The organism is Hyphomonas sp. UBA4494 (assembly GCF_002388935.1).
GTDB lineage: Bacteria > Pseudomonadota > Alphaproteobacteria > Caulobacterales > Hyphomonadaceae > Hyphomonas.
Genome location: NZ_DGNK01000006.1, coordinates 8,467 through 65,350, shown reverse-complemented (window position 1 = coordinate 65,350; position 56,884 = coordinate 8,467). Strand labels below are relative to the sequence as shown.

General features: G+C 59.2%; 54 protein-coding genes and 1 pseudogene (1 of these 55 cut by a window edge). 31 read left to right on the top strand and 24 right to left on the bottom strand.

Annotated elements, in window-relative coordinates; translation table 11 throughout:
- Both clpB and B2P82_RS03050 read left to right on the top strand, forming a co-directional pair.
- Nucleotides 1-522: the end of an ATP-dependent chaperone ClpB gene (gene clpB, locus B2P82_RS03055; protein WP_290495066.1), read on the top strand. It extends 2,100 nt beyond the left edge of the window; only the last 522 of its 2,622 coding nucleotides appear in the window; the start codon falls outside the window, past its left edge; it ends in the stop codon at nt 520-522.
- A 55-nt stretch (nt 523-577) separates the two neighbouring features.
- Nucleotides 578-2,542 (top strand): alpha/beta hydrolase family protein, encoded by a 1,965-nt coding sequence (locus B2P82_RS03050; protein WP_290495064.1) that lies wholly within the window; start codon nt 578-580, stop codon nt 2,540-2,542.
- Nucleotides 2,543-2,584: 42 nt separating this feature from the next.
- Here B2P82_RS03050 and B2P82_RS03045 read toward each other — a convergent pair whose 3' ends face one another.
- Entirely contained in the window at nt 2,585-3,967 is a 1,383-nt protein-coding gene (locus tag B2P82_RS03045; RefSeq protein ID WP_290495062.1) for a M23 family metallopeptidase, read from the bottom strand.
- A 179-nt stretch (nt 3,968-4,146) separates the two neighbouring features.
- Here B2P82_RS03045 and B2P82_RS03040 point away from each other — a divergent pair, with 179 nt between their 5' ends.
- The 8 genes from B2P82_RS03040 to mnmA all read left to right on the top strand — a co-directional run bounded on the left by B2P82_RS03040 (nt 4,147) and on the right by mnmA (nt 11,776).
- Nucleotides 4,147-7,482, top strand: a complete 3,336-nt coding sequence (locus B2P82_RS03040) for an intermembrane phospholipid transport protein YdbH family protein (RefSeq protein WP_290495060.1) — start codon at nt 4,147-4,149, stop codon at nt 7,480-7,482.
- A gap of 76 nt (nt 7,483-7,558) precedes the next feature.
- Nucleotides 7,559-7,750: a YnbE family lipoprotein gene (locus B2P82_RS03035; RefSeq protein ID WP_051607597.1), complete on the top strand. Its 192-nt coding sequence runs from the start codon at nt 7,559-7,561 to the stop codon at nt 7,748-7,750.
- 22 nt (nt 7,751-7,772) lie between these two features.
- Entirely contained in the window at nt 7,773-8,123 is a 351-nt protein-coding gene (locus B2P82_RS03030; RefSeq protein WP_290495058.1) for a YdbL family probable chaperone protein, read from the top strand.
- A gap of 36 nt (nt 8,124-8,159) precedes the next feature.
- The gene (locus tag B2P82_RS03025; protein WP_051607596.1) at nt 8,160-8,420 is read left to right on the top strand and encodes a hypothetical protein; all 261 of its coding nucleotides are present in this window, start codon (nt 8,160-8,162) and stop codon (nt 8,418-8,420) included.
- Nucleotides 8,421-8,502: 82 nt separating this feature from the next.
- Nucleotides 8,503-9,144, top strand: coding sequence for a histidine phosphotransferase family protein (locus tag B2P82_RS03020; RefSeq protein ID WP_206992444.1), 642 nt, complete (start codon nt 8,503-8,505; stop codon nt 9,142-9,144).
- A gap of 87 nt (nt 9,145-9,231) precedes the next feature.
- A complete protein-coding gene (locus tag B2P82_RS03015) occupies nt 9,232-9,597 on the top strand; it encodes a response regulator (protein WP_034812625.1) in 366 nt (121 codons plus the stop codon).
- Between the two features lie 68 nt (nt 9,598-9,665).
- Nucleotides 9,666-10,508: a CheR family methyltransferase gene (locus tag B2P82_RS03010; protein ID WP_290495056.1), complete on the top strand. Its 843-nt coding sequence runs from the start codon at nt 9,666-9,668 to the stop codon at nt 10,506-10,508.
- 83 nt (nt 10,509-10,591) lie between these two features.
- On the top strand, nt 10,592-11,776 hold the full coding sequence (gene mnmA / locus B2P82_RS03005; RefSeq protein ID WP_034812624.1) for a tRNA 2-thiouridine(34) synthase MnmA: 1,185 nt from the start codon (nt 10,592-10,594) through the stop codon (nt 11,774-11,776).
- Here mnmA and B2P82_RS03000 read toward each other — a convergent pair.
- The 7 genes from B2P82_RS03000 to B2P82_RS02970 form a co-directional block, all read right to left on the bottom strand.
- Nucleotides 11,773-12,615, bottom strand: coding sequence for a DMT family transporter (locus B2P82_RS03000; protein WP_206992446.1), 843 nt, complete (start codon nt 12,613-12,615; stop codon nt 11,773-11,775). The two genes, mnmA and B2P82_RS03000, sit on opposite strands and share 4 nt — an antisense overlap.
- A 31-nt stretch (nt 12,616-12,646) precedes the next feature.
- On the bottom strand, nt 12,647-13,726 hold the full coding sequence (locus B2P82_RS02995; protein WP_290495052.1) for a mitochondrial fission ELM1 family protein: 1,080 nt from the start codon (nt 13,724-13,726) through the stop codon (nt 12,647-12,649).
- The gene (gene greA / locus B2P82_RS02990) at nt 13,727-14,200 is read right to left on the bottom strand and encodes a transcription elongation factor GreA (RefSeq protein WP_206992448.1); all 474 of its coding nucleotides are present in this window, start codon (nt 14,198-14,200) and stop codon (nt 13,727-13,729) included.
- Between the two features lie 67 nt (nt 14,201-14,267).
- A complete protein-coding gene (gene carB, locus B2P82_RS02985; protein WP_290481291.1) occupies nt 14,268-17,540 on the bottom strand; it encodes a carbamoyl-phosphate synthase large subunit in 3,273 nt (1,090 codons plus the stop codon).
- 126 nt (nt 17,541-17,666) lie between these two features.
- On the bottom strand, nt 17,667-18,128 hold the full coding sequence (locus B2P82_RS02980; RefSeq protein WP_290495050.1) for a nuclear transport factor 2 family protein: 462 nt from the start codon (nt 18,126-18,128) through the stop codon (nt 17,667-17,669).
- Nucleotides 18,129-18,298: 170 nt separating this feature from the next.
- Entirely contained in the window at nt 18,299-18,637 is a 339-nt protein-coding gene (locus B2P82_RS02975) for a YMGG-like glycine zipper-containing protein (RefSeq protein ID WP_290495048.1), read from the bottom strand.
- Between the two features lie 100 nt (nt 18,638-18,737).
- Nucleotides 18,738-19,472 carry an MBL fold metallo-hydrolase gene (locus tag B2P82_RS02970; RefSeq protein ID WP_290495046.1) on the bottom strand — a complete coding sequence of 245 codons (735 nt, stop codon included), beginning with the start codon at nt 19,470-19,472 and terminating at the stop codon, nt 18,738-18,740.
- Nucleotides 19,473-19,581: 109 nt separating this feature from the next.
- Between B2P82_RS02970 and B2P82_RS02965 the strand changes: the two genes are divergently transcribed.
- The gene (locus tag B2P82_RS02965) at nt 19,582-20,562 is read left to right on the top strand and encodes a M48 family metallopeptidase (RefSeq protein WP_290495044.1); all 981 of its coding nucleotides are present in this window, start codon (nt 19,582-19,584) and stop codon (nt 20,560-20,562) included.
- Here the strand turns inward: B2P82_RS02965 and B2P82_RS02960 are convergent.
- Together B2P82_RS02960 and B2P82_RS02955 are read right to left on the bottom strand one after the other, a co-directional pair.
- Nucleotides 20,559-21,179: an ElyC/SanA/YdcF family protein gene (locus tag B2P82_RS02960; protein ID WP_290495042.1), complete on the bottom strand. Its 621-nt coding sequence runs from the start codon at nt 21,177-21,179 to the stop codon at nt 20,559-20,561. The two genes, B2P82_RS02965 and B2P82_RS02960, sit on opposite strands and share 4 nt — an antisense overlap.
- A 71-nt stretch (nt 21,180-21,250) precedes the next feature.
- On the bottom strand, nt 21,251-21,676 hold the full coding sequence (locus B2P82_RS02955; RefSeq protein WP_290495040.1) for an NUDIX hydrolase: 426 nt from the start codon (nt 21,674-21,676) through the stop codon (nt 21,251-21,253).
- Between the two features lie 124 nt (nt 21,677-21,800).
- Here B2P82_RS02955 and B2P82_RS02950 point away from each other — a divergent pair, with 124 nt between their 5' ends.
- Together B2P82_RS02950 and B2P82_RS02945 are read left to right on the top strand one after the other, a co-directional pair.
- Entirely contained in the window at nt 21,801-22,187 is a 387-nt protein-coding gene (locus tag B2P82_RS02950; RefSeq protein WP_290495038.1) for a DUF302 domain-containing protein, read from the top strand.
- A gap of 27 nt (nt 22,188-22,214) precedes the next feature.
- Entirely contained in the window at nt 22,215-22,613 is a 399-nt protein-coding gene (locus B2P82_RS02945; protein WP_290495036.1) for a VOC family protein, read from the top strand.
- An 11-nt stretch (nt 22,614-22,624) separates the two neighbouring features.
- On the opposite strand, the gene B2P82_RS02940 is transcribed toward B2P82_RS02945, so the two are convergent.
- The 3 genes from B2P82_RS02940 to B2P82_RS02930 form a co-directional block, all read right to left on the bottom strand.
- Nucleotides 22,625-23,236, bottom strand: a complete 612-nt coding sequence (locus tag B2P82_RS02940; RefSeq protein WP_290478529.1) for an exopolysaccharide biosynthesis protein — start codon at nt 23,234-23,236, stop codon at nt 22,625-22,627.
- 128 nt (nt 23,237-23,364) lie between these two features.
- Nucleotides 23,365-23,658, bottom strand: a complete 294-nt coding sequence (locus tag B2P82_RS02935; protein ID WP_290481293.1) for a DUF8200 family protein — start codon at nt 23,656-23,658, stop codon at nt 23,365-23,367.
- Nucleotides 23,659-23,776: 118 nt separating this feature from the next.
- Nucleotides 23,777-24,127, bottom strand: a complete 351-nt coding sequence (locus B2P82_RS02930; RefSeq protein WP_290478527.1) for a UrcA family protein — start codon at nt 24,125-24,127, stop codon at nt 23,777-23,779.
- 204 nt (nt 24,128-24,331) lie between these two features.
- Between B2P82_RS02930 and B2P82_RS02920 the strand changes: the two are divergent.
- Nucleotides 24,332-25,673, top strand: a pseudogene (locus B2P82_RS02920) (acyl-CoA dehydrogenase family protein).
- Nucleotides 25,674-25,684: 11 nt separating this feature from the next.
- On the opposite strand, the gene B2P82_RS02915 reads toward B2P82_RS02920, so the two are convergent.
- Entirely contained in the window at nt 25,685-26,593 is a 909-nt protein-coding gene (locus B2P82_RS02915) for an HNH endonuclease (RefSeq protein ID WP_290495029.1), read from the bottom strand.
- Nucleotides 26,594-26,761: 168 nt separating this feature from the next.
- Here B2P82_RS02915 and B2P82_RS02910 point away from each other — a divergent pair, with 168 nt between their 5' ends.
- On the top strand, nt 26,762-28,432 hold the full coding sequence (locus B2P82_RS02910) for a DUF4332 domain-containing protein (protein WP_290495026.1): 1,671 nt from the start codon (nt 26,762-26,764) through the stop codon (nt 28,430-28,432).
- On the opposite strand, the gene B2P82_RS02905 is transcribed toward B2P82_RS02910, so the two are convergent.
- From B2P82_RS02905 to B2P82_RS02885, 5 genes are all read right to left on the bottom strand, one after another.
- Complete coding sequence (locus tag B2P82_RS02905) at nt 28,429-29,793, bottom strand: tryptophanase (protein ID WP_290495024.1); 1,365 nt, start codon at nt 29,791-29,793, stop codon at nt 28,429-28,431. The genes B2P82_RS02910 and B2P82_RS02905 overlap by 4 nt on opposite strands.
- Before the next feature lie 178 nt (nt 29,794-29,971).
- Nucleotides 29,972-30,478, bottom strand: coding sequence for an HdeD family acid-resistance protein (locus B2P82_RS02900; protein WP_290495022.1), 507 nt, complete (start codon nt 30,476-30,478; stop codon nt 29,972-29,974).
- Nucleotides 30,479-30,559: 81 nt separating this feature from the next.
- Nucleotides 30,560-31,339 (bottom strand): type I methionyl aminopeptidase, encoded by a 780-nt coding sequence (map, locus tag B2P82_RS02895; protein WP_290495020.1) that lies wholly within the window; start codon nt 31,337-31,339, stop codon nt 30,560-30,562.
- 1 nt (nt 31,340) lies between these two features.
- Nucleotides 31,341-31,547: a ParD-like family protein gene (locus B2P82_RS02890; RefSeq protein WP_034812582.1), complete on the bottom strand. Its 207-nt coding sequence runs from the start codon at nt 31,545-31,547 to the stop codon at nt 31,341-31,343.
- Nucleotides 31,548-31,621: 74 nt separating this feature from the next.
- Nucleotides 31,622-32,596, bottom strand: a complete 975-nt coding sequence (locus B2P82_RS02885; RefSeq protein WP_290495018.1) for a Gfo/Idh/MocA family protein — start codon at nt 32,594-32,596, stop codon at nt 31,622-31,624.
- Nucleotides 32,597-32,790: 194 nt separating this feature from the next.
- Between B2P82_RS02885 and B2P82_RS02880 the strand changes: the two genes are divergently transcribed.
- The 3 genes from B2P82_RS02880 (at nt 32,791) to B2P82_RS02870 (ending at nt 34,505) form a co-directional block, all read left to right on the top strand.
- Nucleotides 32,791-33,213, top strand: a complete 423-nt coding sequence (locus tag B2P82_RS02880) for a hypothetical protein (RefSeq protein WP_034812575.1) — start codon at nt 32,791-32,793, stop codon at nt 33,211-33,213.
- Nucleotides 33,214-33,485: 272 nt separating this feature from the next.
- A complete protein-coding gene (locus B2P82_RS02875) occupies nt 33,486-33,767 on the top strand; it encodes a hypothetical protein (RefSeq protein WP_290495016.1) in 282 nt (93 codons plus the stop codon).
- Between the two features lie 66 nt (nt 33,768-33,833).
- Entirely contained in the window at nt 33,834-34,505 is a 672-nt protein-coding gene (locus B2P82_RS02870) for an SDR family oxidoreductase (protein ID WP_290478519.1), read from the top strand.
- 3 nt (nt 34,506-34,508) lie between these two features.
- On the opposite strand, the gene B2P82_RS02865 is transcribed toward B2P82_RS02870, so the two are convergent.
- Together B2P82_RS02865 and B2P82_RS02860 are read right to left on the bottom strand one after the other, a co-directional pair.
- Nucleotides 34,509-35,351 carry a mechanosensitive ion channel family protein gene (locus B2P82_RS02865; RefSeq protein ID WP_290478518.1) on the bottom strand — a complete coding sequence of 281 codons (843 nt, stop codon included), beginning with the start codon at nt 35,349-35,351 and terminating at the stop codon, nt 34,509-34,511.
- 316 nt (nt 35,352-35,667) lie between these two features.
- Nucleotides 35,668-36,165 (bottom strand): hypothetical protein, encoded by a 498-nt coding sequence (locus tag B2P82_RS02860; RefSeq protein WP_290495014.1) that lies wholly within the window; start codon nt 36,163-36,165, stop codon nt 35,668-35,670.
- A 113-nt stretch (nt 36,166-36,278) separates the two neighbouring features.
- On the opposite strand from B2P82_RS02860, the gene B2P82_RS02855 reads away from it, so the two are divergent.
- The 3 genes from B2P82_RS02855 (at nt 36,279) to B2P82_RS02845 (ending at nt 42,451) form a co-directional block, all read left to right on the top strand.
- On the top strand, nt 36,279-37,904 hold the full coding sequence (locus B2P82_RS02855) for a peptide ABC transporter substrate-binding protein (RefSeq protein ID WP_290495012.1): 1,626 nt from the start codon (nt 36,279-36,281) through the stop codon (nt 37,902-37,904).
- Between the two features lie 24 nt (nt 37,905-37,928).
- Nucleotides 37,929-39,047 (top strand): DUF3667 domain-containing protein, encoded by a 1,119-nt coding sequence (locus B2P82_RS02850; RefSeq protein ID WP_206992473.1) that lies wholly within the window; start codon nt 37,929-37,931, stop codon nt 39,045-39,047.
- 338 nt (nt 39,048-39,385) lie between these two features.
- Nucleotides 39,386-42,451 (top strand): TonB-dependent receptor domain-containing protein, encoded by a 3,066-nt coding sequence (locus B2P82_RS02845; protein WP_290495009.1) that lies wholly within the window; start codon nt 39,386-39,388, stop codon nt 42,449-42,451.
- Between the two features lie 143 nt (nt 42,452-42,594).
- Here the strand turns inward: B2P82_RS02845 and B2P82_RS02840 are convergent, their stop codons facing one another.
- Entirely contained in the window at nt 42,595-43,488 is an 894-nt protein-coding gene (locus tag B2P82_RS02840; protein ID WP_206992475.1) for a class I SAM-dependent methyltransferase, read from the bottom strand.
- A complete protein-coding gene (locus tag B2P82_RS02835; protein ID WP_290495007.1) occupies nt 43,485-44,297 on the bottom strand; it encodes a TrmH family RNA methyltransferase in 813 nt (270 codons plus the stop codon). Before B2P82_RS02835 ends, B2P82_RS02840 begins: the two co-directional genes overlap by 4 nt.
- Before the next feature lie 110 nt (nt 44,298-44,407).
- Between B2P82_RS02835 and B2P82_RS02830 the strand changes: the two genes are divergently transcribed.
- The 6 genes from B2P82_RS02830 (at nt 44,408) to rplA (ending at nt 50,414) form a co-directional block, all read left to right on the top strand.
- Nucleotides 44,408-45,862, top strand: a complete 1,455-nt coding sequence (locus tag B2P82_RS02830; RefSeq protein ID WP_290495005.1) for an OmpA family protein — start codon at nt 44,408-44,410, stop codon at nt 45,860-45,862.
- Nucleotides 45,859-47,586 carry a helix-hairpin-helix domain-containing protein gene (locus tag B2P82_RS02825; RefSeq protein ID WP_290495003.1) on the top strand — a complete coding sequence of 576 codons (1,728 nt, stop codon included), beginning with the start codon at nt 45,859-45,861 and terminating at the stop codon, nt 47,584-47,586. The genes B2P82_RS02830 and B2P82_RS02825 overlap by 4 nt, the downstream gene beginning before the upstream one ends.
- A gap of 124 nt (nt 47,587-47,710) precedes the next feature.
- Nucleotides 47,711-48,562, top strand: coding sequence for a M48 family metallopeptidase (locus B2P82_RS02820; RefSeq protein WP_051607589.1), 852 nt, complete (start codon nt 47,711-47,713; stop codon nt 48,560-48,562).
- 256 nt (nt 48,563-48,818) lie between these two features.
- The gene (locus B2P82_RS02815; protein ID WP_034812549.1) at nt 48,819-49,028 is read left to right on the top strand and encodes a cold-shock protein; all 210 of its coding nucleotides are present in this window, start codon (nt 48,819-48,821) and stop codon (nt 49,026-49,028) included.
- A gap of 232 nt (nt 49,029-49,260) precedes the next feature.
- The gene (rplK, locus tag B2P82_RS02810; protein WP_027837369.1) at nt 49,261-49,707 is read left to right on the top strand and encodes a 50S ribosomal protein L11; all 447 of its coding nucleotides are present in this window, start codon (nt 49,261-49,263) and stop codon (nt 49,705-49,707) included.
- Between the two features lie 5 nt (nt 49,708-49,712).
- Complete coding sequence (rplA, locus tag B2P82_RS02805; protein WP_290495000.1) at nt 49,713-50,414, top strand: 50S ribosomal protein L1; 702 nt, start codon at nt 49,713-49,715, stop codon at nt 50,412-50,414.
- A gap of 329 nt (nt 50,415-50,743) precedes the next feature.
- On the opposite strand, the gene B2P82_RS02800 is transcribed toward rplA, so the two are convergent.
- Complete coding sequence (locus B2P82_RS02800) at nt 50,744-51,436, bottom strand: hypothetical protein (protein ID WP_290494998.1); 693 nt, start codon at nt 51,434-51,436, stop codon at nt 50,744-50,746.
- Between the two features lie 173 nt (nt 51,437-51,609).
- Between B2P82_RS02800 and B2P82_RS02795 the strand changes: the two genes are divergently transcribed.
- The 4 genes from B2P82_RS02795 to rpoB all read left to right on the top strand — a co-directional run.
- Complete coding sequence (locus B2P82_RS02795; protein ID WP_290494996.1) at nt 51,610-53,316, top strand: hypothetical protein; 1,707 nt, start codon at nt 51,610-51,612, stop codon at nt 53,314-53,316.
- 374 nt (nt 53,317-53,690) lie between these two features.
- Nucleotides 53,691-54,206: a 50S ribosomal protein L10 gene (gene rplJ / locus B2P82_RS02790; RefSeq protein ID WP_034812533.1), complete on the top strand. Its 516-nt coding sequence runs from the start codon at nt 53,691-53,693 to the stop codon at nt 54,204-54,206.
- A 58-nt stretch (nt 54,207-54,264) separates the two neighbouring features.
- Nucleotides 54,265-54,645 carry a 50S ribosomal protein L7/L12 gene (rplL, locus tag B2P82_RS02785; RefSeq protein ID WP_034812531.1) on the top strand — a complete coding sequence of 127 codons (381 nt, stop codon included), beginning with the start codon at nt 54,265-54,267 and terminating at the stop codon, nt 54,643-54,645.
- A gap of 153 nt (nt 54,646-54,798) precedes the next feature.
- Nucleotides 54,799-56,884, top strand: a 2,086-nt coding sequence (rpoB, locus tag B2P82_RS02780; protein ID WP_290494995.1) for a DNA-directed RNA polymerase subunit beta, incomplete at its 3' end; no start/stop codon positions are given.

Genomic DNA, 56,884 nt, shown 5'->3' with positions numbered 1-56,884 from the left:
CGCCTGACCGATGGTCAGGGCCGTACGGTCGACTTCAAGAACACGATCATCATCATGACGTCGAACCTCGGCGCAGACGCGCTGGCGAGCGGCGAAGAGGGAGAGGTGTCGGAGGCAGCCAAAGAGTCCGTCATGGGCGCTATCCGCATGCATTTCCGACCCGAATTCATCAACCGGATCGACGAGATCGTCTTCTTCAAGCGGCTGGGCCGCGGCGAGATCGACCATATTGTCGATATCCAGATGGAGCGCCTGGAAGCGCTGCTGAAGGATCGGAAGATGACGCTGCAGTTGAGCCTCGATGCTCGCAACTGGCTGGCCGCGCGGGGCTATGACCCGGTCTATGGGGCAAGGCCACTCAAGCGTGTCATCCAGAAGGAATTGCAGGATCCTCTGGCCCGCCTCCTGCTGGAAGGCCGCATCCATGATGGCGAGACCATCGAGATTGGGGTCGAAGGCGACCAGCTGTCCATCAATGGCGTCCCGAACGGGTTCGCCAAAGGTGCTGCAGCCCTGAACTGAAGGTTGATCGACCGAGAATTTTATGATGGCCTTTCTGTCACTCAGGGAGGCCATCTTGCATTTGAAAATGATATTGACCGCGCTCGGGGTGACACTGGCGGCCGCGTGCCAGACGGCGCGCGCGGACATGAACGAGATCGCGGAACTCTATGGTCGTGCGGACGGAATTGCTGAGCCGCAGCTTTCTCCTCAAGGCACGAAACTGGCCATTGAATGCGCCCCGCAGGGCTTGCCGTCGCTGTGTGTGTTTGACCTGACCGGGGCCACGGAGTCTGCTCTGATCGGCCTCGACTCCACGTATCGCCTGAAAGACTTTTTCTGGGTAGATGAAGCGCGCCTGATCTTTCGTTTCGGCATGTTCGAGCGCCTGCAGACTCAGAGCGGAATGCAGGAATTCGAGGCGTGGCGGGCCGTTTCGTATGATGTGAACTCTGGCGAATCCACCGTACTCATGAACGACACGCGGGGCATGGTGGACACGTCGAACATCGTGTCTCTGCTGCCCCAGGATGAGGGCAAGGTCCTTATCATGGGATGGATTTACGATAGTGGCGCGACTTCGGGTACGATCATGCCGACGAAATCCAACAAGGGCTGGATGCCCCGTACATTTGCGGTCAATCTGAAGAACGGAAAGACCCGGAAAGCTGAAACGTTCCCCAAACACACAGATCAGGTCGTTTTCGACCAGTATGGTCGAGAGGTTGCCCGTTTGCGTCGCGACATCAATCTCGGGACGTCGACCGTTTATCGCGGGCGGGATGAAATTTACTTCGAAGATGATGTGAATGTTCGTAATCTGCGCCTGATCGCGCTCGAAGAAAGCGTTGGAGACCTGATCGTCTGGATCGACAGGGGTGAGAATCGCGGCCTGAATTACATGTCGCTGCGCGACGGATCGATGTCTCCCGTCATGATCGGAGACAAGCGGGCCGGGGCCGCCGCGACGATCATCGATCCCTATACGGGCACATTGGTTGGGGTCGAATATGGTGGGGAATGGGATGAGCAGGTTTTCCTCGTGCCGGAACTGGATGCTGCGCAGTCCGCCATCGAGGCGGCCATGCCGGGCAAACATGTTACGATCACTTCCTGGACGGCCGACCGCAAGAAAGTCTCTGTCGCCCTGGCGGAGGCCGGGCGGCCGGCAGACTATTTCGTCTATGACTCTGCCGCCGGCACGATGGGGAGCATCGGCAGCGCCGGATCACATCTGGTGAACCGCCCTGTTGGAAATGTCGTTTCGATTTCGTATGAGGCCCGCGATGGCCGCACCATTCAGGGTTTCGTCACCCTGCCGCCCGGCAAGACGTTGGATGATGGCCCGTTTCCGCTGGTCGTCCTGCCGCATGGCGGCCCGGTAGCCCATGACACGGCCGAGTTCGACTGGTGGTCCGGCGCCTATGCCGAGGCAGGCTATGCCGTATTGCGCCCGAACTATCGCGGCTCGACCGGTTCGACTTCGGAGCATCGCTTCGCCGGATATGGCGAGTATGGCGGCAAGATGGTCGACGACGTGATCGACGGTGCGGCATGGGCCATCGCGCAGGGCATTGCCAAGCCGGACGGTTATTGCATCGCTGGCGGCAGCTATGGCGGTTATTCGGCCCTGATGGTGGCCGCGCGGGATTCCGGACGGGTGAAATGTGCTATCTCGGTGAACGGAGTGACGGATCCGATCCTGCGCCTGTCGGAATACACACCCGACAGCGATGCTTACAATGACTATGAATTGATGCTCGGGTCAGGCCGGTTTTCAGACGATGCCAGCCGCGCGGCCATCATGCCGGTCCGTCAGGCCGGGGCAATGTCGGCGCCGATCCTGATCATGCATGGCCGCGAAGACACGCGCGTGCCCTTCCGGCAGTTCACGCGGATGCGCGAAGCTACCGGAAACCGCCCGAACTTCACCTTTGTGGAGATGGAAGGCGAGGATCATTTCCTGCAGTCCACGTACGCACGTTCGGATGTGTTGAATCGGACGCTTACATTTCTGGAGGTGCATCACCCAGTGCAATAGCCGCAGGATACGCGGAGCCTCGGGAGCTCCGCGACATTCCTTTTACGGAGAGGGTGGATTGGTCAGCGAGCCGGTGCCTGCCATGAGCTGGGCGCCCTGGGCTGTGCGGATCGCGTCGATCTCGGCCTTGCGGGCTTCGAATTCGGCAAGCATGTCCGGCGTCTCAGCCAGCTTGCGGCCGGTCGGCAGTTTCAGGCGCATCGCGTTGACTGGCTTGCTCTTGATGTAGACTTCGTAGTGCAGGTGCGGTCCGGTTGAGGCACCGGTCGAGCCGACATAGCCAATCACGTCGCCTTGGCGGACCCGCTTGCCAGCGCGCACGCCTGGTCCGTAGCGGGACATGTGGGCGTAGGCGGTCTTGTAATTATTGGCGTGCTTGATGCGGACATAATTGCCATAGCCGCCATAGCGGCTGGCGCGCTCGACCGTGCCATTGCCCGCAGCATAGATCGGCGTGCCGGATGGCGCGGCGAAATCAGTGCCCTTGTGCAGGCGCGTATAGCCAGAGATCGGATGGCGCCGATTGCCGAAGGAGGATGACAGGCGCGCGCCATTGATAGGCGTCTTCATCAGGAATTTCGTGGCGCTTTCGCCATTCTCGTCGAAATAGTCAGCTACGCCGTCATCGCTGGGTGTGAAGCGATAGAAGCCGCGTGTCAGCGCCTTGCCGTTCAGTTTGGCGAAGACGAGGTCGCCATTCTTGACCGGTGTGCCGCGCTCGTCGACTTGGGTCTCATAGACCATTTCGAATGTGTCACCGGGATGTATCTCGCGCTGGAAATCCACGTCATAGGCAAACGCGCTGGCAAAATCGACAACCTGCTGGTCGCCGGCGCCCAGCTTGCGGGCGGCTTCATAGATTGAGGTTTCAATTGGGGCTGCAACGCGGTGATAAGTTGGGCTGAGGCGGGCTTTCAGCTCGCTGGCGGTCCAGCCGCTCTCGGCTGAGCGCGTGATGAAAAGATTGCGTTCGGCGTCCGCTTTGATGTTGAGCGCGGTCAGTTGACCATTGGTAATGAAGGCGTCGGCCTTGACCCCGGGGCGAAGGCGCCGCGGATCGAGGAATTCCTTCTCGTAAATCGTGTGCAGCGCAGCGGCAGCATCGGATGGCTCGGCCCCAAGGCGCGTAACGAGTTCCGTCAGCGTTTCGCGGCTTTTCAGCGTGCCGCTTACGCGGTTTGGAATGCCAAGGCCGGGCTCGAATTCGGTTGCAGACAAGAGTGTTGTGGCGAGGGGCGGCGGGGCTGGCGATGCATGGGCGGCGCCCATTCCGACCGGCTCATTGGATGGACCGACCGTTACAAGGCCCAGAATGGCCGAAACCGATCCCAACAGACCCAATACGACCAGACTCTTCACGCCATGCGAGACCGTTCGGCCCGGCTCGGCAGTGTTTGTTTCGACTGTTTTCACGTCATGCACCATGGCGCGATCTCCCTCACTCCAGTGCCACCCAGCACCTATGTCTCTCAAGACTGTGAATGTCAGAAGGACCTTTTATACCGTTTACACGTTAAGAAACGACATTCTTGCTCAATTTGGCCTTCTTGCTTTCCTACAAATCCTAGTAGCCAATCAAAGCAAGAAGCAAGCCGGAACCGTCAGTGAATACGCCACATTACAAAGATTTAGAGGTTGAAGGCTCGAAGGCGGGCACGCGCCGCCTGAATTGGGGGCGTTGGCTGCTGGTCGCGATCCTGACCCTGTTCCTGCTTTTTGGTGCACTCGGCTGGCTCGGTCGCAAATACATTGCCCAACAGGCATTGGCGCAGTGGTGCCATGACCAGTCCCTCACTTGCCAGGCTGATTTCAAGCGCCTTGGGCCTGGTGGCGCGGTGATTACCGGAGTCCGCATCAAATCCGGCGACGAGACGCCCTTCATGGCAGACGAAGTAATTGCAGACATATCCTGGAAGGGGCTGGTGCCGTCTCTCGGTGCCGTATCGGTTATTGCGCCGGAATTGCACGGCACGTTGGATGATCGTGGTATTCGCTTTCATGGGCTTGAAAATCTGGGCGGGTCTGGCGGGGACAGTGGCAGTCCGCTGCCTCCAGTGAAGATTACCAAGGGCCGCGTCTTGCTGGCCACAAGCGCCGGCGACATCGGGGCATCGGTCGATCTGGAAGGCGAATTTCCCGAATCCGGCACATTGCAGATGGTACTCGACCCGGTGTCCCTGTCCGGTCCGGACGGCACGCTGGTCTGGTCGGAAGGGCGAGTCGATGTCACCGCCAGCGACGGTCAGCTGGAAGGCGAGGCTTTTCTGGATCTTGCCGAGGCCGATATACGCGGCGTTCAGGCGCGAAACGTTCAACTCGACGCCTTGCTGAATTCCCCCTTCGACGGAGCCGGTGACACACAAATTGTCTGGGACGGACATGTCGCCAGCGTCTCCTGGAGCGGATATGAAATTTCCAATGCATCGAGTAGGGGGCGTGCCATTTTGGATCGTCTGCCATCCTTTGAGATCGACTCGATTTTGAATGCGCTGGTTGAGGCCTCTGCCGAGACTGATGCGTCGAAAGTTTCCGGCAGCGCATTTGCCGGTCGCGACATGCAATTGGAGTTCGATCTTGCGGGCGAAGCGGGGCACGTCATCGGACCTGTACTGGCTTCTGCAAGCGACCTGGACGTTCCTCAGGGCCGCACGCAACGTGCGTCGATCCGGGCAAACTTGGACAGGACGGTCGCGGACGGCATCGGCTTCAAGGCCGATGTATCGACGTCCGGGACATCGTTGACTGCCGCGACAACCGACCAGTTGCTTGAGTTGGTCAATCTGCCCGACATGTTCGCGGCCCATGAGACTAGTCTCACGAGCGCGCTGCGTCGAGCGCTAACGGCCTTCAATGCGTCGGTTACGGTCGAGGCTCAGCACAAGGCGGACGGATGGGCCATTTCGGCGGATGGGCCGGCGCAGCTCAACGCACAATCAGGGCTGGCGGCAGACATCTTGCCTGGCGCTAACGGAAAATGGCTCTCTTGGATGGGCCGTGATCGATCGGTAGCAGGTCAGCTCTCTTTGAAAGGCGGCGGTTTGCCAGCCCTTACGGCAGACCTTCAGGTCCAGATGTCCGAAATGGGCCTGTCGCATTTCAACGCGACGGATCTGAAACTGTCCTCCTGGTCGGCAGGTGGCAGGACTCTCTCAGCGGATTTGAAACGGATTGACTATCAACGCGTCGGCGAAGGGGAGATAGCGCTTGAGACATCTGGCAAGATCGGCGTCTCGGGTAATGTGTCCGGCTTTGATCTCGACTCTTCCAGCCTGTCCGGTCAGTTGCTGGTGTCGTCCGACAAGGCGGGGTGGCGGATATCCACTCCGGATCGGTCCTGCCTGTCACTGGACAGCCAGGGCTTGCGGTTCGGATCGGTCAGCCTCGGCGCTTTCCGCACGCCGATATGCCCGGAAGGGAAAGACTTCATCTCGCCGGGGGCCGGATTTGCCGGGGCCACAAAACTCGGAGACTTGGTGGTTCCGGTCGCTTTCTCATCGAATGCCGGGACGGTCAGCTTCACAGATGCACAGATTGACTGGACGGGCGGAAAGACTGCGAGCGTCTCGGCGGTGTCAGACTCTGTCTCATTGGCCCTTGGCATCGGTGAGGAGACGCTCAGCATTGATGGCGACGGACTGAGGCTGGGCATTGCCACCCGTCTGAACGCCGCGCCCGCTCTGTCGGCGCGACTGGGGGCAACCAAGTTCAACGGAACGCTTGTGCCCGCCAATGTCAGCTCCAGTGATTTCCGCTTCGACGGCACAACGGGCGAGGGTGGTGTGAAGGGGAGTATGAGCGCCGACGGTGTGATTATCCGCGACTATCGCGATGACCCCCTCTACCAGCCGCTGACAGCGGACCTGGACGCAACCCTCAGCGGTGCCGATTTCAGCATGTCCGGGCCTTTGCGGCTTGCGTCAAACGGCATCACCGTTGCGGACACACTGCTTCGCCTCGACGTAACGAAGCTGAGTGGCATGGCGGCGCTGGAGAGCCGTGACCTGCAATTCGAGCCGGGTGCCCTGCAGCCTTGGCGCCTGTCAGACCGTTTGCGGGGCGTTTTCACGGATGCGCGCGGCGGTCTTGCTGCGGCGGCGCGGTTTGACATTGTTGGAGGCAAGATCGAAGGGACAGGGGAAGTCTCGGTTTCCGAATTCGGTTTTCAGACGACACGGCTTGGCCGGGTGCAGGGGGTCAACGGCAACGTCGCCTTTAGCGAATTGCTGGCCCTGACCACCGAGCCAGGACAGACCATCCTCGTCGAGCGTCTCAACCCCGGCGTACCGCTGGAGAATGGCCAAATCACGTTTCAGCTGGTCGAGGGTACGCAGTTCAAAGTCGAGTCGGCTGCGTTCCCCTTCGCCGGGGGGACACTGGCATTGCCGCCCTTTGTCTGGTCGCTTGGCGGCGAGCAACAGAACATTGAAGTTACGGCAGAAGCAATCGAACTCGCGAAACTGGTCGAGGTTTTGAAACTGCCCGACACACGAGCGACCGGCACTGTGTCCGGCAGCTTTCCAATCGACATTGACGGCACAGATATTCTGGTCCGCGATGCTCGGTTGAGAGCCGATGCGGATGGGGGCTATATCTCCTATCTGGGCACGGCTGCGGACTCTGCTGGCGCAGCAGACGAAAACGCAAAAATGGCCTTTGAAGCGCTGAAGGATTTCGATTTCACGGTCCTTGAGCTTGGCCTTGACGGCAACGTCCGCGATCGGATGACCATTTCTCTCATTCTGGAGGGCAAGAGCCGGAAGGGGATCGCGTATGGTGACGGAAATCAGGTGCTGACGGGGCAACCCTTCCTGTTCAACATCACGGTTAACTCGGCACTCGGCGAACTCTTGCGCAACACTCAATACTATACGAGCCAGAAGGGGCTGACCAACGCCGTTGTCGAGCAGGTGAAAGCAAAACGACTGGATGAATCTGAATAGGACACAACCGCCAACTTCATTGACGTTAAGGTGGCGTGTGTCATGTTCCCCATTGAACCCTGAGGAGCGAATCCTGATGAATTATTCCAAAGCCTTGCTGGCTGGCGCGGGCATTGCGGCACTGGTCGCCTGCACGCCGACCGTCCGCATTGAACCGTCCGACAAGCCGATCAAGATCGACTTGAATGTCAATATTACCCAGGAAGTCCGCGTGATCCTCGACAAGGAAGTCGAAGACCTGATCGCGGACAATCCAGACTTGTTCTAAACTCGCGAAATCTGGAGACGAGATGATGAAATCCCTTCGCACTTTTTTCGCTGCCCTGGCCTTGGCCTTCGGCCATGCCGCGATGTCGCCAGCCGCCTTTGCGGGTGATCCCGCCATTGATGCTGCCATTGAGGCGGGTGAGGTCGGCGAACGCATTGACGGTCGCCTTGGCGTTATCGGGTCGGCTGACCCGTCGCTCATTCGCAAGGTTCAGGAGATCAACAACAAGCGCGCCGCCAAATATGCGGAAGTCGCTGCTGAAACCGGCACGACGGTCGCTGAAGTCGCCCGCATCACCGGCGAAAAGCAGATTTCCAAACTGAGCCCTGGCCAATGGTACATGGATGCCAGCGGCAGCTGGAAGCAGAAATAGCTTGTTTCCAGCGCCGTCAGGCGTAGGTGATCAGACATGTCACGCAAGCTGATATTCTGGATTGTAGCCAGTTTCGTGCTCCTGGGGCTGATGCTCTGGGGCATTTCGCTGTTCTGGGAAAGCAATGCTGACGGGCTCTCAGGGCATGGCTGGATCGCCTATGTCCTGGGCGGCGTCATGACGCTTGGCCTGTCGATTGGCCTGTTTCTGCTCACCTTCCACAGTGCGCGCCACGGCTATGACGATATCGACCGTCCGGAAGATGCAACTGAGCAGAATGTTGAATATCGCCAATAGTTCATACAGCCTTGATTGACACGCCGGGCGGCTCACACAATCCTGCGCAAAATCTGAACTCTAGAACGGGGCTCCACTACCCATGATCGATCCTGCACGCCTATCCGCGTACATCGCATCACGCATCTGCCACGACCTTGTTTCGCCCGTATCTTCGGTCACGAATGCGCTCGATCTGTTGAACGATCCGGGTGACATGGAAATGAAGGCGCAGGCTCAGGACCTGCTGCATGATGGAGCCGAGAAGGCGGGCGCTCGGATTCAGTTCCTGCGCTACGCCTTTGGGTCGATTGGCTTGAATGCGGGCGCGGCCGACATTCATGAAGCGCGCAAGATCACCGAGAACTTCGTGGCCAGCCACCGGCCGAGTATCGAATTCGATATCCAGACCGACCATTTGAGCTTCTCGCATGTTCGGATGATGATGAACCTCGTAATGATGGGCATTGACTGTCTGCCGCGCGGCGGCGTGATTCATGTGCGCATTCGCAATGAGCAAGTGGGCCTGACGATCACCCTGACCTGCAAGGGCAATCGGGCGCGCCTGCGCCCTGACATCGCCAATGGTATCAAGGGAATCGAGCCAGAGGATGGCTGGCGTCCGGAAACCATTCAGCCTCTGTTCTCGAAGATCATCTGCGATGGCCTCGGCGGCGAGTTGACCGCCAGCGAAAGCGAAGAGACGGTCATCATCATGGCGGCGGGCATTCGCGCAGAGGGATAGTGCTGGCCCGAAATTTACACTTTGGCAGGACTTTCTTAACCGGGGTCGGCCAGATTCGAGTCCGAACCGCTGCGCACAGGATACATCATGAAAACCTGTCTGATCGTTGATGACTCCCGCGTCGTCCGGAAAGTGGCGGCGCGCATTGTGCGCGACCTGAAGTTTGATGTGCTGGAAGCCGGCGATGGGGCAGACGCCATGCGCCAGTGTCGCCAGAAAATGCCCGATGCGATCCTGCTTGACTGGAATATGCCAGTCATGAACGGCTTGGACTTCCTGCGTGCCTTGCGCCGCGAAGAAGGCGGCAAACATCCGCTTGTCGTGTTCTGCTCCATTGAGAATGATGCTGAACACATAAATGAAGCGTTGAGTTCAGGCGCTGACGAGTTCATCATGAAGCCATTCGACGCCGATATTCTGGAAAGCAAATTTGCGGAAGTCGGCCTGGTCTGAAGCATTTCTTAATAAACCGAGCCCTATGGGTAAGGTTTATGGGCAGAATGTCCGATTCGGAGTGTTAGATGCAGGAAGAGGTCTTCAACGAGTTGGCTGAGCTGGCGCTGAAAGGCTCCGGTCAGGCGATTCCGAAATCCAAATCCTATCTGATTGAAGCCCGGCTTGCGGCAATCGCCCGCCGCGAGGGCTTTGGCACTATGGCGGATCTCGTCCACTGCCTGAAATCGCGCGCCAATCCGGTCTTCGCGGCCGAAGTCGCATCCGCGTTGGTGTCCAAGGACACCTGCTTCTTCCGGGACCGCGACGCGCTAAAACGTGTTGTCGACGACATACTGCCGAAACGGCTGAAGGCGTCCAATACGGGCCGTCTGAAAGTCTGGTGCGCCGGGGGCAGCACGGGCCAGGAAGCCTATTCCCTGGCGATCCTGCTGGAAGACGAATTGCCTGCCAGCCTGCGCGGCGCAAAGATCGACATTCTTTCGACTGATATCTGCAAGGTCTCCACCGAGACCGCTCGCGTGGCGCGCTATGGGCACTACGAGGTTCAGAAGGGGCTGTCGATCCACCGACTCGTCAAGCACTTCACTCGTCTCGAAACCGGCCAGTGGGAAGCGTCTGAAGCCTTGCGTTCGCGCGTGAGCTTTCGCCAGCACAATCTGCTCGAGCGGGCAGACGGGCTCGGAAACTTCGATGTTATCCTCTGTCGGAATGTATTGTCCGGAATGGCGCGCGCGTCCCGTACCAAGGTGATTGAAAGCGTCTCAAAGCAAATGATGCCCGGCGGTATGATTCTGCTCGGTGGTGGCGAAAGTGCCATCGGCCTGACCGACAAGCTGGAGCCGGCTCGCCACTTCCGGGGCGGTTGGGTTGCTGCTGGAACGGCCAACGCTGAAGCATCTGCAGCCTGACCCCCTCGCAATTTGGCGCGTCTCGCGCTATATGTCCCCATTCCTGAAACTGCTCCGGGCCTTTAACCCGGTTGGAGTGAGACATGACTTATGAATTGCCGCCGGCCTGGGATGGCCGTGTGAACTCTCTTGGATTTGCCAAACCGCCCGCGGAAACGCGCGTCGTCGCTGCCATGTCGGGCGGAGTCGACAGCTCTGTCGTGGCCGCCATGCTGAAGGCGCAGGGCTACGACGTGATTGGCATCACGCTACAGCTTTACGATCATGGCGCTGCCATCGAGAAGAAGGGCGCCTGCTGCGCCGGGCAGGACATCCATGATGCCCGCAACGTATCCGACCAGATCGGCATTCCGCACTATGTACTCGACTACGAGTCAAAGTTCCGCGAGCAGGTGATGGAAGACTTCGCCGATACCTATCTGGCCGGTTCGACACCGATTCCATGCATTCGCTGTAACCAGACGGTCAAGTTTTCGGACCTGTTGAAAACCGCCCGTGATCTTGGGGCAGATTGTCTTGCCACAGGGCATTACATCCGCCGCACGGATGGTGACGATGGGCCGGAGCTTCACCGTGCCGCGGATGCGAGCCGTGATCAGTCTTACTTCCTGTTCGCAACGACGGCAGAGCAGCTGGACTATCTGCGCTTTCCGCTCGGCGACCTGCCGAAGACGCAGGTGCGCGAACTGGCTGATCAGTTCAATCTGCCGGTGGCTTCCAAGCCGGACAGTCAGGACATCTGTTTCGTGCCGGAAGGCTCCTATGCCACGGTTGTGGAAAAGTTGCGTCCGGGTGCCGGACGGGGCGGAGACATTGAACATCTTGATGGTCGCGTGCTCGGTCAGCACAATGGCGTGATCCACTACACGATCGGCCAGCGCCGGGGGCTTGGGGTTGCGACGGGTGACCCGCTCTATGTGGTCAAGATCGACGCGCCCAACCGCCGGGTCATTGTTGGCCCGCGTGAAGCCTTGATGACGTCCGGCCTGTTGCTGGAAGAACTCAATTGGCTGGGCGAAGGATCGCTCCAGGCGGCTGCTGATGCAGGGGTGCCCGTGCTCGTCCGTGTGCGGTCCACGCGGCCGCCCGTGCCGGCCCGTTTGGGGTGGAGTGATGGCGTTCCCGTGATCTGGTTCGATGATCCGGAAGAGGGTGTCGCGCGTGGCCAGGCCGCCGTGCTCTACGACGCAGAAGGCAGCACGCGTATTCTGGGCGGCGGCTTTATTCTGAAGCCGATCCCGGCCGATGAGCGGGTTGTTGCTGCCTAGCGGGGCTTTCGGGCGCCGGTCACGGACAGCCCGATACCACCGAGTACAATCAGCGCGGCAATTGCAAAGCGTAGTGTCAGATCCTCGCCGAGCATCGCGATGCCGCCAAGCGCGGCGAGGATCGGGACGCTGAGTTGTGCGATGGCCGCGGTGGCTGAGGTGATACGGGGCAGGATAGCGTACCAGAGTGCATAACCGAGCCCAGACGTAACAATGCCTGACAGGCAGGCCAGCAAGACGCCTACTGGGGTCAACTCTGGCCCGATGGCGAAGAGACCTAGCAGGCTGAGCGGAGCTGCCAGCGCGAAGTTTGCTGCGGTATCCTCGGTGGCATTTTGTGCACCGCGACCGAGGAGTGAATAGATTCCCCAACCGAGCGCCGCGATGCCCATCAACGCCGCGCCCACTGGGTCGACCGGAGCGGCGTCAGTCGGCCAAAGAAACCAGGCCAGGCCACCTGCCGCCACGAGTGCACCGATCCATTTCAGGGCCGGGACGTGCTCTCTGGCCAGCAGGGCGCCAGCGAACATGGTGATTTGCACACCGCCGAACAGGACCAGCGCCCCGACGCCCGTATCGAGCGACAAGTACGCAAACGAGAAACCGAGCATGTAAGCGAGCAAGGCGGCGACGCTGACCCCCCGCTTTGTAGACAAGAGAGCCGGACGTGTCGAAGACTGTGCGAGCACGATCAGGCCGAGAATGATCGCGCCGCTGAACAGGCGGATCACTGCGAAGCTTGCTGGATCAATCAGCTCGCCCGCGAGTGCCAGCCGGTTGAGCACCGAATTGGCAGCGAAGGCGAGCATGGCGAGCAGGGTGAGTGCGAACAGCTTCATGCTGCACCGCTCCGCCACTGTCGACAAAGTATCATTCCATCCAATCCGGCGGCGCGACTTTCGACCCATCGCCGCCCATGTCTGGCTGGGGGTGGCGCTCCAGAAGCTTCTCGACGATTGCATCTGCAACGCGGTCTGCCTCACGCAATGCTGGATAGCTCCATGTTTCCAATGTGCCTCCGAACCAGCGAGCGGCGCCATGATCGATCAGACTCTGGTGCAAGCTGTCGAATTTCTTGGAGCGACCTTCCAGACGCGCGATGTGGATTGGCAAATCATGCCAGGCCGCATCGGACAACATGTTGGCACTGTCCTCTGTCACGATGGCGCAATCGGAAAAAACCAGCCATGCGAGATAGGGATTGTCGCCATCTTCCGGGCCGGCCCAGAACCGGGCTCCGACTTCATCCGCCATCGAACGGAACCTGGATACAATCGGCACAGGCGTGCGGCGCGATGTTGTGATCCGCAGACGCCAGCCTTGCCCCGCCAGGATGCGAAGCTGGGATTCAAGACGCTCGGCAGCAGCATCGGTAAATGTGTGTGTGCGGGAGTTCCCCCCCAGAATGACGATCGCGCTCTTGTTGCGCTCGTCGGCCAGATCGGCAAAGGATTGGCCCGCATCTTCGATCAGGTCAGGGGCAAAATAGGATGGCGAACCGATCGTCTGAATGACGTTCGAGCCGTTTGTCTCGTCATGCGCCGGTGTGACCAGAAGGTCGAAGTTTTCTGAGGGAATCCTTGGGTCGAGGATTTGGACGGTCAGCGTTTTTCCGCCGGACAGTTCCCGCACGGCACGAGTCAGGGCAGCTGAACGACGGCCCGCAGCAATCCAGATCGTTGGCCATGGAGGGGATAGCAGGTCGCGCTGATTCTTCGGCAGGGAAGCTAGGGGAGACGGCCATTTGTCCGCAGGCAACAGGGTCCACGGCAAGCGTGGGCTCAGCGTCAGAGGTTCGGAGCGGTGCGATTCACCATTAATGTGAGCAATCTGAATCCATCGCCGCGTATCACCCAGTGCCTGCAGCACTGCGCGAACCTGAGCGGCATTGCCTGCGCGGCCGTCCGAGACCGCCCAGACGGATGGTCCGAGCGACCCCGCCTCTGCCATTTACAGGTACTCGACCTTGGCAACTTCGTAAGCGCGCGCTCCGGACGGGGCGGCCACTTCGGCTTCGTCGCCTTCTTCCTTGCCGATCATTGCACGAGCAATTGGCGAGGTGACGGAGATCTTGCCGTCCTTCACATTGGCTTCGTCTTCGCCAACGATCTTGTACGTGCTCTCTTCTTCCGTATCGACATCAATCAGAGTCACAGTCGCGCCAAAGCGCACTTTGCTGCCACCCAGCTTGGAGACGTCGATCACGTCCGCGCGGGCAAGCTTGTCATCGATCTCGGCGATGCGGCCTTCGATGAAGCTCTGCTTCTCCTTGGCAGCGTGATATTCAGCGTTTTCGGACAGATCACCATGCGCACGCGCTTCCGCGATCGCCGCGATAATATTCGGGCGCTCAACGGATTTCAGCGTCTTAAGTTCTGACTGAAGCGCAGCATGGCCTTCAGCGGTCATGGGAATGCGTTCCATCTGTGTCACCTCTATTGTTGGCGGCAAGATCGTTGTCTTAATTGGTAATGGCGTCAAGTGGGGCTGATCAGGCCGATTGCAAGGCGCGCACCGAGATTTCCCGGTCTTTCATACTCTCAATGGCCTGCACCGAGGCAATCGAGGAGGCCAGAGTTGTGAAATACGGTATCTTGCGGTTTACGGCAGTCCGGCGAATGGATGCGGAATCTGCAAGCGATGCTGCACCTTCGGTCGTGTTGAAAACCAATTGCACGTTGCCATTGATCATGGCGTCCAGAATGTGCGGCTGGCCTTCGAGAACCTTGTTGATCCGGCTCACTTTCAGGCCTTCAGCCTCCAGAAAGGCAGCTGTTCCGGCGGTGGCGAGGATCGAGAATCCGAACTCCGTAAGCTTTCGAATCGCCGGAACGATGGCCTTCTTGTCGGAATCTCGCAGAGACACGAATACCGTTCCTGAGTCTGGAAGATGGACCCCGACGCCAAGCTGGCTTTTCAGGAAGGCCATGCCGAAATCATCATCCCAGCCCATGACTTCGCCGGTCGACCGCATCTCCGGGCCGAGTTGCGGGTCCACACCGGGGAAGCGGGCGAATGGGAACACCGCCTCTTTCACCGCCACGCGCCGAGGATTGGCCTGGGTCAGGTCGAATTCTGTCAGGCTCATGCCCGCCATTACCTTGGCCGCAATTCCGGCAATCGGGGCACCAACGGCTTTTGCAACGAATGGTACGGTCCGACTGGCGCGGGGATTGGCTTCCAGCACGTAGATTTCGTCATCCTTGACGGCGAACTGAATATTGATCAGGCCGCGAACTTTCAACGCGCGGGCAAGGGCAATCGTTTGCTCGGCGAGGCGCCCCTGAAGTGCAGGCGAAAGCGTATAGGGCGGCAGGGCACAGGCGGAATCGCCCGAATGCACACCTGCTTCTTCGATATGTTCCATGATGCCGGCGACGTGCACATTCTCGCCATCGCACAGCGCGTCCACATCCACCTCGATCGCATCGGACAAATATCGGTCAATGAATAGCGACGCATCGCCGGAATCCTTGGCGACGCTCAGGGCTTCGGCAGCAAATTTGCGCAGGTCTTCATCATTGCGGGCGATTTCCATGGCCCGGCCGCCCAGCACGAAGGAGGGTCGCAGCATGACCGGATACCCGATCTCGTTGGCTTTGACCTCGGCTTCTTCGACAGAGCGGGCCGTGCGGGACGGTGCTTGCTGGATGCCAAGATCGTCGAGCAGGGCCGCAAATTGCTCACGGTCTTCGGCGAGGTCGATGGAGGCCGGGCTGGTGCCAAGAATTGGCACGTTTTCCTGGTCAAGCGTGTTGGCGAGTTTCAGCGGCGTTTGGCCGCCGAATTGTACGATCACCCCGTTCAGCGTGCCGGCCGATTGCTCTTTGTGGATAATCTCCAGAACATGTTCTTCCGTCAACGGCTCGAAATAGAGCCGGTCAGATGTATCATAGTCCGTGGACACCGTTTCCGGATTGCAATTGACCATGATGGACTCGATGCCGATGTCATCCATCGCGAATGCGGCATGACAGCAGCAATAGTCAAACTCTATGCCCTGACCGATCCGGTTGGGGCCGCCCCCAAGGATGATCGCCTTGTTGCGATCTGATGGCAGCGCTTCGCATTCAGCTTCGTCGGCGCCGAACACGGGCTGTTCATAGGTGGAGTAAAGGTAGGGGGTCTTCGCGGCAAACTCGGCTGCGCATGTATCGATACGTTTGTAGACCGGGCGCACGCCGAGGCCGTGGCGTGCATTGCGGATTTCCGCTTCGCCCTTGCCGGCCAGCTTGCCGAGGCGCTTGTCAGAGAAGCCGAGCATCTTCAGGCGCAGCATGCCTTCATGGTCGTCAGGCAGGCCATCCTTCAGGATGCCAGCTTCAACCTCCATCAGTTCCGCGATCTGGCGCAGGAACCATTTGTCGATAGAGGTGATTTGATGAACTTCGTCCACGGATAGACCCTGACGCAGGGCTTGCGCCACCACGCGCAAGCGGTCCTGTGTCGGCACGCCGAGCGCCGTGCGCAAATCAGCTTCTGTGTCGAATGCGATATCATCAAGCCCGGACAGGCCGGTCTCCAATGAGCACAGGGCCTTCTGCAGACTTTCCTGGAATGAGCGACCAATCGCCATGGCTTCGCCGACGGATTTCATCGCCGTGGTCAGTACGGGGTCGGCGCCCTTGTACTTCTCGAAGGCAAAGCGCGGTATCTTGGTGACAACATAGTCAATTGTCGGCTCGAACGAGGCAGGGGTGACACCTGTGATGTCATTGTCCAGTTCATCGAGCGTGTATCCCACGGCCAGTTTTGCGGCGATCTTGGCAATCGGGAAACCGGTGGCTTTCGAGGCAAGCGCAGAGGAGCGCGACACACGCGGGTTCATCTCAATCACGACGAGGCGGCCATCCGCGGGGTTGACCGCGAACTGGACGTTAGATCCGCCCGTCTCTACGCCAATCTCGCGGAGCACCGCGATCGAGGCGTTCCGCATGACCTGGTATTCCTTGTCGGTCAGCGTCAGCGCCGGCGCGACCGTGATGGAGTCGCCAGTATGGACGCCCATCGGGTCGATATTCTCGATGGCACAGATAATGATGGCATTGTCCGCTGTGTCGCGGACCACTTCCATCTCGTATTCTTTCCAGCCCAGCAGGCTTTCATCGACCAGGATCTGCGCCATGGGGGAGGCAGCAAGACCGGACCGGCAAATTTCTTCATACTCTTCGACATTGTACGCAACGCCGCCACCGGTGCCGCCGAGCGTGAAGGCCGGGCGGATGATGGCGGGCAGGCCAACTTCGTCCAGCGCGGCCATGGCGCGCTTCAGGCCTTCGATCCGATCATACTTGCCGTCTTCACTCTTCGGAGACGCGATGATGGCGGCGCGGGGATTTTCGAGACCGAGCCGATCCATCGCTTCGCGGAACAGCTTGCGGTCTTCGGCCATCTCGATGGCTTCGGCCTTTGCGCCGATCAGCTCCACGCCATGCTTTTCGAGGATGCCGGCATAGTGGAGGTCCAGCGCGCAATTGAGTGCGGTCTGGCCACCCATGGTCGGGAGCAGGGCATCCGGCTTTTCAGCCTCGATAATCTTTTCGACAACTTCCGGCAGGATGGGCTCGATATAGGTTGCGTCAGCGAGCTCTGGATCGGTCATGATCGTTGCCGGGTTCGAATTGACCAGGATCACCCGGTAGCCTTCGCTTTTCAGCGCTTTGATCGCCTGCACGCCGGAATAGTCGAACTCGCAAGCCTGCCCGATGATGATCGGACCGGCACCAATAACCAGGATAGAGCGGATATCCGTGCGCTTCGGCATGTTGCTTTTCTCCTACCGGCCAAACGGCTGCTCCATAGCTGGGAGTCGGGGGCGGGGGCAAGACTAAAGGGGTGGGTTTCCGTTATTAGCTGCAATTGACTGTCGCGGGGCGATCAGGCTGCAAGCTCAGAGCGCTCCATTATGGACCGTCGAATGCTCATGAACCAGGTGCCACCCACCTGTGATTTTCTCCCAGACCTGAGAAACTGCCTGCGTCTGGTTCATCACCCCGTCTTCATGGGTGATGCCGCTCAGCTCGGTGAAGAAGTTTGCGGCGGCCATGTCTTGGGTGCGGCGCAAATTGATCGCGGATACGATGCTGATATGCCAGCGCTTGAACGTGTCTTCCAAAACCGGCTGCCAAAGCTGACGATATTGGGCAAGGTTTTGGCTTATCGCGACGTCGCTGCCAAAATCACTAAGCAGGCGGATACACCCAGAGCCTGTGAGGGGTATGGCTTCTCGGTCGGCATGGCCTCGCGGCCAACAGCTGTACCAGGCGCGGATCCTTTCACGGATCGCGCGATCATCTGGCGCAATCCACGGGTCGTCTGAAGCAGTTTTGTTAAGGGGCGTTACCCGTCCCATGAAGTCTCTCCTGTTTAACATAGGTAAAAGGGAAACGCGTTGTCGCGCAGGGCGTTCCGATTTTGGGCGGGGAGAGACCGGGGTGATTTGGCGGCGAAACTGTGCCGCGAAAGAAAAAGCCCCGCATCCAATGGATGCGGGGCTCACCATCACTTTAGTGCCTCGGCTGCTTACCAGCGCGTGCTGTCATTCGGGTAGCGGTCATAGATGTCCGCGCGGCCGTCTCGGTCGATGTCTTTTTCGTCAGCCTGGTCTTTCACGCCCGGCATATCGCAGTCTTCCGACTCCGTGCAGCCCTTTGCTGCGCCAGCAGTGCCGCCCAGAACGGCGCCAATCGCAGCCCCGCGTTGCGCGTCACCATCCCCGACATTATTGCCAATCACAGCACCTGCGGCTGCGCCAGCAGCAGCGCCATAGGCAGCGTTGCGTTCAGTGGTGCCAGTTTGGGTGCAGGCGGCCAGAGCGAAGGCGCTGGCGCCGATAGCGGCGAGTTTCAGATAAGCGGTCATAAGACATTCCTTTCCGTTGTGTACGGGTCAGAAACGTCTCCTTGGTGGCTTGGTTCCGTTGGATTTCCGAGGCTTACGGGATGGTAATACCGTTTGCTTGTCAGCTCCAGCGCTTGGCAAGTTTCTGGTCGGTCGAGCTTGCATCTTGCTTTGCGGCGCCTTGATATCCGGTAATCGTATCTGCCACGAACGGGTTGGTTTGACGCTCTTGGCCAAAAGTGGACAGCGGACCATGACCCGGCACAAACCGCATTTCATTGCCAAGTGGCCAGAGCTTGCCGGTAATCGAGTCGATCAGCTGCTGATGGTTCCCGCGCGGGAAATCAGTCCGGCCGATGGAGCCCTTGAACAGGACGTCACCAACAAAAGCGAGCGCGCCTTCTTTCTGATAGATCACAACATGGCCCGGCGTATGGCCCGGACAGTGTGCGACGCCGAATTTTGTACCAGACAGCTCCAACTCGTCGCCATCATGAAGATACTTGTCCGGAGTCACATTGCGGCCATCAGTGATGCCGTATTTGGCGCCTTGAGCTTCCAGTTCATCCAGCAGCCACTGATCGTCCTCGTGGGGGCCAATGATTGGACAGCCCGTGCGCTCCGACACTTCGGTGGCCGCGCCGGCATGATCCAGGTGGCCGTGGGTCAGCCAGACGCCGACAATCTTCACACCGAACTGCTCTGCTGCGCCCATCAATTTGTCGACCTCGCCGCCCGGATCGATGAAGACGCCTTCCATTGTGTCTGTGGACCAGATCATCGACGTGTTCTGTTGCAGCGGCGTCACGGGAATGATGCGAATTTCGAGCTTCGGCGGGGGAGCTTGGTCTGTCATGTCTCAGAAATAGCGTCCCGACATGGTTTCGTGAAGGTGCAAGCGTGCTTTCCCTCGCGGTTCTTCTTGGTTTAAACGGTTTACCAAGCAGATTTGACGGAGATTGCCCATGCGCCTGCCGCGACACGCCTATGGTCACAAGACGCGCAGTAGCGGGATTGGTGGCCTCTTGCGCAGCCGGTTCAGCCTGATCCTTGTCGGCTTGCTCCTGCTGTTTCTGTATTGGCAGGCCAACCAGACCGAAGTGCCTTTCTCGGGCCGCAAGCAACTGAACACCGTTCCGATCGAGAAAGAGGTGCAGCTGGGCCAGCAGTCCTATATCCAGATACTGAACCAGGAGCAGCAGCAGGGAAATGACGTCCTGTGCGCAGATGGCAACAATTGCGAAGGCACGGAGGCGGAATACACTCAGGCCGTTCGCGAGATTGGCGCACGCCTCCAGCGCGCCGCAGTCGAGCTGGAACAGGATCTCCTGCGCCAAGGCGCCTCCTTCACCCCGGTCGCCGACCAATTCGACTGGACCTACTATGTCGTCGATTCCGATACGCCGAACGCTTTCTGCCTGCCGGGTGGGTATGTTGCGATTTACACGGGCATTCTCGACATTACGGGAAACTATGATGGCAAGGTCGACGCCGAGGATATCAGCGATCTCGACAAGCTGGCCGTGGTGATGGGGCATGAGATTGGCCATGCCCTGGCCCATCATGGTGCTGAGCGGGTCAGCCAGCAACGCGTCGTCCAGTTCGGGCAGATCGCTGTCGGCGTGGGCCTTGGCGACATGGACGCCTCTCAACAGCGCGCCATCATGCAGGCTTTCGGCATCGCGGCCCAGGGTGGCATGCTCGCCTATTCGCGCAAGCATGAGACGGAAGCCGACAAGATCGGGCTCGATCTACTGGTTCGCGCCTGTTACGATCCGCGCGAAGCACCTGATCTTTGGGAGCGGATGGGTCAGATTGGTGGTGGCCAGCGTCCACCGGAGTGGATGTCCACGCATCCGGCGTCCGAAACCCGGGCCGAAAATTTCCGGAAATGGATGCCGGAGGCGATTGCGGAATATGAGCGTCGCTGCGAACCGCTGGGCTAGGCGCTGTCCTCGTCGCCGCGCAGGCGGTCAATAATCGCATCCCGCCAGCTTTCCGGCATCAGGAACAGTGCCCACGCGCCTGCCTCGTAATGTGCACGACGCCAGATATCGAGCGGATTGTACCCGCCATTGGGACAGGCGGCGAGCGCCTTGGCCTGCTTGCCCGGATGGCTGGCATAGACGGCCTTGGCGCGCAGGATATGCATGCAATTGGAGATGAAGACGATCTTCCCACTCTCCGAGGCGCTGGTGGTGTTGGCGAGGCTTTCCAGGCCGGAAATCGTATCGCGGCTCTCGACATCTGCGCTGACCTTCGCGGCCTGGCCGGACCGGCGCGCCGCGAGCAAGGCCATCTCCTGGCTGCCGAGACGGCCTTCCTGGGGGCGATGGCCCCCCACGACTTTCAACTGGTCCAGCTTGCCCGCTTTCAGCAGGGCGACGCCCTTGTCGACCCGTGCAGAGGCATCGGGCACATTGTCGGTATAGAAGATGATCCCGCGTCCCCCCGCCAATTTGCCAGTCTGGTCTGAAAGCCGGGTGACGCCCCAGAAAAGAAGCGTCGCGGCGAGATCTATCAAGACCAGCCAGATCAGCAGGGTTCGGATGCGTCGAATCACAGTCGCTATAATCACCAACTGGTGCCGGCCTGCTAGAGCCGGGCCGCAACAATGACTACATATTTGCAGTTTCAGCCGGTGGGGCCAGCCGGCTCCAGAGAGGCGAGATAATCTTTCACAGGCGTGGTGATCTGGTCTGGCAGGTCATCCAGCGCAAACCAGCCGCATCCGCCATGCTTTTCCGGTTCCATGACACGTGGTTCGCCTGACACGATGCGCGCAGAATAGACTGGCGCAACCCAATGCTTCCCGTCACCCTTGTCGATGGTCTCAGCAATGCAGGCGAGGCCGGTCAGCTCGATGGTGACACCGAGTTCTTCTTCGATTTCGCGCCGGGCGGTGTCCTCGGCGCGTTCGCCAAAATCGATCTTGCCGCCGGGCAGACCCCACGCGCCCGCTTCGGGTTGCTTGAGACGTTGGATAAGCAATATGCGACCGTGCGCATCGCGAATGGCTGCGCCGCAACCGGCGCCGGGAAGGGAGTTAGAATCAGTCATGCTTACCAGTTTACAGGGCCATGGCGCGGTTGGCAGGGCGAAATTGGAACCGTGGCCCGCCGGATCGCATTGCGTTTCTTCACAATTCAACTAGCCTTTGAGGCGCTACTGGAGATGTTTGGCAATGGCCTACACAATCACCCGCACACTGGATGGCATCACGCTCGAAGAAGCCGACAAGCGCACGCGCGCAGCGCTTTCTGGCCACGGGTTTGGGGTTCTCACCGAGATTGATGTCCAGGCGACGATGAAGAAGAAGCTGGATGCCGACATGGCCGGGTACCGCATTCTTGGCGCGTGCAATCCGGACATGGCCTACGAGGCCATCAAGATGGAGCCCAGGGTCGGCGCGATGCTGCCTTGCAATGTCATTCTGCGCGAAGTCGATGGCGGCATTGAGATCAGTGCGATTGATCCGGTCGCGTCCATGCAAGCGATTGAGAACACGGAACTCCATGCCGTAGCCGGGCAGGTGCGTGACATGCTGGCGGAGGCATTGGAGGCGATCTAGCCGATTAGAACAAGTGAGGGGAAAAACATGGCAAAAGTGATTGGGTTGGGTGGACTGTTCTTTCTTTGCAGAGACGTGGATGCGACGCGGGCGTGGTATACGCGGGTACTCGGTGTGCAGATTGACGAATATGGGGGCGCGAGTTTCTCCCAAGCGGATGCTGCTGCACGATTCCCGCAAGGTGCCCGCACGATCTGGGCGCCCTTCAAGGCAGGAAGCGACTATTTCAAACCTTCAGACAGCGACTTCATGATGAATCTGATGGTGGATGACCTCGACGCCATGATTGAGCAAATCAAGGCTGTGGGTGTTGAATTGGAAGGCGAGCCCATGACGGAAAGTTATGGAAAGTTCGCCTGGATCATGGATCCTGATGGCCGCAAGGTCGAACTTTGGCAGCCCATTGAGGCGCAACCCGCGACCTGAAGCGGTAAATCTCAGAACCAGCCAGCCACCCGTCCCCACGGGACAAACAGGAATGTGATGGTAAGAGCGGCGGCCGTTGCCGCGAAGCCGGCAAGCATCAGCGCGCCATCCTTGGCGACGAGTGCCAAACCGAACAGGACAATCGCAACACCCGGCGCTGCGACGGCGAACGGCACGAGTTCCAGAGGGATCATCAGAATAGCGAGCAGGGAGACTGCGATCGCGGCCAGATAGGTGGCCACACGTCCTGTCGCCCAAGCGAGCCGCTCGGTGATCATGCGATCAATGCGTTCCAGCCAGGGTTTCACCTTGTCTTCGGCTTCTTTGAGTTTCGAGGTTTCTATGGATCGTTTCTCAACGAAGGACGGCATCCAGATATGATCGGCGCCAAACAGAATCTGAATGCTGAAAAGCAGGATGATAACCCCGATCACCGCTGGCAGGCCGGGTATTCCGCCTAGCGGCGGCAAGACGACCAGAAGGCCCAGTAATGTGATGATGGGACCAAAGGATCGGTGCCCGAACATGTTGAGCAGATCCCCAACCGAAATCGTGCCTTCGCCACCTTCTTCGATGGCGGTCTCGAGTACGTTCTCCAGCGGATCGCTCTGTGATGCGGGCATGGCCTTCCTCTTGGTTACTCATGGTAACGCATCAAGTCGGCTTGGGTTCGCACTGCGCGTAAAAAAAAGGGCCGCCTGGCATGACACCAGAGCGGCCCGAGGAGAGGTCTGCTATTCAGGAAAGTGCGTTAGCGTGCGGACTTCTTGCACGCTTCAATATCGTCTGCTTCCAGCTTGGAATTGGAGTTTCCGTAGGAGATGATTTCGCCGGCCTTCTTCGCAATCTTCTTGCAATCGCGAACAGAGGCCTTCTTGCGGTCGAGGTCGCCTTTGCAGACAGTGCCTTCGCAAAGCCAAACGGTGCCGATGGCCACGACCTGGCCTTCGTCGACAGGGGCGGCTGTTTCGAAGGTGAATGTGTTGGCGAAAGCTGGTGCGCCGAGCGCAAGGAAGGCTGCGGCGGTGAGAGCGGAACGGATCATGGGAGGATACCTTTCGGTGGGTGGACTTCAAAACAGTGTCGGACCCTAAGCGTCCGTTCGCACTCAATAGCGATTACTGACGAAAACGTCAATCATTCAGCCTTTCTGGCCTTGGTGACTAGTTCGCGTCAGCCAGAATGCGCCTGTTCAGGCCAGAACGCGACACATAGGCTTCGGTGAGCTTCGGGTGGTCAATCTTGTTCACAGCCTGCGCGATAACCTGCGAGACGCACGAATCATCGACACGGGGTGCCTGCGAGACAGGGGCATCGTAGCGGCAGATGGAATCAGCCTGCATTTGCAGGGAATCCAGAACGACTCCGGCCCCGGCACGAGAGTGCAATGCGCTGTTATCATACTGGATTTCTGCTGACACAGTCTGGGCCGGATCGGCCATGGCAGGGGCGGCATAGGCGAGGCCGGCAAGACCGGCAGCGACAACGATAAGAGAGAGGCGGGAAGACGGCATGGGAGGAAACCTTCTTGCAGTTGCGGTCGGTGGTGACCGTAAAGACAGAATATGATCATTGAATAAAAAGTCAATTGTTCAATGATCATATTTTTGTTTCAATCCTGCCGTGGCGGCATAAATTGCCGCGCGGTTTCAGTGCGGTAGTCTCGAAGGTGGAAAAGAGATCGCCGCCGAGGCGACCGCCCAGGAGGACAAAGCATCATGGATTTCAATATCCCGCAGGACATCGCCGATTATCTGACCGTGCTCGACCAGTTCATCGAGGACGAGATCAGGCCGCTCGAACGGCAGGACGACAATATCCGCTTCTTCGACCATCGGCGCGAATGGGCCCGGACTGATTTCGAAAATGAGGGCCTGCCGCGGCCCGAATGGGAAGAATTGCTGCGCGAAGCCAAGCGCCGTGCCGACAAGGCCGGGCATCTCCGCTATGCGCTGCCCAAGGAATTCGGCGGTCAGGACGGCTCCAATCTCGGTATGGCGATCATCCGCGAGCATTTCGCCAAACAGGGCCTCGGCCTGCACAATGATCTCCAGAACGAACATNNCCATAGTCGGCAATTTCCCGCAGATCCTGATGCTGCGCGACTTCGCCCGGCCGGATCAGAAGCATCTTGCCGAAGACGCTTTGAACGGGAAGTTTCTCGCTTGTTTCGGCCTGACCGAACCTGATCATGGGTCCGATGCGACCCATATGGAAACCCGTGCGGTGCGCCAGAAGCGCGACGGCAAGGATGGCTGGCTGATCAATGGCGAGAAGATGTGGATCACCGGCATGCATGTGGCCACGCACATCATGATGTTCTGCCGCACAAGTGGTGAAGATGGCGACGCCAAGGGCATCACCTGTCTTCTCGTACCGGCGCGTGATCCCGGCGTCATCATTGAAGAATACATGTGGACCTTCAACATGCCGACCGACCATCCGCGCCTGACCATCAAGGATGTCTGGGTGCCTGAAGATGCCGTGTTCGGCCCGCCGGAAGGGGGCCTCGCCCTTGCCCAGCATTTCGTGCATGAGAACCGTATTCGCCAAGCCGCGAGTTCGGTGGGCGCCGCGATGTATTGCATCAATGAGAGCGTGCAATATGCCCGTGAGCGCAAACCGTTCGGCAAGCCGCTCGCGACCAACCAGGCGATCCAGTTCCCGCTTGTGGAGCTCGCCACCGAGGCCGAGATGCTGCGCCTGCTGATCTTCAAGACGGCCTGGGAAATGGACCAGATGTCCAAGCCCGACGTTGCGATCCATCTCTCCGACAAGGTCTCCATGTGCAACTACCGGGCAAACCGGCTCTGCTGTAATGCGGCCGACCGGGCGATGCAGGTGCATGGCGGCATGGGGTATTCACGCCACAAACCCTTCGAGCATATCTATCGCCACCATCGCCGCTATCGCATCACCGAAGGCTCGGAGGAGATCCAGATGCGCAAGGTAGGCGGCCACCTCTTCGGCTTCATGGGCCCCAACAAGCACGGCCAGGCCAAGGGCGAAAAAGACGCCAAGGGCAAGAGCACCGAGCCCACCGATTTTGCGGTGCGGTAGGCAGGTTCGATTTAGCTCTTAAAGCAGTTTCGTCTGTGCCATTCTAAGAATGCTGGATGCGGTTGCAGCTTTGGGCTTTCTGGGACGGTTGCTTTGCGGGTTGGCGACATCAGTTGCCACACTCGCTCTGTATCGTTGACCTGTCTCGATACCAAAATATCGAAGTCATTTGATAGGCTGATCAGGCCTCGATCAAACATCCAGTGGATCGTTCCGGATAGGGCGATACCATTTTGTATGTGATCAGGCCCACTGTGCTCAACCGGTTTGATATGTGCAGCCTGGACTTCGGCGCGTCCTCCGCCATTGATGAATTGCATCCCGGTGAAGGCGCAGTGCTTGTCGTATGCATGGATAACGGAGTTTCGAAATATCTTTTTACGGATTGGGCGTGACAAGATTTGTTTGAAGCGCTGACGGTCCTCATCAAAAATAAATGGTTGCGGCTGTTCACGAACACCGTCGGAAGGCGCGTTGTCGTCATCATCTGCATCGAACCTTGGGAGTTCGTCTTCCAAAGGGTTTCCTCTGTGGCAGATTCGAAAGAAGTCCTCATCTGAAACTTCGCGAACGGCCGACTGGACGTAGCCGGACGGTTTATTCGTTCCGGTGCTGAGCCGCGATTCCATGAAACGATTGCCTGTTCGGTAAGGAACAAATTTTTCGAAACCGAGATAGCTGCCGGGTTCCATGTACGCAAAATATAGACTTGGCTGTTTGGGGTCGGGCTGAACCCGGTCCACCTTTGCGATCGCACTATAGCCTGAGCTGCCCTTGCCCCCCAAAAGTTCGTTGTAAACGATCCAATCTCCTACGGTGCGCTCTACAGATTTGAGGTATCTCGCGGGAAAGTGGTACCTTTCGTGGGGGAGATCGTCATAAATCGAGCCGGGTCTGTGCAGGAAAACACCTTTGGCCATTCACTAGTCATCCTTGGTCGCGCACTTCCCTGGTATCTCACCAATTTTAAATCGCAATAGCTTCGCCTAACAAAACTCCCCTCCCGCGCGAATGGTTAATGATGGCGTAACTATCATTAGGCATTTCTCGTTTGATCCAGATTGAATCAGGCGGGAAGGGAGACGGGCATGTCTCTGCTCGAACGAGTAATTCGCGGCCATCGGTGCCGCTCGACGCACCATTATATCGCGATGGACGCGCTGTCGCTCATAGCCTCGGAGGAGGCCGACAAGTGGAAGGACCTGTTCCTGGTTCACCACGAGCACCTGCTCGAAGGGGCCAAGGCGCCGGATTCCAAGTTCAAGGATTTCCGCAACCATGTCCTGCACATTTCCGAAGGGGAGTGGGGCGGCGCGCCGGGCAAGGCGATGGAATGGTATGCGACGGCGGTCGACCATCTCCGTCGCAAGCAATGGAGCAAGGCCGCCTATGCGTTCGGCGTGCTGAGCCATTATTATGCCGATCCGATCCAGCCCTTCCATACCGGCCAGACCGAGGAAGAGGGCACGATGCACCGGGCGGTGGAGTGGAGCATCGCCAAATCCCGCGACAAGATTGATGCCCGCATAGAGACGCTCGGCTATCCGGATGTGCCAGTGCCGGACGGCGCAGGATTCATCGCCGACATGGTCCGCAATGGCGCGCGCCTGTCGCATCCCCACTATCAGACCTTCATTGACCATTATGATCTGGACGTCGGCGTGAAGGATCCGCCCGCCGGGCTGGACGAGACCATGTTCGATGCGATCGTGGAACTGGTCGCCTATGCCACGGCCGGATTCGGCGCGATCCTCTCACGCGGTATTGCGGAGGCTGCTGTCAGCCCGCCCAAGACCAATCTGACCCTTCAGGGCTATATCGAGACACTGGACATTCCGCTGCGCTGGGCAACGGCGAAACTGTCGGATGCGGCCGACAAGCGCACCGTGACGCGGATGTACAAGGAGTATCAGAAGACCGGTAAGGTCATCCGCACCCTGCCGGATGATGACAAGGAAATCCGCAAGCTTCACGCAAAACAAGTTTTGCGCGTTCCGCTGAAAGAGCTGAACAGACAGGAGATTGGCCCAATAGGTTCGAAGAACAAGGCGGTCGAGGAGCGCTTGCTGACCGCACTGATCGAGGATGAGGCCGAGATCGCCGCTGAGGCGACCGTTATTGAAGAGGATGCGGTCGAGGAGGCTGTAATCGAAGCGGCGCCAACCGACGAAACACTTCACCCGGCCGAAGCAGAAGTGCCGCTGGCCGAGGAAGCCCCTCCGCCGAAGAAAAAGGCTCCCCCAAAGGCAGAAGAAGTCTTGTTCGAGCCGGAGCCCGAGGCCGCTGCCCCCGCGCCGCTTGCTGATGATCTTGGCGAGGAGTTCGGCGACGTCGCCCGCCGCAGCCGCATCACCCGCGAGTCCCCCGTGGTCGAGGCGCCGAGCATTGGCAAGAAAACCGCCAAACGCCTGTCGCGCGCGGGGATCACCACGGTGGGTGACCTGCTGGATTGCGATACGGAAGAGACCGTCTTCCTCGTCGATGTGGCCTATATCGACATTGACACGCTGAACGACTGGAAGGACCAGACGATCCTGATGATGGAAGTGCCGGGCCTGCGCGTGCACGACGCCCAGATCCTTGTCGGCGCGGGCATCCGCAATCGCAAGGAACTGGCCGAGGCGCCTGCGCGCACCCTGTTCATGTTGGCGAGTGAATTCCTCCAGACGCCACAGGGGGACCGTGTGATCCGTGATGATGACTACCTCGCCGAAGAGGAAGTCGAACAATGGATCGATATGGCGAAGACGGGCAGCTAGAGCGGCGCAAACTCCGCCGTGAAGTGGCGCATCATGGGCGGCTCTTTCACGATCTTCAGGCCGCGAATGTCATCTTTGCGCTTCACGAGTTCCTCGAACACTTCGACGATATAGTCCGCATGCGACTGGGTGTAGACGCGGCGCGGCATGGCTAGGCGGACAAGGTCCATCCGGGCGGGTTCTTCGGTGCCATCCGGTTTGCGACCGAACATGACTGTCCCGATCTCACAGCCCCGAATGCCGCCTTCCTCATAGAGCGCGCAGGCGAGGGCATGGCCCGGATATTCCAGCGGCGGGATATGTGACAGCCATTCCCGCGCATCAATGAACACTGCATGGCCGCCCGCCGGCTTCATCACCGGCACGCCCAGCGCGTCCAGCCGTTCGGCGATATAGGCATTGGTGCGCACGCGGTAACGCAGATAATCCTCATCCACGATCTCGGTCAGGCCCTGTGCGATCGCGTCGAGGTCGCGGCCGGCAAGGCCGCCATAGGTCGGGAAGCCCTCGGTCTGGATCAGCCGCGTGCGGGCCTGTTCGGCCAGCGCGTCATCATTCAGCGCGAGCCACCCGCCGATACTGGCGAAGGCGTCCTTCTTGGCGCTCATCGTCATGCCGTCGGCCACGTCAAACGTGTCGCGCACGATCTCCTTGATGGAGCGATCTTGCTGGCCGTCCTCGCGCAGCTTGATGAACCAGGCGTTCTCGGCGAACCGGCAGCCATCAATGAAGAAGGGCTTGCCATGCGCATGGGCGATCTCAGCGGCGCCGCGAATATTGGCGAGGCTGACCGGCTGACCGCCGCCGGCATTGTTCGTGATCGTCATCATCACACACGGCACGGCATCGCCGCGCTCACTCATCAACTTGGCGAGGGCGTCCAGGTCCATGTTCCCCTTGAAGGGATGGTCGAGGGAGGGGATCTTGCCCTCTGCGATGGGCAGGTCCAGTGCCTCGGCGCCCGCGGCTTCGATATTACCGCGCGTCGTGTCGAAATGCGTGTTTGACGGAATGACATGACCGGATTTGGCGATCAGCGAGAAGAGGAGGTGCTCCGCCGCGCGCCCTTGATGGGCGGGGATGATGTGCTTGAAGTCCATCAGATCCTTCACGGCCGCTTCGAACCGGTAGAAGCTCGGCGCGCCGGCATAGCTCTCATCGCCAGTCATCACCGCGCCCCATTGCGCCGCGCTCATGGCCGACGTGCCACTATCGGTCAGCAGGTCGATCAGCACGTCATCCGAATGCAGCTTGAACAGATTGTAGCCCGCATCTTTCAGCAGTCGTTCGCGCTCGTCTCGCGTGGTCATGCGGATCGGCTCGACCGATTTGATGCGGAAGGGTTCGATAATGGTCTTCATCTGTCAGCACTCCTGGCTCTGAATGTCCTGGGGGGTGCCGACAACGGCGCACACACAGGACTTATCCTGCGCCGCGGTTGCCTCGTCTTCGTGACGCGACCGCGCTCAGCGCCTGTTGTGAGATGGGTCGAATATCACGTAGCCAGCCCACCATGCAAGATGCCGCGCAGGGCGCTCGTCAGTCGTCAACCACGTCCGACAGGGCCTTGTCCATTGCCAGCAGGGCCACGCCGAAGAACAGCATGTTGATCCCGGCCAATATGCCGATGGCCCAGGCCGCTGTGCTGGGCAGGCCGATCAGGATCAGCGCGCCTGCGATGATGCCGGCAAGGCCTGCTACGATCAGCATGGTCTTGCTGTTGCCGCGCAGACGCGGGCTGTTGGAGGCGAGGGCAAGCTGGACCCCGCCCTGAACCAGGAAGGATACGCCCAGAATGATGGTGAAGGAGATGAGCCCGATCCACGGAAAGACGAGCAGGCTGATCCCGCCAGCAAGAAAGAGCAGGCCGAGCAGCAAATGCTGCGTGCGCCCTTCAAGGCTCGGTCGCCAGGCCCACCAGAGATGCGCCGCGCCCGCAAAGATGATCAGATAGGCGAGAATGAAATTGTAGGAGAGCCCGGCAACATACGGGAAGAGGATTGCCAGCGCCCCGAGGATAACAAAAACGATGCCTGCGATTTTCATGTGATCCGCTCCCGGTCAAATTCAGACCAAGCCAGCTTATCATGTCCTGCCATGCGCTTGTACCGGACTGTGCCGTATTGACTACGCGCGGCGCGCCTGCATGGGTGTCTCGCCCGGACGCAAGGTCAGCACTTCAACACCGGTTTTCGTCACAGCAACCGTATGCTCGAATTGGGCGGAGAGCTTTCCGTCATTTGTCACCACCGTCCACCCATCAGCCTCGGTCGAAACCTGGCGTGTGCCCAAATTGATCATGGGTTCAATGGTGAAGACCATGCCTTCGCGCAGCTTGAGGCCGGTGCCCGGCTTTCCGAAATTGAGAACCTGTGGATCCTCATGCATTTCGCGGCCAATGCCGTGCCCGCAATACTCCCGTACGACAGAACAGCCATTTTTCTTGGCATGGCGCTCAATCGCAAAACCGATATCGCCAAGGTGCGCGCCGGGACGTACCTGTCCAATGCCTTTCCACATGGCTGTCTCGGCGATCCGAACAATTCGCTTGGCGGCGGCTGAGACATTTCCGACCATGTACGTCTTGCTTGAATCCGCGATGAAGCCGTTCTTTTCGAGGGTGATATCAAGATTGATTATATCGCCATCCCGGATGATCTCATCCGAACTGGGCACGCCATGACACACGACATGATTGATTGAGCAGTTCAGGACGAATTTGAAGCCATACTGCCCTTTGCTTGCGGGGCGGGCGCCGAGGTCTTCGGTGATGAAGCGGTCGACCAGATCGTTGACCTGTAGCGTCGACATGCCAGCCAGGTCCTGCTGGTCCAGCATTTCGAAAACGGATGCCAGCAGTTTGCCAGAGATGCGCATCAGCGCGATCTCGCTCGGCGTCTTTACCATGTCAGGCGACCTTCAGGTCGGCCAAGGGCGCATCGGCCGCTTCGAGCTGCATCTTCACAATGTCATTGAAGGAGAGCGTTGGATTGGCTTCGGCGAGCCGGCCGATTTTAATCCAGAATTCGGCTTGCGCATTGATGGATCGACACATGACCCCGCTCGCCCGCCGGACTTCTTCATGCAGGTCATTGTCGATCTTCACGATACCCATGTTTGCCCTCGATATGAATTATATACATACCGTATACGTTTTGTATATTCATGCGACAAGCGAGCCTGGACGCTTTATCGGGGCGAGAGGCCTGCCGCTGCATAGATTGCGTCGATCACGGTCATGTTGCCGATCGCGTCGGCGCCACCGGTCAGCGGCACGGCGCGTCCGGCCATCACGTCCATGACATGGGCCAATTGGTGCTCATAGGTGATCATGCCGTCGGCCGTCTCGGTGCGTTCGTGGCCGCCTTGCCGGATGGTGATCTGGTGGCCGCGATGCGGGTGTACCGGGTTCAGCAAGGAGACACAGCCATCCTTGCAGACGATTTCGAGCCTGATATCGCGGTCCACATCTTCTGCCATACTGCATTCCACAATTGCTGACGCGCCGCTCGAAAAACCGAGATGTGCCTTGGTGCCGATATCAACACCGGGCCGGTCGCACTGCGCACTGGCCGACAGCACATCGGGTTCTGCGTCCGCAAGGTTGCGGATCATGTGGACCGAGTAGCAGCCCAGATCCATTAATGCGCCTCCACCGAGTTCCAGCGTATGGCGCAACTCGCCCTCGCGATACGGGATCGACACATTGAACACCGCCTCCATGGTCTTGATCGCGCCGAGGTCTCCGTTGCGGACAATTTCCAGCACGCGCAGGAAAGCCGGGTGGAAGCGATAATGAAACGCCTCGATCAGTGGCTTGCCGGCCCGGTTGGCGGCGTCGACCATGCGCGTGGCTTCGGCGGCGTTCATGGCGAAGGGCTTCTCGCACAACACCGCCTTGCCAGCTTCCAGCGCAGCGATGGTCAGATCGGCATGGCGGTGCGGGGGCAGGGCGTTGTAGATCAGGTCGACATCCTTGCGGCGCACCAGCGCGTCGTAATCGGTCTCAACATGCGCGATGCCGTGCGCTTCGGCATAGGTGCGCGCCTTGTCCGCGTCGCGCGCTGCTACGGCGACGATTTCGCAATCATCACGTTTTGCAGAGGGCTCGATGATGGCCTTGGGGCCAATCTTGGCGGCGCCGAGTATGCCGATACGGATCATGAAAACTCCTTGGGACGTACGGATGAGGGGTCAAAGGTAAATGATTTGGGGCGGTTTGTTTACCCGGCCCTAATGCATCTTAACGCTCTTGGTCGCATTTGCCTTGCACAGCAATGCGCCCGGTAACCAAGCGGTAAGCACAATGAGGGTTAATGATAATTCCGAAGCCGTTAATCCTAGGAGTGCCATCGCACATGTTGAACGATCTTACAGCACACCTCGCCCGGCATAATGGCCTCTCGGAGGACGCGTCCCGACAAGCCCTCGGCATTGTCCTGAACGCAGCAGAGCGTCAGGATTCCCCCTTCGCCACGGCTATGTTCAAGACCATTCCGGGCGCACGCGCCCTGTCGGCCCGCACAGGCAGCACGATCGGCGCCCCGGTTGGAGAGATTGCTCGCCTGATCGAACAGACGCCCGGCGGCAAGCGCATTGTCGCGCAATCCATGATTTCCGAACTCCACAAGCTGGGTTTGGACCACAAGGCCATCGGCCTGCTATTGCCGAGTATTTCCACTTACATGGACGAGCACCATGCCCTGGTCGGCTTTGGCCATCTGGGTGACCTCATCGGGTCGGACCTCGACGCGGTCGCAGCTGCGGCCCAAGCCGCCTGATCTGGCTCGAAAGACAAGCTTTGGATGAGCCGCCGCGAGGGCGGCTTTTTCATGCGCGAAACTTTTTTCGTTTTCTGCGGAACCAAGCCAACTGAAGAGCGTAAACCTTGTATCTTGCAGGCAGACACCCCCCTGACACTGTCAGTTGCCTCAAGACGTTCCCAATATGGGGCCAAGTCGGTTCTCCCTCTCTTCCCCCCAACCGGCTTGGCCCTTTTCTTTTGGAACGGGCCTGTCTATGTGCAAGGCCAGTGATTGAGGGCTTCCACCACATGCAAGACGTAACCACTCTGAAACCGGACGAACGACTGGCGCTGGACCTGATGGCGGCGATACGTGCCGATGCCGAAGCGATCTGCGCTCCCAATCCGGTGGAAATGGTTTCTGTCACGATCGACGTGTCCTCTGAGGCGGCTCAAGGCGCCGATGTCACGTTGGAGCCCAAGGTTGACCGGCAAACTCGCACGATCCTGTTCACCGGCGGCATGGCCCGCCAAGGTGACAAGCCCCTGATGAAAGCAACTGCGGTCTACCGGATTTTGCCAGAGACGTAGCGGCCCTGTCGCAGCGTTTGCCGACGCGTTCCCATATACCCAAACCTATCCAGACGGAGAGTTTTTATGACTACCACGCTTATCACCGGTGCAAATCGTGGGATCGGTCTGGAGCTTGTCCGCAAGTTTCTCGCTCAAGGTCATGACGTGATTGCCACGGCGCGCGACCCTGAGACCTCAAACGAACTGAACGCGACGGGCGCCAAAGTTTATCCGCTAGAAGTGACCGATGCAGCTTCGGTGGCGGCATTGAAGGAAGCGGTCGGCGACCAGCCCATCGACTATCTGATCAACAATGCCGGCATTGGCAGTTTCGCTGCGTTCAAGGATCTCGATTATGACGCGTTCGCCAACATGCTGGCGGTGAACACGATTGCGCCGATCCGAATGATCGATACGTTCCTGGACAATATTGCGGCCAGCGATGTGAAGATGGCGGCCAGCCTGTCCAGCATGATGGGATCCATCGAGAACACGCAGGCGTCTTTCGGACTGATTTATCGCACGTCCAAGGCGGGTCTGAACATGGCCCTGCGTGCCGCCGCGCCCGAACTTGCGGAGAAGGGGGTGACCCTGCTCGCGCTGCATCCGGGCTGGGTGAACACTGACATGGGTGGCAAGCAGGCGCCAGTCAATCCGGCTCAGAGTGCTGCTGGTCTCTACACGGTCATCACCACGGCAGGGCCATCAAGCGAGCTGCGCTTCCTGGACTTTGAAGGCAAGACCCATCCCTGGTAGCGACTAACCCTGCTGGGGCGCAAAGCCGCCGAAATCCTCTGGCAATTTTACATCCGTATCAGCGCGCAGCCGGGGCAGGGCTTCGGGATGCTCGGCCTGAAGCCATTCGATCATCTGCTCACGGATCAGGCAACGCAAGTCCCAGGCTTTCGGAGACGTGCTGGCCGAGGCGAGCCCGCGCACAGTTACAGAATTGCCCGAGGCTTCGGTAACCTGCAGATTCACCACGTCGCCATTCCAGAGCGGGGTGGACTTGCAGATCTCTTCCAGCTTCTCGCGCATCCGCGCGATGGGTGCGTGATAATCTACCGTCCAGTAGACGCTGCCGATGATGGAGGCGCTCTTGCGGGTCCAGTTCTGGAAAGGCGTCTCGATGAAATAGGAGAGCGGCACGACGAGGCGTCGCCAGTCCCAGATCTTGATGACAACATAGAAGAGGCCGATTTCCTCGATCCAGCCCCATTCACCTTCGACGACGACGGCGTCATCCAGCCGGATCGGCTGGGTGAAGGCGATCTGCAGTCCGGCGATCAGGTTGCTGAGTACGGGACGGGCCGCCAAGCCGATGGCGATGCCCGCGATTCCGGCCGATGCAAACAGGCTGACGCCAATCTGCTTCACGCCGGGAATGACGGTGAGCGCGGCGGCGAGGGTGACGATTCCGGCAATGACGATCCAGACGCGGCGCACGACATCCAGCCGCGTGGCCGATTTGCGCGCTTCCAGATTGTCTTCTGCATCGAGGTGCAGGCCAGCCAGACGGCGTTTGATCAAGGCATCGACAATGGTGCCGACCAGCCAGCCAAAGGCGATGATGAACAATACGCCTGAACTGATCCCTGCCATTCGCTCGAGCCGGTCGCCTGAGACAAAGCCGTCAGGGATGTACTGAGGTAGGTAGGGCGTCGCAAAGACCAGCGCCGCGCCGGCCAGCGCAAACAGAAGGGGCGGGCGAAAGCGCTTCAGCCAGCGCGTATTCCTGTGGGCAGTGATCTTCGTCCGGATACGCAGGTTCCCTTCCAGTCGCTCGACGGGACTACGTCTCAGCCTGAGAAAGGTTTCATCGATTCAGCAAGTCACGTGCCCGGAATAGGTCAAGCCATTGCTGGCTTGCGCGCGGTTCGGTCAGTGTTTGCTGAAGTTTGCGGCAAGGATTCCCGTACTATTTTATACGTTCGACCCGGAATGCGATGCCGCCATCCAGTTTCATCTTGTAGCTGCCGAAGGCCGCTTCATAGATCTGGGCTTCGGTCTGGCCATTATTGCGCAGCGCCTTGGAATCGGTTTGCCGCCAGATCTGTCCATTTTCCAGCGTGATCACCAGATTTCCACGATTGCCGCGCACGGCTTTCACAGGGAGCGTTATCTCCTTGAGGCTCTGGTCGTCAGATTTGCCGAGCGTCAGAGAGGGCAGGGACGGAATGGAGAAGCCGAAGGAATCCTGGCGGACCTGTTCGACTTCCTGTCGGGTCACGGTTGTGACGTCGCCCGCCGCTTCGGCGGCTTGCAGCCGTCCAACAGCCGCATCGTAACAGGCAAGGCGCTCTGCATCTTCGGCGACGGATGTGCAGGCATAGACGTCATCGGTTGAGACATCTTGTGCAGTGGCTGTTGCGCCAAGCGCAAAAATCATCCCTGCAATGCACCAAATTCGGGTCATTCCTGTTACCTCATGTGCGACTTCCAGCAGGAAGGCTTTGCAAAACCGTAATGGTCTGGCAGCAGTGTTGCAAATCGCGCGATCGCGGAAAAGACGTTGGAGACACAAAACCCATGAAGTTGAACGCCTTGATGACAACCGGCCTGGCTGCCGCACTTGCCCTGACACTGGCCGCCTGCGGGGGCAGTGGGGATTCCGCAGCCTCTGACGTGCCGACCCTGCGCCGGGGAATTTCGGCCAAGGTGGACACGCTGGACCCCAACAAATCATCCGCGCAGTGGGAGAACATTATCATTGGCGACATGATCATCGGCCTGACCACGGATGGCCCAGATGGCCGCCCGGTGCTGGGTATGGCCGACAGTTATGAAGTCAGTGAAGATGGTTTGGTCTGGACCTTCACTTTGGGTGATCATGTCTGGTCTGACGGCACGCCCGTCACTGCCGGCGACTTCGTCTACAGCCTGCGCCGCATCCAGAACCCGGAGACAGCTTCGCAATACGCGTCGCTCCTCTGGTTGATCAAGAATGCGCAAAAGGTGAGTTCACAGGAATTGCCGCCCGCAGAACTGGGCGTGAAAGCCATCGACGACAAGACGCTGGAAATCACTTTGGAATACCCGGCGCCTTATTTGCTTGGCTTGTTGAGCCATTACACGACCTATCCGTTGCCGAGTTGGGCCATCGAAGCGCACGGAGATGCGTGGATCCAGCCGGAAAATATTGTCGTCAACGGTCCTTACAAGCTGGTCTACTGGCGCACGGGTGACCAATTGGTCGCCGACAAGAACCCGACCGGATTTGGCGCGCCGGAGGCGTGTTTTGATCGGGTCGTGTATCTGGAACTGGAAGACCTGTCGGCCGTCGAGAACAAGATTTCCGCCGGCGAACTGGACATCAACAATGCCTTTGACGGGTCTCGCTATACCGAATTGGATGCGAAATTCCCCGGCTGGCTGCGCACGACACCTTCTCTCATCTCGACCTACTGGACATTCAACACCACCGTTGAGCCGTTCGACGATGTGCGCGTGCGCAAGGCCCTTTCAATGGCGCTCGACCGGGAGTTCATGGTTCGCAACGTGCTGACACAGGGCTATCTGCCAGCGTATTCCTTCGTGCCACCGGGCATCAATAATTACGATGTCAGTCGGCCATCCATGGATTGGAAGGACACCTCACGCGAAGATCGGCTTGCCGAGGCGCGCAGCCTGCTGGAAGCGGCAGGGTTCGGCCCGGGCAATCCGCTTGAGTTCGAATTCATTCACCGTTCGACGGACGACAATCCGAAGGTGGCGCCGGTCGCTCAGTCCAATTGGAGTGATATCGCCCCCTGGGTTAACCCGACCATCGTGAAACAGGATACAAAAGTGCTCTATTCGCGCTTGCGGACCGGAAACTTCTCGGTAGCGGATGCGGCATGGGTCGCGGATTTCGATGATCCGATCAACTTTCTTTACCTGCTCGATTCCAAAACGGGCCAGCAAAACTATGGCGACTATTCCAATCCGGAGTATGATGCGCTTCTGAGCCAATCGAACCAGCAGCTGGATCTGCAGATGCGGGCAGAAGTCTTCGCAGCCGCTGAAGAACTGATGCTCGAAGAATATCCGATTACGCCGATGTGGTTTCAGGTGACCAAGAACATGGTCGATCCGGAGCTGACCGGCTGGGAAGAAAATGCGAAGGATCAGCATCGCTCGCGCTTTCTGTGCCGGGAGGGGCTCAGCGCCGAGTAGCGGTAAACAGACGGGGGTCTCGAAATGGAACATGAAATGGAGGCCGCAGGTCTCGGGTCGGCAAGTGGCTTGTCGACCGGAGACCATCATCCGGTAAAGTCCGGTTTGCCTTGCGCAAATTGCGAGACCATCGTCGAGGACCGGTTCTGCACAACGTGCGGCCAATTGGCGTCTGACTTCCATCGCCCGGTCTGGGATCTGGTGGCGAGCAGTCTGGCGGACGTATTTGCGCTGGATGGCCGCTTGTGGCGGTCCTTGCCCATGTTGTTGTTCCGCCCTGGCCGGATGACCCGGAACTATCTGGATGGAAAGCGCGCACGCTATGTGCCGCCTTTCCGCATGTTCCTGATGGCGTCTGTGATCTTCTTCCTGACCCTGTTCACGCTCGGCGATCAGATGGGCTGGTACAATTCTCTCAAGATCGACCGCCTCCTGGAAAACGGGATCGATGTCGGGATAGGGGAGGATGGTGAGCCTCTTCCGGTGGTGACCGAAGAGGGGCTGGAGGAATTGCGCGCCCGGGCAGAAGACCCCGACCTGACGCCGGATGAGCGCGAGCTCATCCAGCTGGAATTGCTACAGGCGGAGCACGGCATCACATTTCAGCGTATCATGACGGATGACGGCCGCATCAATCGCGACGCGCTTTATGATGAGGTCACTTCAAGACTGGACGAGGATGCGACCCCCGCGGAGCGCGAGCAGGCATGGCGCGCCGCCGACCATGCGGCGACCGTGTACGAGAACCAGGATCGCTATGGCGCGCGCATTCGGGAATGGGCGCCGAGATTCAGTTTGATGTTCCTGCCTATCTTGGCCTTCATGCTGACGATTCTGTATGCGTGGCACCGCAGCCGGTACATCTATGACCATGTGATCACCGCGCTGCATGTGCAGACCTTCATCTATCTGACAGCGACCTTCTTAATTGTGCTCGCCGCTGTGAACGCAGCTTGGCTTGGCGAGCTTATCTTGGGTGGGGTGCTGGTCGGCATTGCGTATCTCTATCGCCAATTGCGCGTGACTTACGAGACGGGGCGATTCATGGCTGCCTTGCGAACCCTGATCCTGTTGTTCTCAATCCTGATCGTGGGCGTGACGCTGGGCATTTCCCTGGTCGTTGTCAGCTTCATGCTGGTCTGATCACGGCGAATTGCCTGAAATGCGATCAGGCGCAGGATGAAGCTCGGCTCGAATTCAGGTGGCCTGCCTGAAAAACAAGCATAGTGGAGGGCGCCGCAAAATCCGTTCGGGGCATTTTTTCGGATTTATCAGGCGTATCTGGAACAATATTGCCCCAAACCGACCAAAAAGGTGATGCGATTCTGTCACACTGGTGTCATTTTGCTTGTGAGCGCCGCTGCATCCAATTGACTATGCAGGGTGCCCAATCCTTACTGCCCGGTAAGACTTGGTCTAGGGGGCCAGGTTTGTCTGCATGATGTGGACACATTTTTTTGACAATCCTTTCGGAGGTTCAGGTGAGCGAACTTAACTTGAAGAAGCGCCTATTGGCGTCGTCGGTATTTGCCGGCGCTGCACTTGCTGCAGCTGCTGCGCTGCCAGCGTACGCCCAAGACGCAGATGAAGACGTAATTGCTGTAGCAGAGGCGGACGGGGAAGAAGCATCCGTACAACAGACCATCGTCGTCACGGGCTCGCTGATCCCGCAAAGCGGCAACCTGGTTGAGACCAGCCCGGTTACGTCCCTCGGCTCCGCCGACTTCGACGTGCGTGGTGTTGTCCGTGCGGAAGACATGATCAACGCCCTGCCACAGGCATTCGGTGCTCAGGGTTCCGCCCTCGCCAACGGCGCGACCGGTACGGCTTCGGTCAACCTTCGCGGCCTGGGTGCTTCCCGCACGCTGACGCTCTTGAACGGCCGCCGCCTGCCATACGGCTCGCTGAACACTGCTGCTCCGGACATCAACTTCATCCCAGCCGCAATGGTGAAGAAAGTTGACATCCTGACCGGTGGTGCGTCCGCAACCTACGGTTCTGACGCTGTTGCCGGTGTTGTGAACTTCGTGCTCGACACGGATTTCGAAGGTGTTCGTCTGGAAGGTAACTACTCCTTCTACCAGCACGACAACTCCAACAGCTACATCCAGGACATCCTGGGTGGCTTCGCAGCTGACAACCCTTCCCAGTTCACGGTTCCGGATGGCTCGACGTCTGATGGTGAGTCCGTTGACATCACGGCTGCCTTCGGTGGCAAGCTGGACAATGGCCGCGGTCACGTCATGGGCTTCGCCAGCTTCCAGAACACCAAGGAAGTTCTTCAGGCTAACCGCGACTATTCGCAGTGTGCCCTGTCCACCACCAATGGTGGTAACGACTTCACATGTGCCGGTTCGTCCACGAACCAGTTCACCAACATTCTGGACCTCGGCTCCAACCTGCCGACCGGTCTCTGGGCACGTGTTGACCCAACGACCGACGAGTTCGTTGCACGTAACTTCACTTCCGATACGTTCAACTACAACCCGTATAACCACTTCCAGCGCCCGAACGAGCGTTACTCGTTCGGTACGTTCGCGAACTATGACATCAACCCATATGTGAACGCGTATGGCGAATTCATGTTCATGGACAACCAGACCAATTCCCAGATCGCGCCATCCGGTGTGTTCGGCTACGGTGTGGCTGGTGAGAACGGCGGCATCAACTGTGATAACCCGTTCCTCAGCGCCCAACAGGTTGACTTCATCTGTACGGACCGTGGTGCGTCTGGCTCTGATATTGCTGGACTCGGCGACGTCCTGTTCCTTCGCCGGAACGTCGAAGGCGGTAACCGCAACAACGACATTCGTCACACCACATATCGTGGCGTAATTGGTCTTCAGGGCACCATTGGCGACTCGCCATGGGGTTATGACATCTCCGCTGTGTACGCCAACGTCCACCGCGCCGAAGTCTACAATAACGACCTCTCGATCTCCAAAATGTCCAAAGCGCTCTACGCTGTTGATGACGGAACAGGCAACATTGTCTGTGCGGTCAACGCCGACGCCGATCCGAACAATGACGACGCAGCTTGTGCTCCGTACGACATTTTCTCCGGTGCAGGTCCAAGCGATGCCGCACTGGCATACGTCGTCAACCCGCTGTTCCGCGATGGTGACGTCAAGCAGACCGTTGTGACCGCCAAAACCTTCGCAGACCTCGCCGACTATGGCGTCGTGTCTCCGATGGCCGAAGAAGGCATCAAGGTTGCGTTCGGTGTGGAATATCGCCGTGACAGCCTGAACTCGCGTCCAGACTCCAACTTCCAGTCCGGTGACGGCGCTGGTCAGGGTGGACCTACGAACCCAATCGCCGGTTCGCAGGAAGTCTATGACTACTTCGCAGAGGTCAACGCACCACTGATCGAAGGTTATGAGGGGGTTGAGTCCCTGGGTGTCGATCTTGCTTATCGCCGGTCGAACTATGACTCCGTGTCTTCCGACGCCTACAAGGTTGGTCTGGAATATGCTCCGGTTGAAGACATCCGCTTCCGCGGGTCCTTCCAGCGCGCTGTTCGTGCTGCCAACATCTTCGAGCTCTTCTCGACACAGTCCATCGGCCTGTTCGACCTGACTCAAGGTTCAAACGGCATCTACGATCCATGTGCTGGCACGACGCCAACGGCAACGGCTGCACAGTGTGCAAACACTGGCGTGACCGCTGCTCAGTACGGCAATATCGCGGATAACCCAGCTGGCCAGTTCAACACGCTGACCGGTGGTAACCCTGATCTGACACCGGAAACGGCTGATACGTACACGATTGGTTTCGTGGCCACGCCGTCGATGATCCCGGGTCTGACAGTTTCCCTCGACTACTTCGACATCACTGTTGAAGACCTCGTGGGTACGGTTCCACAGGAACTGGCACTCGATACCTGCCTTGAAACCGGCGACACGTTCTTCTGTTCGCTCGTCAATCGCGGCAATGGCGGCACACTGTGGGCGGGTCAGACCGGCTACATCGTTGCAACCAACATCAACACCGGTTCGCTTTCGACCTCCGGCTTCGACCTTCTGGCCAGCTACGCTCTGGACCTGGATGCTCGCGGCGGAATCGACTTCGACTATGTCGGTACGATGCTTGAATCTCTCGAGACCAAGCCACTGCCGAACTCCACCGGCGCTGATATCTTCGACTGTGTCGGCTACTACGGCGGCAGCTGTGCCTCCGGTGGTGGTACGGAAGTTGCCAACGGTGCTTCGCCAGAATACCGCCACAAGGCTTCCATGACCTGGGCTGATGCCGAAGGCTTGTTCAGTGTCACCGGTACGTGGCGCCACTTCTCGGAAGTCGAAATCTCAGGTGGTGACGATGGCACCATCAACGGTGTTCTGGATGCCCAGAACTACTTCGATCTTTCCGGTTCCTGGAACGCGACGGACTACATGTCCCTGCGTCTCGGCGTGAACAACGTCCTGGACGAAGATCCACCGCTTTCCTCGGTTGTCGGTACGGCGCCGGGTAACGGTAACACCTACCCACAAGTGTACGACGCTCTTGGTCGCTACATCTTCATGGGTGCGACGTTCGACTTCTAAGTCTGACGACGTAACAGAAACAGGAACGGCGGCTCTTCGGAGCCGCCGTTTTTGTTTTTAACGGGTGCGGTATCAGCGCTTAGCGTTTCACCCGAACCGGGCTAAGGGCTGTTTTGTCTGGCTGCGCAGAAAGAGGCGTGCGGTCAGGCGCCCGCGTGCCAACGTGCATAGATGGCTGTCGGCAAGAGCCGGTCTGAACCTTGCTGGGGCAGGGCCATCTCGCCGGTCTCCATCACACCGCCCAGCGGGGAGAGCCGGTCAGCCAGCGCCTGTGACAGGGCCAGATAAGACAGACGCACGGCATAGGCCGTCAGGATCACAAACAGGGGCCGGTCACTGAGCAGCTGCTTCACGACGTCCAGCAATTCGGGCAAGTTTTCCTCGAACCGCCAGGTTTCATTCTTCGGGCCGCGTCCGAATTTCGGCGGGTCCAGGATGATGGCGTCATATTCGTTGCCACGCCGGACCTCGCGGGCGGTAAACTTCATGGCGTCATCGGCGATCCAGCGAATGGACCGATCCTGCAGGCCACTCATCGCCTGATTATCCTTGCCATAGCCGTTTGATTTCGGGCTGGCATCCAGATGGACCACTTCGGCGCCCGCGGCTGCGCAGGCGAGCGACATCATGCCGGTATAGCCGAACAGGTTGAGCACCTTGATCGGACGGCCGGCTGCGCGGATCTTCTCCTGCGCGAAGCGCCAGTGAACCGAATGTTCCTGGAACACGCCCATATGCCGGAAGGCAGCACGGCGCGCCTCGAAGGTCAGGCCATTCCATTGCATCGGCCAGCTGTCGAGCGCCTTGGGAGACAGCACTTCCCAATTGCCCGCGCCGTCATCATCTTGCGACTTCGCAGAAAACTGCGCATCGGCGCGCCAACTTTCCAAGGGGCGGGCTGGCTCCCAGAAAGCTTGGGGATCGGGCCGGATGACGGTCTGGCTGCCGAAGCGCTCAAGCTTCTGCAAGTGGCCACTGTCGAGCAGGGCGTAGTCTTTCCAGTCGTCGGCGATCAGGAGGCGGGTTTCGGTCTTCATTTGAAATCCCTCTGGCGCCACGCTTCATAGGTCATGATGGCGGTGGCCTGGGCGAGATTGAGGCTGTCGGCGCCGCCCCGCATCGGGATCAGGCAGAGCTGGTCGCAGGCGGCTTCGGCTTCGGGCGGCAGGCCGGATTGCTCATTGCCCATGATGATGACCGCGCCGGAGGTGAAATCGGTGCGGTCATGGCGGGCCGTGCCATTGACCGACGCGGCGCTCATGGTCAGGCCAAGCCCTTTGCGCCAGGCGTTGAACTGGTCGAACGAGGCGGCCGCAAAGGGCATGTCGAAGATCGAGCCCATGGAGGCGCGCACGGCCTCGAAACTGTAAGGGTCACAACAGGTTTCGATCAGGATCACGCCGGAAATGCCAGCGCAGTCGGCCGTGCGCAGGATCGTGCCCAAATTGCCGGGGTCACGCACTTCATAAAGGGCGACAAACAGGCCATTGCTGTCTTGCGGCAGGGCATCAAGGCCGAGATGGCGCTGGTGGAACGCCGCGACCACGCTCTGCGCATTGTCCTTGTGGGTGATACGCGACATCAGTTTGTCGGCGGCCAGCACGACCCGCGTGCCGGAAGTCTCTGCCTGACGGATCAATTCCGCGAGGTGTGGCCGATCTGCCATGCTTGCCGCGACAATCAGCGAGTCCGCCTTCCAACCGTTTGCAAGCCCCTGGCCGATCAGGCGCGCGCCTTCTGCGAGAAACAGGCCTGTTTCGGCGCGGCCTTTCTTTCTTTCAAGACTTTTCAAGGACTTGATGAGCGGGTTTGATGCGCTGCTGATCGTCTCAATCTGGCGGGTCATGCTGGGGATTCGGCGTCTCTGACTCTGCGGGGTAACTCTTGCGAGGACATGCTGAATAGGGCATCCCTGATTATCAGGGGATTAGCAATGGAGGAGGTCGCGGGGCCTCTATGAGACTGCTCGACTACCTTTTTGGATTTGTGGCCCTTGTTGGCTTGATCTGCACGGGCTGGTGGGCCGTGTACCAGTCAGCGAACACGCCTGTAAACCTCCAAGCGCGGCTGGAGGCCAACGCCAATGCGGCGCTGGCCGAGCAGGGCTTTGACTGGGCAGGCGTGCGCATGCATGGCCAACGCGCCGAGTTGACCGGCAAAGCCCCCTCCATGGATGCCATAGAAGCAGCAGCTGAAACCGTGCTGACATCCAGCGGGTCAGGCGGGATCATCCTTGGCGGAGTGACCATGGTCGAGAGTGGGGTGGGCACTGCGCCGCCGGTGACCCCCTATGTCTGGCGCGCCATCAAGACTGGTGCAGGCGACTATATCCTGATGGGATATGTTCCCTCGCGTACCATTCGCGCTGACCTTCTGGCCTATGCCGGTTCGCATGCTGGCGATGGCGCGGTTGAAGACCGTATGCAGCTGGCCAATGGCGCGCCAGCCGCTTACTGGCAGGGCATGGCCCGGCTCGCATTGGACAGCCTGGCTGAACTCGATACAGGCGAAGCCCGCCTGCATGACACGCGCGTCCGGTTGCGCGGGGTGTCTATGGAGACTGCGACCCGCGCGCGGGTTTCGGCCGACATCGCCAATGTGACCGCCCCGTTCCGGGGGGAGCCTTTCCTGCGCGGCCCGGCCTTGTGGAGCGCGGCGCATGGCGACGGCGAACTGGTGCTGTCCGGCAAGGTCGCCAGCGAAGCCGAGCGCGAGGAAATCCTGACGATCGCCAAGCAATATTATGCGCGCACCGTACGTGACGAGATGGAGGTCGCTGGCGAGCCTCATCCGGGCTGGCTGAACGGCGTGCGCGTGGGCTTGCCGCATTTTGCCAAGTTCCGGTCCGGCGAAATGGCGTTCGAGCCAGAGGAAACCGGTCTCAGTTTCGAGGGCGAGGCGTCAGGGTCCACGATTGCCTACCTCCAGCAGGATATGGCCAATCTTGGCGGCCCTTATCCTGTCACAGTCTTCGCCGATACGGTGCAGGTAGATGTGGACGAGATTCGCGACATCGACTTTCAGGCAGACCCGGTTGCGGCCTGCCAGCAGGCCTTTGACGCGGTGATGGAGACCAACAAGGTGTATTTCGAGACCGGCCTGGCAAACATTAGCCGTCAAAGCGGCCTGACGCTGGACAAGGTCATGACCGTATCTGAGCGGTGTGCGCGAGATCTGGTGTTTGAAGTGGGCGGCCATACCGACTCCACGGGCGAGCGGGAGGCAAACATTGCCCTCAGCGAGGCACGGGCGCTGGCTGTGCGGGATTATATGGTTTCGGCCGGATTTTCTCCTGCGCGGCTGACTGTAATTGGGTATGGTCCCGACGAGGCTGTGCAGAGTAATGAGACAGAAGACGGTCGGGCGAAGAATCGCCGGATTGGGTTCAAGGTTCGAGAACGGAGCGAATGATGGCGTGGCTATTGGCACATATGTGGGCGGCGCTGGCAGGGGTTGCCGTATTCGGTTTGCTGCTGGGTTGGTCCATTCGCGGCATGATGCTGGTTGGAAAAATGCGGCGCGCAATGGTCGAGCGCGATGTTACCCAGACCGAACTCGAACAGGCCAAGGAAGAGATTGAAAGCCTGTATGCGGCCCAGCGTGGTCAGCCGGTGGGCAATACGAATGCGCGTGAGGCTCAGGCCGAGCAGAATGTGAAATTCCAGCGCATGAGTGATGAATTGAGCCGCGCCAAGAGCGAGCTGGAAGCGCTGAAGGCGAAAGCCGACGAGGCGCTGGTGAGCGGCGCAAAGGCTGCGGGTGCGGCAGGAGCTGGCGCTGTGGGCACGCTTGCTGCTGTTGGCGGCGCGACCGATCCGAACCCGGCGCTGGTCTGGCGCAACCGCCACCTCGAAAGCCGTGTACGCCACCTGGAAGCCATGATCGGCGAGGGGGGCAGCGAAGCCGCTGGTGCATCCCCTGCGGAGGCGGCACCTGTTGCGCCTGCCGCGATGGCGACTGGCGAGACCAGCGACGCCGATGCGGCCAAGGCAGAATGGCAAAAGAATTTCCTGAAGCAGCGCGTCGAAGCACTGGAAGATGAACTCGCCAAGGTGAAAGCCCCGGCAGCTACGCCAAGCGGGCGTAACGGCAATGGTGAGGCGGAAGAAGAACTGGCCCGCCTGCGCTGGCGCAATCGTTTTCTGGAAGGCCGCCTTGCCTATTTCGAAGGCGACCAAGACGCCGAGGAAGAGGGCATTGAGGCCGACGCGGTTGCCGAAGCGGCCATCACGCCGGAGCCTCTTCCGGACTTGCCGGAGACCGAGCCCGAAATTGAACTGGAATCCGTGCCGGACTTTGATGGCGAAGCTGAAAACGAGCCGGAGGTTGAGCTTGCCGAGCCTGAAGCCGAGCCAAGTGACGAAGCCGACTTTGCCGAAGAACTCGCGGAAGATGCCGAAGATGACATCGAAGAGGCGATTGAGTTTGAGGCTGAACAGGAGCCGGAAGCGCCAGCCGAGCTGGCCGCTGATCCTGACGCTGAACCGGATGTACCTGCTTTCGAGATTGTTGACCGGTTCGCCGATGAGGCGCCTGCTGAGGCAGAGACAGAGTTCGACGATACAGAACTGACGCCCGTCGAGGACGAACTGGCTGAAGACTATGCAGAGACTGCCGAGGTCGATGCAGATGATGAAGTGCCCGCCGACGGGTCAGAAGAAGAGACCGATATCGACCGCGCAGATGAGGCCAGCCGGGCTATCCTGGCAGCGCTCGAACTGACCGATGAGGAAGACGAAGCGTCAGACAACGCCGCCGAACTGGGCGTGGCCGAGAGTGAGTCCGAGCCCGAAGACGAGGCGGATTTCGTCGAAGCGGACACGGAAGAGGCGGATGACGACTCCGGGTCCGACGAGACCGCAGAAGAGGGGCCCGCAGGCGTACAGCCGATGGCGCTCGACAAGCCCGTTGCCAACACGCCGGATGATTTGACCATCATTGGCGGTGTGGGGCCGAAGATTCAGGAAGTGCTGAACAGTATGGGCATCTGGCACTATGACCAGATCGCTGCCTGGACGCCTGAAAACGTCACATGGGTGGATCATGAGCTCAATTTCTCTGGTCGGATCACACGTGAGGGCTGGGTGCAGCAAGCGGCGATCCTGGCAGGCGACACGGTGGACGAGGACGCCTAGGCAACCGCCCATTCAGGGCCTATTCAGCCGTAATCGTTCAAGTTGGGAACCAATCGTGCAGGGGTGCGATTGCTTTTTGAGGGTGCAGGGGTAACCTCTGGCTCGAGGCGATAGGGAGAATGAGATGGCCGATCTAGTTGAATTTGATAGCGAAGTTCTGGCCGGCGCACCGCAGGTGCGCCTGTCGCGCCGCGCGCTGATTACCGGTATTGCCGCAGGCACCGTGTTTCCCTTCATTTCCAGCTGCACCACAAACCCGGCGACCGGATCCAGCCAGCTGATCCTGTTCGGGGAAGAGCAGGTGGCCAGCATGGCTGCAACGGCCTGGACCGACATGAAATCGCAGACGCCCGTTGTCTCGAACTCGCGCCTGAAAAACCAGGTGCTGAGCGTCTGGGAGCGTACGTCTGATGGCGCAGTGAAGGCGGGTCATATCGACCCGAACGCCAATTGGGACGTGGCGGTGTTCGACACCGATGACGTCAACGCGTTCGTGATGCCTGGCAACCGCGTCGGCATTTATCGCGGCATTACCGAACTCACCGAGAATGACGACCAGCTGTCGTCCGTGCTGGGCCATGAGACCGGCCACGTGGTCGGCCGCCATGCTGCAGAGCGCCTGTCGGTCTCGACCGCAGCGCAAGTTGGCCTGATGGCGGGTCAGATCGCCGTCGCGCAGTCAGAAGAGCTCAGCAAGTATGGCACGGCCATCGGCGCTCTCGGTGGCGCGGCCATGCAATTCGGCGTGATCCTGCCCTATAGCCGCCGACATGAGCTGGAGGCTGACAAGCTGGGCGTCGATTACATGCACAATGCCGGTTATGACACCCGCGAATCCGTGCGCTTGTGGGAATTGATGGCCGCGCAGTCGGAAGGCCAGCGCCCGGCCGAGTTCATGTCCACCCACCCGGATCCACTGCGCCGGGCCGAAGAGCTGAAGCGTTATATCAATGCGCGGGGTTATGCGCTGATGTAGTCGGCCGGCTGACCAGAATTTCGAGAGCCCGGTTGCCCTGTGCTGCCGGGCTTTTGCGTGTTTTAAACAGTCGCGGGTGGAGACGCGCGGTTGTATTGGTGGAAATACCCGTTATATGGGGAATTCGACTTTTCGCCGGACGATCAGGCATTGAGTGAACGGGCTTGCCCTGCCACTCCTTCAGAGACCTCCCATACAAAATTCGTGTTCCCGCGGACCCGCATGTTGCAGGACCGCATCTAATCAGGAGTGTTTCATGACAAGTGGCACCGTAAAATTCTACAACGACCAAAAAGGCTTCGGCTTCATCCAGCCGGACGATGGCGGCACCGACGTGTTCGTGCACGCCACGGCGCTTGAGCGCGCTGGCATGCGTGCCCTGTCCGAAGGCCAGAAGGTTTCCTTCACGACCGCCGTTGACAAGCGCAGCGGCAAGACCGCCGTCGACACGATCACCGCTGAATAGTCCGTCAGGACTTTTTCAGTTGTATCAGATTGGCCGTCTCCGAAAGGAGGCGGCCTTTTTGTTTGGGGATTTGCCCGGCGACCATCTGCCCGATCCCCTTGACCCCATAGGGCATTTCAGCCATACGCCCCACTTCCGTGGGAGGCCGTTAGCCCGGCCAGACCACGAACCTCCAAAGTAACCGGGCGGATCGAAAGACCACCGCCCCATCTGAAACGTTCGAGAGGACAATATGGCTAAGAAACTCCTGGGGCACCTCAAGCTCCAGATTCCTGCCGGCCAAGCCAACCCGTCGCCGCCTGTCGGCCCGGCGCTCGGTCAGCGCGGAATCAACATCATGGAATTCTGTAAGGCGTTCAACGCCAAGACCCAGAACATGGAACAGGGTCTGCCCGTTCCAGTCGTGATCGACTACTATCAGGACAAATCCTTCACCTTCGTTGTGAAGTCTCCTCCGGCCACTGTGCTGCTGAAGAAGGCTGCCAAGCTGAAGCTCGGCAAGAAGCCTGCTTCCGGCGCCAACAAGCCGGGCTATGAGACGGTCGGCAAGGTCACCATGGCTCAGGTTCGCGAGATCGCGGAAATGAAAATGGAAGACCTGAACGCGAACGACCTCGACGCAGCCTCGAAAATCATTGCCGGTTCCGCCCGCGCAATGGGCATCGAAGTGACGGAGTAAGCATCATGGCGAAACCAGGAAAGCGTACCCGCGCAATTCTCGAATCCGTGGATGCCGACAAGGCTTACACGATCACCGAAGCCGTTGCTCTGGTGAAATCGAACGCAAAGGCGAAGTTTGACGAGACCGTCGAAATCGCCGTGAACCTCGGCGTTGACCCGAAATATGCTGACCAGATGGTCCGCGGCGTGGTCAACCTTCCGTCGGGCACCGGCAAGGACGTTCGCGTCGCCGTGTTCGCAAAGGACGCCAAGGCAGAAGAAGCCAAGGAAGCCGGAGCCGATTTCGTCGGCGCTGAAGACCTGATGGAAAAAATCCAGGGCGGCTTCATGGACTTTGATCGCGTCATCGCATCGCCAGACATGATGGCCGTTGTCGGTCGTCTCGGTAAGGTGCTCGGGCCCCGCGGCCTGATGCCGAACCCGAAAGTCGGTACGGTCACGCCGAACGTGGCTCAGGCCGTCAAGGATGCGAAGTCCGGCTCGGTTGAGTTCCGCGTCGAAAAGGCCGGTATCATCCATGCTGGTATCGGCAAGTCCAGCTTCTCCGAAGGCGACATCGAGAGCAACGTCAAAGCATTCCTCGAAGCGCTGTCCAAGGCCCGCCCATCCGGCGCGAAAGGCCAGTTCATCCGCAAGATCTCCCTGTCCTCCACAATGGGCGCAGGCGTGATGATCGACACGGCGGAAGTCAACCAGACGGCTTAAGTCCGACATCGGATTAGAGAGAGAACACAGTGAAGCCCGGCGCAGCGATGCGCCGGGCTTTTTTGGTTGTGATACAAATAGCCCCCATGGTCGCATCCCCGGCGCATGCCTGCATCAAGGTCAAAGCCGATCAGGCGCGCCTCGACATTGGTGAAGCGCAAGGAGGCGGAGATGTCTGAACAGCGCAGGCATGGGGCGCGGCTATAGCGCGCCCTTTCCAGGATGCGAACGCGACACTTGCACACGGGGGGGGAGGGTGAACCCGCAGCAGATGCGCCGCCGCCGGTGGGACCGGGGCGTTTGGTCAGGACTGGCGATGAGTGTGGGGGTCAGCTCGTATCCGAGCCGAGCGCCATCAGGACGAGGAGGTAGAGATCGGACAGGACCGGCACGGCTGGCTCCGTCTTTGCTATCTCAGCATATTCCGGCGCGGGCGCGGCGGCGAGGGGGCTCAACCGCTTTGCGCCATCCGATGCTTGCCGGGCTATCCAGTGGGCCATGCGCATCGCATACGTGTCGAGATTGGCAAGGGCATCGGCGAGCGCCTGGGTCCGGCGGAGATAGCGATCTTCGAAACCGGGCCTTGGGCGCGGGGGCTTGGGAGCCGGATTGATGGGGGGAATGAAGGGCTGCGCCGTGTCATCCATCAGCGTTACGCGCGGGCATTCAGCCGGGGTGAGCAGGCGGCGCGGATCGCGGTCCTGTTCCGGTTCGATCAGGCGGAAGCGGGGCGCGCGCGGTTCGCGTTCCATCTCGGCAGAGGGGGCGGAGGCAGCCGGGCGCTTCGGGATTGCCGCAGGCGCCGGGGCGGGCGCATCCAGCCGCAGGGCCATGAGATAGATCACGCGGCGCAGCAAGTCTTCCACGAAGGGCAAATCCTGCATGCCGCGCCGGGCCAGCGCGAGGCCGTTGCCCGCAAGCCTTGTCAGCGCGGCCACCATCTTGGCGGCGATCTCCCGCGCGACGGCTTCAAGCCGGTCCGGCTCAGCGGCCGTGGGGATAGGGTCGGGATGCGTTTCCATGCGGTGCAGTATCGCCCAGCCCCAGACGAGGGGGATGAGATTGGCGAGCTATTTCGCAAGCGATTGATTTGATTGAGACGGAGGGTTGGGAGTTCGTCGGATAGAGGTCGGGGTATGTTTTTCAACCAAAAAGTGTTAAAAGTTAATTTGGGTTAACCATGGGGATGGGGAAAATGAAACGGATTTTATTGGCCGTGGTGGTCGCTTTTGGGGTGGTCGGGGCAGCTGAGGCGCAAAGTGTATCATGGGACGATTGCCTGAGCGGACAGCGGGGCAGCCTTGAGCCGGCTGCATTCCAGAGCCTGTGCGGGACGATAAAGACCGCACGTGAAGAAGAGCGGGCAACCCTGGATGCTGCTGTTGCCCTGAGAAAAGCCGAGGCGGATGCTCAGAAGGCGGAAGCGGATGCTCAGAAGGCGCTTAACGAGGCCGCCATAGCGGACAAGTTTGCTGAAGCCGAAAAGCTGAAATCGCTGACTCCAGAATTTGATCCAGACAAATCTGGCGAGGTCGAGCTGAAAGAGGGTGCCGGGCAAATTGAAGGGAAGTTGTTAGCCGCCGCTGCATCGCGCTCAGCGGCGGGGCGGGTATGCAGCCACATCTCACAGCGCACAGTGGGCGGTATCTTGTCCGCCAAAGCTATCAGGCTTGAGGCGGATACGTGGTTCATCGTTGCTGCAAACAAACCAATCGATGTTCAGGGGGGCGCTCCGCTTGCCACACCATCAGGCACGCTGGTGACTGTCCAAGCTTATAAGCCCGCTAAACTATTCGTTCGGACGGCGGGATCTCCTGATCCGGGCGTGGCGAATGTGCTTTTCGAGTTTCATCTAAATTATTTGGATAAGCTGTCGGAGGACGCGGGTGCCAAGTACGCCTTAGTGGATGAGGAGCTGGGTAAAGTAGTTGAGTCGCTGGATGATGCCGAGAAGATACGGTGGCCCGAACGTGGTGATGGCAAGGCGGTAGCCGGAGGTGGTGATATCGAGGCGGTAGCCGGAGGCGACCCGGTCACCAGTGTTTTGGGTGCGCAGGCCATTGGCAGCACTCTGGCCGGGTTTGCGCAATTGTTTGCGACGGACTTTCAAGTTGGAGGTTTCGATGTGGACGGGTTTGATGACCTTTTCGTCTCGCAGGTCGCCAGCTGCATAGTCGCCGGTGACGCGCAACCAGAACTCTACACGCGAGAGTCGCTCGCGCTCCTGATTAGCGGCACGCAAACGGATGCCGTGTTGACGGCATTGACAGAAAAGAAGGACCTTCTTGGCGAGCTGAACGACTGGCAAGATGGATTCAAAAAGGATTTGAAAGACATTGAGCAGCGGCTGGCCAAGGTTAGTAAACCCCCGTCCAAGGGCAAGACCTTTGATAATTTGCCGGAGGAATTGAAAACCGCGATAAAAAAAGTGGAAGACGCTCTAAAGCTTGCCAAAGCGGCGCAGGCGGAATTTGATACGGTCGTCGCCGCCTACAAAAAGACTTATGATGAATTGCTGACGGCGCTGTCCACATTGGACGGTCCTCTCGCAATGTCGGAACTATTGAAGGCCAGGGCGTATCGGGGGGCGGCGTTCACGCATTTCCTGGAGGTAAAGATCGATGCGGCGGGCGGCTCTTATTATACAAAGAAGAATATCTGGTCGACGCTGGGCGATATGCCGTTTGAGATCGCAGGGGGCGCGGTGATTCACTACACCCTGTTCGATGCTGGTGGACGGGTATTGGCCGCCGATTCTGTTCAGGTTCATTCAGGATACTATGAAGTGAATGCGATTGCGGAAGGCAGCGCGGTTTCACCGCGGATTCTGGAGGAGGGGCTAGCGTCCTCAGGAGGGGACAGAAGCGGAAAAAAACCCCCGCTTGGAGGCATTCGCAGGTGACGGGGGTCATCGTCGTTGTCTCGTGCGTATTCGGTTTCCGCCCCACCCTTGACATTTTCTGACTCTGGGGGGTTGCGGGTTTCCACAAGAAGCGTTAACAACCCGCTCTTGACGGGAGTTCTCTGATATGCATCGGGGACCTCCCGTTTTCCTGTCCTAGACCATAGGCCCCTCTTTTCAGGGGGATAAAGACAGTCTTCTGTCACCTATGCAGACGGGGTGAGGCGTATAAACGGTTCGGATACAAGGGGTTAGCGCCCTGAGTTAAAAAACCGGGCAGGCCAATCCCTGGGCAGGCGCTGGAAGGCTGCAAGGCCAGAAGGCGATTACCAGGGCGGCCGGATGGTCCGGGCGCCTCAAACTGGAGACCCGCTATGGATAAAGCTGGAAAAACAGTGGCTCTCGAAACCCTCAAAGGGGTTTTCGGCGAGTCCGGTGCTGTCGTCGTGACGCACTATACCGGTCTTACCGTTGCGGAAATGACCAAGTTGCGCGGCATGCTCCGTAAGGATGGCGCACAGCTTAAGGTGGTCAAGAACCGTCTGGCGAAAATCGCTCTGGACGGACAAGGCGGCGATGCTGCCCAGGAACTGTTCTCAGGTCCTGTGGCGATTGCTTACTCTCCCGATCCGGTGTCGGCGGCGAAAGCCACTGACGAGTTTGCCAGGGAAAACGACAAACTCGTAATCCTCGGCGCGGTGATGGGCGATCAGGTTCTCGATGCCAAAGGCGTCGAAAGCCTCGCGAAACTGCCTTCTCTCGACCAACTTCGTGGCAAGCTTATTGGCCTCCTGCAGGCACCGGCAACGAAAGTTGCAGGCGTCGTTCAGGCTCCGGCTGGCCAGCTCGCTCGCGTGGTGGCGGCCTACGGCTCCAAGGATGCCGCATAAGCTACCCGTTTTCGCACTTTAAAGACTACAAACACCGAACCAAACAGGAATTAGAAAAATGGCAGATCTCGAAAAGATTGTCGAAGACCTCTCCGCTCTTACCGTTCTCGAAGCGGCTGAGCTGGCGAAACTGCTCGAAGACAAGTGGGGCGTTTCCGCCGCTGCTCCGGTTGCTGTTGCAGCCGCTGCTGGTGATGCGGGCGGCGCTGCTGCTGCAGAAGAAAAAGACGAGTTCGACGTGGTTCTGACCTCCGCTGGCGACAAGAAGATCAACGTGATCAAGCTTGTCCGCGAAGTTCAGCCGTCCCTCGGCCTGAAAGAAGCCAAGGAGCTCGTTGAAGCTGCTCCAAAAGCTGTCAAGGAAGGCGCTCCGAAAGCAGAAGCTGAAGAGCTCAAGAAGAAGTTCGAAGAAGCCGGCGCAACAGTCGAGCTCAAGTAAGCTCCGGCGACTTCAAATCCGGGCGGCGTTCGCGCGAGGCGTTGCCCTATCAAGACTTGCGCGGCGGTTTCATTTTGAGGCCGCCGCGAACTCGCGTTCTGGCGATATAGTTGTCAGCCCGGTGGCTGACGACACAAAAAATGGGATCCTGGGATGGCACTCTCCTTCACGGAAAAGAAACGTATCCGCAAATCCTTCGGGCGCATTCCCGAAGCCATCGAAATGCCAAACCTGATCGAGGTTCAGCGCGAAAGCTACGAACACTTCCTCCAGATGCACACCCCCGCCGACAAGCGGACGGATGATGGCCTGGGTGGCGTGTTCAAGTCTGTGTTCCCGATCTCCGACTTTTCCGAGCGCGCGACGCTGGAATATGTCTCTTATGAATTTGAAACGCCGAAATTCGACGTGGAAGAGTGCGTCCAGCGCGACCTGACCTATCAGGCGCCGCTGAAGGTTCGCCTCCAGCTCGTCGTGTTCGATGTCGACGAAGACACGGGCGCCCGCTCGGTCAAGGAAGTCAAAGAGCAGGAATGCTATCTCGGCGACATCCCGTTGATGACTGACAAGGGTACGTTTGTGGTGAACGGCACCGAGCGTGTGATCGTCTCGCAGATGCACCGCTCTCCGGGCGTGTTCTTCGATCATGACAAGGGCAAGACCCACGCCTCCGGCAAGCTGCTGTTCGCAGCCCGCATCATTCCTTACCGTGGTTCGTGGCTCGACTTCGAGTTCGATGCCAAGGACGTGTTGAACATCCGTATCGACCGCAAGCGCAAGCTGCCGGCGACGACGATGCTCTATGCGCTCGGCTATGACACCGAGCAGATCCTCGACCTGTTCTACACCAACTCCATCTATCGCATGGACAAGGCTGGCTGGATCACCGGTTTCCGCGCCGATGCGTGGAAGGGTGTGAAGCCCGAATACGACCTTGTTGATGCCAAGACCGGCAAATCCGTTGCCGAAGCTGGCAAGAAGATCACCGCCCTGAAGGCCAAGCGGATCGCGGAAGCCAATACAGACGAGATCCTCGTGCCGTCCGACGCTCTGGTCGGCAAGTTCCTGGCGCGTGATGTTGTGAACACCGAAACCGGTGAGATCTTCGGCGAAGCTGGCGACATGCTGGAAGAAGAAATCATCGCGGAAATGCGCGATTACGGCATCAGCACGATCGAAGTGCTCGACATTGATGCGTCCGGCCGTGGCCCTTGGCTGCGCAATACGCTGAAGGCCGACAAGAACGAAACCCGTTTTGAAGCCCTGTCGGACATCTATCGCGTGATGCGCCCAGGTGAGCCGCCAACCCAGGACGCCGCTGACGCCCTGTTCGGCCAGCTCTTCTTCGATCCGGAGCGTTATGATCTCTCGGCTGTTGGCCGCGTGAAAATGAACATGCGCCTGAATGTGGGCGTGCCCGGCTATGAGGCCGCTCCTGACGACATGCGCGTGCTGCGCCATGACGACATTCTGGGTGTCATGAAGGTCATCCTCGACCTGAAGGACGGCAAGGGCGAAGTCGACGACATTGATAACCTCGGCAACCGTCGTGTCCGTTCGGTCGGCGAGCTGATGGAAAACAATTACCGCATCGGCCTCGTGCGCATGGAGCGCGCGATCAAGGAGCGTATGGGTTCTGTCGATATCGATACGGTCATGCCGCATGACCTGATCAACGCGAAACCGGTTGTGGCTTCGGTGCGTGAATTCTTCGGCTCCTCGCAGCTGTCGCAGTTCATGGACCAGACCAACCCGCTGTCGGAAATCACCCACAAGCGCCGCCTGTCAGCGCTCGGCCCAGGTGGTCTGACCCGCGAACGTGCCGGCTTTGAGGTGCGCGACGTGCACCCGACCCATTATGGCCGGATCTGTCCGATTGAGACGCCGGAAGGCCCGAACATCGGCCTGATCAACTCGCTGGCGACCCATGCCCGCGTCAACAAGTACGGCTTCATCGAGAGCCCGTACCGCAAGGTCGTGAACGGCAAGCAGACTGATGAAGTGGTCTACCTGTCGGCCATGGAAGAGAGCATCTATTCCATCGCGCAGGCCAATGCGACCGTGGACGAGAAGGGCATGCTGGCGAATGAATTCGTCAACGCCCGTGTGGCTGGCGAAGCGACCATGGTATCGCGCGACGACATCCAGTTCATGGACGTCTCGCCGAAACAGGTTGTCTCGGTGGCTGCCTCGCTGATTCCGTACCTCGAAAACGATGACGCCAACCGCGCGCTCATGG

Bases quoted from the DNA above. Each gene is read 5' to 3' on its own strand.
- greA (WP_206992448.1), bottom strand. From the start codon at position 14,200: ATGGAACGCATTCCCATGACCGCTGAAGGCCATGCTGCGCTTCAGTCA.
- B2P82_RS02915 (WP_290495029.1), bottom strand. From the start codon at position 26,593: ATGGCCAAAGGTGTTTTCCTGCACAGACCCGGCTCGATTTATGACGAT.
- B2P82_RS02965 (WP_290495044.1), top strand. From the start codon at position 19,582: ATGCGCCTGCCGCGACACGCCTATGGTCACAAGACGCGCAGTAGCGGG.
- rplA (WP_290495000.1), top strand. From the start codon at position 49,713: ATGGCGAAACCAGGAAAGCGTACCCGCGCAATTCTCGAATCCGTGGAT.
- B2P82_RS02825 (WP_290495003.1), top strand. From the start codon at position 45,859: ATGATGGCGTGGCTATTGGCACATATGTGGGCGGCGCTGGCAGGGGTT.
- B2P82_RS02885 (WP_290495018.1), bottom strand. From the start codon at position 32,596: ATGATCCGTATCGGCATACTCGGCGCCGCCAAGATTGGCCCCAAGGCC.
- B2P82_RS02855 (WP_290495012.1), top strand. From the start codon at position 36,279: ATGAAGTTGAACGCCTTGATGACAACCGGCCTGGCTGCCGCACTTGCC.
- B2P82_RS02880 (WP_034812575.1), top strand. From the start codon at position 32,791: ATGTTGAACGATCTTACAGCACACCTCGCCCGGCATAATGGCCTCTCG.
- B2P82_RS02830 (WP_290495005.1), top strand. From the start codon at position 44,408: ATGAGACTGCTCGACTACCTTTTTGGATTTGTGGCCCTTGTTGGCTTG.
- B2P82_RS02945 (WP_290495036.1), top strand. From the start codon at position 22,215: ATGGCAAAAGTGATTGGGTTGGGTGGACTGTTCTTTCTTTGCAGAGAC.
- B2P82_RS02930 (WP_290478527.1), bottom strand. From the start codon at position 24,127: ATGCCGTCTTCCCGCCTCTCTCTTATCGTTGTCGCTGCCGGTCTTGCC.
- B2P82_RS02995 (WP_290495052.1), bottom strand. From the start codon at position 13,726: ATGGCAGAGGCGGGGTCGCTCGGACCATCCGTCTGGGCGGTCTCGGAC.
- B2P82_RS02835 (WP_290495007.1), bottom strand. From the start codon at position 44,297: ATGACCCGCCAGATTGAGACGATCAGCAGCGCATCAAACCCGCTCATC.
- B2P82_RS02905 (WP_290495024.1), bottom strand. From the start codon at position 29,793: ATGAAGACCATTATCGAACCCTTCCGCATCAAATCGGTCGAGCCGATC.
- B2P82_RS02910 (WP_290495026.1), top strand. From the start codon at position 26,762: ATGTCTCTGCTCGAACGAGTAATTCGCGGCCATCGGTGCCGCTCGACG.
- B2P82_RS02890 (WP_034812582.1), bottom strand. From the start codon at position 31,547: ATGGGTATCGTGAAGATCGACAATGACCTGCATGAAGAAGTCCGGCGG.
- B2P82_RS02795 (WP_290494996.1), top strand. From the start codon at position 51,610: ATGAAACGGATTTTATTGGCCGTGGTGGTCGCTTTTGGGGTGGTCGGG.
- rplL (WP_034812531.1), top strand. From the start codon at position 54,265: ATGGCAGATCTCGAAAAGATTGTCGAAGACCTCTCCGCTCTTACCGTT.
- B2P82_RS03000 (WP_206992446.1), bottom strand. From the start codon at position 12,615: ATGAAGCTGTTCGCACTCACCCTGCTCGCCATGCTCGCCTTCGCTGCC.
- B2P82_RS02970 (WP_290495046.1), bottom strand. From the start codon at position 19,472: ATGACAGACCAAGCTCCCCCGCCGAAGCTCGAAATTCGCATCATTCCC.
- B2P82_RS03025 (WP_051607596.1), top strand. From the start codon at position 8,160: ATGTCACGCAAGCTGATATTCTGGATTGTAGCCAGTTTCGTGCTCCTG.
- B2P82_RS02820 (WP_051607589.1), top strand. From the start codon at position 47,711: ATGGCCGATCTAGTTGAATTTGATAGCGAAGTTCTGGCCGGCGCACCG.
- B2P82_RS03010 (WP_290495056.1), top strand. From the start codon at position 9,666: ATGCAGGAAGAGGTCTTCAACGAGTTGGCTGAGCTGGCGCTGAAAGGC.
- carB (WP_290481291.1), bottom strand. From the start codon at position 17,540: ATGCCGAAGCGCACGGATATCCGCTCTATCCTGGTTATTGGTGCCGGT.
- B2P82_RS02865 (WP_290478518.1), bottom strand. From the start codon at position 35,351: ATGGCAGGGATCAGTTCAGGCGTATTGTTCATCATCGCCTTTGGCTGG.
- B2P82_RS02980 (WP_290495050.1), bottom strand. From the start codon at position 18,128: ATGGGACGGGTAACGCCCCTTAACAAAACTGCTTCAGACGACCCGTGG.
- rplJ (WP_034812533.1), top strand. From the start codon at position 53,691: ATGGATAAAGCTGGAAAAACAGTGGCTCTCGAAACCCTCAAAGGGGTT.
- B2P82_RS02950 (WP_290495038.1), top strand. From the start codon at position 21,801: ATGGCCTACACAATCACCCGCACACTGGATGGCATCACGCTCGAAGAA.
- B2P82_RS02875 (WP_290495016.1), top strand. From the start codon at position 33,486: ATGCAAGACGTAACCACTCTGAAACCGGACGAACGACTGGCGCTGGAC.
- B2P82_RS02870 (WP_290478519.1), top strand. From the start codon at position 33,834: ATGACTACCACGCTTATCACCGGTGCAAATCGTGGGATCGGTCTGGAG.
- B2P82_RS02955 (WP_290495040.1), bottom strand. From the start codon at position 21,676: ATGACTGATTCTAACTCCCTTCCCGGCGCCGGTTGCGGCGCAGCCATT.
- B2P82_RS02840 (WP_206992475.1), bottom strand. From the start codon at position 43,488: ATGAAGACCGAAACCCGCCTCCTGATCGCCGACGACTGGAAAGACTAC.
- B2P82_RS03045 (WP_290495062.1), bottom strand. From the start codon at position 3,967: ATGGTGCATGACGTGAAAACAGTCGAAACAAACACTGCCGAGCCGGGC.
- B2P82_RS03020 (WP_206992444.1), top strand. From the start codon at position 8,503: ATGATCGATCCTGCACGCCTATCCGCGTACATCGCATCACGCATCTGC.
- B2P82_RS03035 (WP_051607597.1), top strand. From the start codon at position 7,559: ATGAATTATTCCAAAGCCTTGCTGGCTGGCGCGGGCATTGCGGCACTG.
- B2P82_RS02815 (WP_034812549.1), top strand. From the start codon at position 48,819: ATGACAAGTGGCACCGTAAAATTCTACAACGACCAAAAAGGCTTCGGC.
- B2P82_RS02850 (WP_206992473.1), top strand. From the start codon at position 37,929: ATGGAACATGAAATGGAGGCCGCAGGTCTCGGGTCGGCAAGTGGCTTG.
- rplK (WP_027837369.1), top strand. From the start codon at position 49,261: ATGGCTAAGAAACTCCTGGGGCACCTCAAGCTCCAGATTCCTGCCGGC.
- B2P82_RS02800 (WP_290494998.1), bottom strand. From the start codon at position 51,436: ATGGAAACGCATCCCGACCCTATCCCCACGGCCGCTGAGCCGGACCGG.
- B2P82_RS02935 (WP_290481293.1), bottom strand. From the start codon at position 23,658: ATGATCCGTTCCGCTCTCACCGCCGCAGCCTTCCTTGCGCTCGGCGCA.
- B2P82_RS03030 (WP_290495058.1), top strand. From the start codon at position 7,773: ATGATGAAATCCCTTCGCACTTTTTTCGCTGCCCTGGCCTTGGCCTTC.
- mnmA (WP_034812624.1), top strand. From the start codon at position 10,592: ATGACTTATGAATTGCCGCCGGCCTGGGATGGCCGTGTGAACTCTCTT.
- B2P82_RS02975 (WP_290495048.1), bottom strand. From the start codon at position 18,637: ATGACCGCTTATCTGAAACTCGCCGCTATCGGCGCCAGCGCCTTCGCT.
- B2P82_RS02860 (WP_290495014.1), bottom strand. From the start codon at position 36,165: ATGACCCGAATTTGGTGCATTGCAGGGATGATTTTTGCGCTTGGCGCA.
- B2P82_RS02900 (WP_290495022.1), bottom strand. From the start codon at position 30,478: ATGAAAATCGCAGGCATCGTTTTTGTTATCCTCGGGGCGCTGGCAATC.
- B2P82_RS02940 (WP_290478529.1), bottom strand. From the start codon at position 23,236: ATGCCCGCATCACAGAGCGATCCGCTGGAGAACGTACTCGAGACCGCC.
- map (WP_290495020.1), bottom strand. From the start codon at position 31,339: ATGGTAAAGACGCCGAGCGAGATCGCGCTGATGCGCATCTCTGGCAAA.
- B2P82_RS03015 (WP_034812625.1), top strand. From the start codon at position 9,232: ATGAAAACCTGTCTGATCGTTGATGACTCCCGCGTCGTCCGGAAAGTG.